The 57,671-nt window shown below is 57.4% G+C and carries 51 protein-coding genes and 1 pseudogene (2 of these 52 running past the window's edge); 41 read left to right on the top strand and 11 right to left on the bottom strand.

The annotated features are described in order from the left end of the window. Positions 1-836, bottom strand: the 5' portion of a protein-coding gene (locus B7E11_RS28120; protein WP_080840734.1) for an AraC family transcriptional regulator. It extends 1 nt beyond the left edge of the window; only the first 836 of its 837 coding nucleotides appear in the window; the start codon lies at positions 834-836; its stop codon straddles the left edge of the window (only 2 of its three bases are visible, at positions 1-2). A gap of 127 nt (positions 837-963) precedes the next feature. Between B7E11_RS28120 and B7E11_RS28115 the strand changes: the two genes are divergently transcribed. The 14 genes from B7E11_RS28115 (at position 964) to B7E11_RS28050 (ending at position 18,008) form a co-directional block, all read left to right on the top strand. Further along, positions 964-1,965 carry a Gfo/Idh/MocA family protein gene (locus B7E11_RS28115; protein ID WP_080840733.1) on the top strand — a complete coding sequence of 334 codons (1,002 nt, stop codon included), beginning with the start codon at positions 964-966 and terminating at the stop codon, positions 1,963-1,965. A 19-nt stretch (positions 1,966-1,984) separates the two neighbouring features. Further along, positions 1,985-2,923: an aldo/keto reductase gene (locus tag B7E11_RS28110; RefSeq protein ID WP_080840732.1), complete on the top strand. Its 939-nt coding sequence runs from the start codon at positions 1,985-1,987 to the stop codon at positions 2,921-2,923. Between the two features lie 242 nt (positions 2,924-3,165). Next, on the top strand, positions 3,166-4,794 hold the full coding sequence (locus B7E11_RS28105) for a spore germination protein (protein WP_425430075.1): 1,629 nt from the start codon (positions 3,166-3,168) through the stop codon (positions 4,792-4,794). A gap of 3 nt (positions 4,795-4,797) precedes the next feature. Next, a complete protein-coding gene (locus B7E11_RS28100) occupies positions 4,798-5,925 on the top strand; it encodes a GerAB/ArcD/ProY family transporter (protein WP_080840730.1) in 1,128 nt (375 codons plus the stop codon). Continuing rightward, positions 5,897-7,132, top strand: a complete 1,236-nt coding sequence (locus B7E11_RS28095; RefSeq protein ID WP_139787339.1) for a Ger(x)C family spore germination protein — start codon at positions 5,897-5,899, stop codon at positions 7,130-7,132. The genes B7E11_RS28100 and B7E11_RS28095 overlap by 29 nt, the downstream gene beginning before the upstream one ends. A 32-nt stretch (positions 7,133-7,164) precedes the next feature. Next, positions 7,165-7,371: a CLC_0170 family protein gene (locus tag B7E11_RS28090; protein ID WP_080840728.1), complete on the top strand. Its 207-nt coding sequence runs from the start codon at positions 7,165-7,167 to the stop codon at positions 7,369-7,371. Between the two features lie 275 nt (positions 7,372-7,646). Beyond that, positions 7,647-8,420, top strand: coding sequence for an alpha/beta hydrolase (locus B7E11_RS28085; RefSeq protein WP_080840727.1), 774 nt, complete (start codon positions 7,647-7,649; stop codon positions 8,418-8,420). Positions 8,421-8,655: 235 nt separating this feature from the next. After that, positions 8,656-10,050 (top strand): class II fumarate hydratase, encoded by a 1,395-nt coding sequence (gene fumC / locus B7E11_RS28080; RefSeq protein ID WP_080840726.1) that lies wholly within the window; start codon positions 8,656-8,658, stop codon positions 10,048-10,050. 247 nt (positions 10,051-10,297) lie between these two features. Then, positions 10,298-12,073: a cache domain-containing sensor histidine kinase gene (locus B7E11_RS28075; protein WP_080840725.1), complete on the top strand. Its 1,776-nt coding sequence runs from the start codon at positions 10,298-10,300 to the stop codon at positions 12,071-12,073. Next, entirely contained in the window at positions 12,045-13,637 is a 1,593-nt protein-coding gene (locus tag B7E11_RS28070; protein WP_176220930.1) for a response regulator, read from the top strand. Before B7E11_RS28075 ends, B7E11_RS28070 begins: the two co-directional genes overlap by 29 nt. 166 nt (positions 13,638-13,803) lie before the next feature. Then, entirely contained in the window at positions 13,804-15,162 is a 1,359-nt protein-coding gene (locus tag B7E11_RS28065) for an ABC transporter substrate-binding protein (RefSeq protein ID WP_080840723.1), read from the top strand. Between the two features lie 81 nt (positions 15,163-15,243). Then, positions 15,244-16,149 (top strand): carbohydrate ABC transporter permease, encoded by a 906-nt coding sequence (locus tag B7E11_RS28060; protein ID WP_245809839.1) that lies wholly within the window; start codon positions 15,244-15,246, stop codon positions 16,147-16,149. 1 nt (position 16,150) lies between these two features. After that, on the top strand, positions 16,151-16,978 hold the full coding sequence (locus B7E11_RS28055; protein WP_245809838.1) for a carbohydrate ABC transporter permease: 828 nt from the start codon (positions 16,151-16,153) through the stop codon (positions 16,976-16,978). Between the two features lie 334 nt (positions 16,979-17,312). Next, positions 17,313-18,008 (top strand): PsbP-related protein, encoded by a 696-nt coding sequence (locus B7E11_RS28050; protein WP_080840721.1) that lies wholly within the window; start codon positions 17,313-17,315, stop codon positions 18,006-18,008. A 103-nt stretch (positions 18,009-18,111) separates the two neighbouring features. Here B7E11_RS28050 and B7E11_RS28045 read toward each other — a convergent pair whose 3' ends face one another. Then, positions 18,112-19,680 carry an IS1182 family transposase gene (locus tag B7E11_RS28045; RefSeq protein ID WP_080840720.1) on the bottom strand — a complete coding sequence of 523 codons (1,569 nt, stop codon included), beginning with the start codon at positions 19,678-19,680 and terminating at the stop codon, positions 18,112-18,114. Between the two features lie 351 nt (positions 19,681-20,031). Here B7E11_RS28045 and B7E11_RS28040 point away from each other — a divergent pair, with 351 nt between their 5' ends. From B7E11_RS28040 to B7E11_RS28025, 4 genes are all read left to right on the top strand, one after another. Further along, entirely contained in the window at positions 20,032-20,724 is a 693-nt protein-coding gene (locus tag B7E11_RS28040; RefSeq protein ID WP_080840719.1) for a metal-dependent hydrolase, read from the top strand. A 165-nt stretch (positions 20,725-20,889) separates the two neighbouring features. Beyond that, positions 20,890-21,123, top strand: coding sequence for a hypothetical protein (locus B7E11_RS28035; RefSeq protein WP_080840718.1), 234 nt, complete (start codon positions 20,890-20,892; stop codon positions 21,121-21,123). Between the two features lie 160 nt (positions 21,124-21,283). Next, positions 21,284-22,279 carry a Gfo/Idh/MocA family protein gene (locus tag B7E11_RS28030; protein WP_080841076.1) on the top strand — a complete coding sequence of 332 codons (996 nt, stop codon included), beginning with the start codon at positions 21,284-21,286 and terminating at the stop codon, positions 22,277-22,279. 220 nt (positions 22,280-22,499) lie between these two features. Then, complete coding sequence (locus B7E11_RS28025; RefSeq protein WP_176220929.1) at positions 22,500-23,474, top strand: aldo/keto reductase; 975 nt, start codon at positions 22,500-22,502, stop codon at positions 23,472-23,474. Positions 23,475-23,578: 104 nt separating this feature from the next. On the opposite strand, the gene B7E11_RS28020 is transcribed toward B7E11_RS28025, so the two are convergent. From B7E11_RS28020 to B7E11_RS29900, 4 genes and pseudogenes are all read right to left on the bottom strand, one after another. Beyond that, positions 23,579-25,282, bottom strand: coding sequence for an alpha/beta hydrolase family protein (locus B7E11_RS28020; RefSeq protein WP_080840716.1), 1,704 nt, complete (start codon positions 25,280-25,282; stop codon positions 23,579-23,581). A 244-nt stretch (positions 25,283-25,526) separates the two neighbouring features. Next, complete coding sequence (locus tag B7E11_RS31115) at positions 25,527-25,772, bottom strand: helix-turn-helix transcriptional regulator (RefSeq protein WP_425430087.1); 246 nt, start codon at positions 25,770-25,772, stop codon at positions 25,527-25,529. 144 nt (positions 25,773-25,916) lie between these two features. After that, positions 25,917-26,399: pseudogene (locus tag B7E11_RS31110) on the bottom strand (AraC family ligand binding domain-containing protein); the annotation flags it as partial. An 88-nt stretch (positions 26,400-26,487) separates the two neighbouring features. Next, complete coding sequence (locus B7E11_RS29900) at positions 26,488-26,634, bottom strand: hypothetical protein (RefSeq protein WP_176220927.1); 147 nt, start codon at positions 26,632-26,634, stop codon at positions 26,488-26,490. Positions 26,635-26,807: 173 nt separating this feature from the next. Between B7E11_RS29900 and B7E11_RS28010 the strand changes: the two genes are divergently transcribed. Then, complete coding sequence (locus B7E11_RS28010) at positions 26,808-28,772, top strand: alpha-amylase family protein (RefSeq protein ID WP_080840714.1); 1,965 nt, start codon at positions 26,808-26,810, stop codon at positions 28,770-28,772. 96 nt (positions 28,773-28,868) lie between these two features. After that, positions 28,869-29,753: an ROK family protein gene (locus tag B7E11_RS28005; RefSeq protein WP_080840713.1), complete on the top strand. Its 885-nt coding sequence runs from the start codon at positions 28,869-28,871 to the stop codon at positions 29,751-29,753. Between the two features lie 19 nt (positions 29,754-29,772). Here the strand turns inward: B7E11_RS28005 and B7E11_RS28000 are convergent, their stop codons facing one another. Beyond that, the gene (locus B7E11_RS28000) at positions 29,773-30,534 is read right to left on the bottom strand and encodes a helix-turn-helix domain-containing protein (protein ID WP_176220926.1); all 762 of its coding nucleotides are present in this window, start codon (positions 30,532-30,534) and stop codon (positions 29,773-29,775) included. A gap of 225 nt (positions 30,535-30,759) precedes the next feature. On the opposite strand from B7E11_RS28000, the gene B7E11_RS27995 reads away from it, so the two are divergent. The 5 genes from B7E11_RS27995 to B7E11_RS27975 all read left to right on the top strand — a co-directional run bounded on the left by B7E11_RS27995 (position 30,760) and on the right by B7E11_RS27975 (position 39,030). Beyond that, entirely contained in the window at positions 30,760-33,435 is a 2,676-nt protein-coding gene (locus B7E11_RS27995) for an alpha-L-rhamnosidase (RefSeq protein ID WP_080840711.1), read from the top strand. Between the two features lie 1,288 nt (positions 33,436-34,723). Continuing rightward, positions 34,724-35,776 (top strand): LacI family DNA-binding transcriptional regulator, encoded by a 1,053-nt coding sequence (locus B7E11_RS27990; protein WP_080840710.1) that lies wholly within the window; start codon positions 34,724-34,726, stop codon positions 35,774-35,776. Continuing rightward, the gene (locus B7E11_RS27985; RefSeq protein WP_080840709.1) at positions 35,773-36,498 is read left to right on the top strand and encodes a ThuA domain-containing protein; all 726 of its coding nucleotides are present in this window, start codon (positions 35,773-35,775) and stop codon (positions 36,496-36,498) included. Before B7E11_RS27990 ends, B7E11_RS27985 begins: the two co-directional genes overlap by 4 nt. 23 nt (positions 36,499-36,521) lie before the next feature. Then, a complete protein-coding gene (locus B7E11_RS27980; protein WP_080840708.1) occupies positions 36,522-37,622 on the top strand; it encodes a Gfo/Idh/MocA family protein in 1,101 nt (366 codons plus the stop codon). 187 nt (positions 37,623-37,809) lie between these two features. Further along, positions 37,810-39,030, top strand: coding sequence for an IS256 family transposase (locus B7E11_RS27975; RefSeq protein WP_080840707.1), 1,221 nt, complete (start codon positions 37,810-37,812; stop codon positions 39,028-39,030). Positions 39,031-39,308: 278 nt separating this feature from the next. Here the strand turns inward: B7E11_RS27975 and B7E11_RS27970 are convergent, their stop codons facing one another. Then, positions 39,309-39,896 (bottom strand): Uma2 family endonuclease, encoded by a 588-nt coding sequence (locus tag B7E11_RS27970; RefSeq protein ID WP_080840706.1) that lies wholly within the window; start codon positions 39,894-39,896, stop codon positions 39,309-39,311. Positions 39,897-40,084: 188 nt separating this feature from the next. Here B7E11_RS27970 and B7E11_RS27965 point away from each other — a divergent pair, with 188 nt between their 5' ends. The 4 genes from B7E11_RS27965 to B7E11_RS27945 all read left to right on the top strand — a co-directional run bounded on the left by B7E11_RS27965 (position 40,085) and on the right by B7E11_RS27945 (position 43,208). Next, complete coding sequence (locus B7E11_RS27965; protein ID WP_240353331.1) at positions 40,085-40,513, top strand: hypothetical protein; 429 nt, start codon at positions 40,085-40,087, stop codon at positions 40,511-40,513. 232 nt (positions 40,514-40,745) lie between these two features. After that, the gene (locus tag B7E11_RS27955) at positions 40,746-41,303 is read left to right on the top strand and encodes a DJ-1/PfpI family protein (protein WP_080840704.1); all 558 of its coding nucleotides are present in this window, start codon (positions 40,746-40,748) and stop codon (positions 41,301-41,303) included. 164 nt (positions 41,304-41,467) lie between these two features. Continuing rightward, positions 41,468-42,304: a phospholipase D-like domain-containing protein gene (locus B7E11_RS27950; protein ID WP_080840703.1), complete on the top strand. Its 837-nt coding sequence runs from the start codon at positions 41,468-41,470 to the stop codon at positions 42,302-42,304. A 115-nt stretch (positions 42,305-42,419) separates the two neighbouring features. Further along, positions 42,420-43,208, top strand: a complete 789-nt coding sequence (locus B7E11_RS27945) for an alpha/beta hydrolase (RefSeq protein WP_080840702.1) — start codon at positions 42,420-42,422, stop codon at positions 43,206-43,208. Positions 43,209-43,323: 115 nt separating this feature from the next. On the opposite strand, the gene B7E11_RS27940 is transcribed toward B7E11_RS27945, so the two are convergent. Both B7E11_RS27940 and B7E11_RS27935 read right to left on the bottom strand, forming a co-directional pair. After that, positions 43,324-44,505, bottom strand: coding sequence for a pyridoxal phosphate-dependent aminotransferase (locus B7E11_RS27940; protein ID WP_080840701.1), 1,182 nt, complete (start codon positions 44,503-44,505; stop codon positions 43,324-43,326). 13 nt (positions 44,506-44,518) lie between these two features. Then, entirely contained in the window at positions 44,519-45,976 is a 1,458-nt protein-coding gene (locus tag B7E11_RS27935) for an aminotransferase-like domain-containing protein (RefSeq protein WP_080840700.1), read from the bottom strand. A 284-nt stretch (positions 45,977-46,260) separates the two neighbouring features. On the opposite strand from B7E11_RS27935, the gene phoU reads away from it, so the two are divergent. From phoU to B7E11_RS27915, 3 genes are all read left to right on the top strand, one after another. Continuing rightward, a complete protein-coding gene (gene phoU / locus B7E11_RS27925) occupies positions 46,261-46,920 on the top strand; it encodes a phosphate signaling complex protein PhoU (RefSeq protein WP_139787338.1) in 660 nt (219 codons plus the stop codon). Positions 46,921-47,045: 125 nt separating this feature from the next. Next, the gene (locus tag B7E11_RS27920; protein WP_080840698.1) at positions 47,046-48,005 is read left to right on the top strand and encodes a phosphotransferase family protein; all 960 of its coding nucleotides are present in this window, start codon (positions 47,046-47,048) and stop codon (positions 48,003-48,005) included. Between the two features lie 86 nt (positions 48,006-48,091). Continuing rightward, entirely contained in the window at positions 48,092-48,466 is a 375-nt protein-coding gene (locus B7E11_RS27915) for a cupredoxin domain-containing protein (RefSeq protein ID WP_080840697.1), read from the top strand. A gap of 61 nt (positions 48,467-48,527) precedes the next feature. On the opposite strand, the gene B7E11_RS27910 is transcribed toward B7E11_RS27915, so the two are convergent. Next, complete coding sequence (locus B7E11_RS27910; protein WP_080840696.1) at positions 48,528-48,779, bottom strand: hypothetical protein; 252 nt, start codon at positions 48,777-48,779, stop codon at positions 48,528-48,530. A 120-nt stretch (positions 48,780-48,899) separates the two neighbouring features. Between B7E11_RS27910 and B7E11_RS27905 the strand changes: the two genes are divergently transcribed. The 9 genes from B7E11_RS27905 to B7E11_RS27865 all read left to right on the top strand — a co-directional run. After that, on the top strand, positions 48,900-49,187 hold the full coding sequence (locus tag B7E11_RS27905) for a Dabb family protein (RefSeq protein ID WP_080840695.1): 288 nt from the start codon (positions 48,900-48,902) through the stop codon (positions 49,185-49,187). A 14-nt stretch (positions 49,188-49,201) separates the two neighbouring features. Continuing rightward, positions 49,202-49,342 carry a hypothetical protein gene (locus tag B7E11_RS29895; protein ID WP_176220750.1) on the top strand — a complete coding sequence of 47 codons (141 nt, stop codon included), beginning with the start codon at positions 49,202-49,204 and terminating at the stop codon, positions 49,340-49,342. A gap of 4 nt (positions 49,343-49,346) precedes the next feature. Further along, complete coding sequence (locus tag B7E11_RS27900; protein WP_080840694.1) at positions 49,347-49,790, top strand: DUF86 domain-containing protein; 444 nt, start codon at positions 49,347-49,349, stop codon at positions 49,788-49,790. A 64-nt stretch (positions 49,791-49,854) separates the two neighbouring features. Beyond that, the gene (locus B7E11_RS27895) at positions 49,855-50,040 is read left to right on the top strand and encodes a hypothetical protein (RefSeq protein ID WP_080840693.1); all 186 of its coding nucleotides are present in this window, start codon (positions 49,855-49,857) and stop codon (positions 50,038-50,040) included. Positions 50,041-50,678: 638 nt separating this feature from the next. Beyond that, entirely contained in the window at positions 50,679-52,211 is a 1,533-nt protein-coding gene (locus B7E11_RS27885; RefSeq protein WP_080840691.1) for a response regulator transcription factor, read from the top strand. A 34-nt stretch (positions 52,212-52,245) separates the two neighbouring features. Next, a complete protein-coding gene (locus tag B7E11_RS27880; protein ID WP_080840690.1) occupies positions 52,246-54,072 on the top strand; it encodes a sensor histidine kinase in 1,827 nt (608 codons plus the stop codon). Beyond that, entirely contained in the window at positions 54,062-55,597 is a 1,536-nt protein-coding gene (locus B7E11_RS27875) for a response regulator (protein WP_080840689.1), read from the top strand. Before B7E11_RS27880 ends, B7E11_RS27875 begins: the two co-directional genes overlap by 11 nt. A gap of 124 nt (positions 55,598-55,721) precedes the next feature. Continuing rightward, the gene (locus tag B7E11_RS27870) at positions 55,722-57,416 is read left to right on the top strand and encodes a type 2 periplasmic-binding domain-containing protein (protein ID WP_080840688.1); all 1,695 of its coding nucleotides are present in this window, start codon (positions 55,722-55,724) and stop codon (positions 57,414-57,416) included. An 81-nt stretch (positions 57,417-57,497) separates the two neighbouring features. Continuing rightward, positions 57,498-57,671 carry the start of an ABC transporter permease gene (locus tag B7E11_RS27865; protein ID WP_080840687.1) on the top strand. It continues 786 nt past the right edge of the window, so the window shows 174 of its 960 coding nt (coding positions 1-174); it begins with the start codon at positions 57,498-57,500; the stop codon falls past the right edge of the window.

Here is a 57,671-nt window from a genome sequence, read left to right as displayed (position 1 = left end):
CAGGCGCCGTACAATCGACGGTATTCCGTCGGGGTCATGCCTTCGTGCTCCATGAACCGCTTGTTGAAATAGCTGACGCTCGGATATCCCGCGTCGGCGGCGATTTCCCCGATTTTATCCTCTTTGCGCTCGAGCAGCCATTGTTTGGCCATCTGGAGGCGGCAGCGCGTGATGAAGTCCATCGGCGTCATTTTCATGACGGTTTTGAACAGTTTGCAAAAATAGTAAGAGCTGACCCCCGCGCGCTCGGCCCAATCTTCCAGCAAAAAAGGCTTTACGGCATCCCGCTGCATTTGCGGCAGCAGTTCCAGGATACGGTCGCCGGACGAGCCGGTCCGGCCTCCGACGAGCGGCACGGCCTGCTCGACGAACGCGGCCAGCAGCGCGTAGGTCAGCGTGGACAGGCGCGCCGGGAACAGCATCCGGTTCGTTTCGGCTTCCGCCAGAAGCTCCTCGTGCGCCTGCGACCAAGAATCGGGCTGGCGGAGCGTCCACAACTGGCTTTTGTGCAATCCCCGTTCGAGCATGTAATCCTGCAGCCCGCTGCCGTAAAAATGCACCCAGCGAACCGCCCACGGGTCTTCCCGGCTGCTGTAGTACCGCTGCTGCTGCTGCGGGAAATAAAGCACGGCTTCGCCGGCGTGCAGCGTCCGAACGTTGCCGTCAAGCTCCACGAAACCTTTGCCGGCGGCGACGAAGTGAATGTTGAAATTGTTCAGCGCCCCCGCTTCCCGCGTCACGCTGTGATCGGGAACATTCCGGTAAAACCCGACGGACTCGGGCAAACAGAAAAAAGACGTTTGCTGAAGGGTCAGCAGGTGGCTTTGACGGATCATGCTTGCAGTCCCCTATTATGACAATATTGTTATATCGTCATGCAAAATAATGTTATTTTCATTTTAAATAAACTTACCTATAATCGCAATATAGTCTTAAATAACAGACGAAAAGGCTGGGAGCGCCATGAACCGCAAATTAAGATGGGGAATTTTGGGCTGCGCCGGAATCGCCAAACGCGCGGTCGTGCCGGGACTCGGCGAGTCGAAGTTCAACGAGGCGGCCGCCATCGCGAGCCGCGACGCCGACAAGGCGAAAAGAACCGCCGAGGAGCTCGGCATTCCGGTCGCGTACGACAGCTACGAAGCGCTGCTCGCGGACGATTCGATCGACGTCGTCTACATCCCGCTGCCGAATCACCTGCACAAGGAATGGACGATTCGGGCGGCCGAGGCGGGCAAGCATATTCTGTGCGAGAAGCCGATCGCGCTGACGGCGCGCGAAGCGGCGGAAATGGCGGAGGCGGCGGCGAAGGCGGGCGTCGTGCTGGCGGAAGCGTTCATGTATCGCCATCACCCGCGTTACGACACGATCAAGGAGCTGATCGGCTCCGGGGCGATCGGGGAGATCCGGGGCATTCGCGGCGCCTTTACGTTCAACAACGCCGGGGACAAGGCAAACGTCCGTTACCGCAAAGATTGGGGCGGCGGCTCGATTTACGACGTCGGCTGCTATCCGATCAGCGCCGCCCGGCTGCTGCTCGGCCGGGAGCCGGAAGCGGCGACGGCGCATGCCTTTTTCTCGCCGGAGCATGACGACGTGGACATGATGGCGTCCGGCCTGATCGAGTTTCCCGGCTCGGTCGCGCTTGCGTTCGATTGCGGCATGTGGGCCGCCGGGCGGAATACGCTCGAAGTGCTAGGCACCGAAGGCATCATCGAAGTGCCGTCCGCGTTCGTGACCCGAGCTCCCGGCAGCGGCAACTTCTTTCTGACTTCCCGGGGAGAACGAAAGGAGATCGAGGTTCCGAACGTGAACGCTTACTCGGCCCAGGCGGATCATTTGGCGGGCGTCATCGCGAACGGCGAACCGCAGCTCTTCTCGCCTGACGACGCCGTGCGCAACATGAGGGTGATCGACGCCTGCCTCGCGTCCGCGCGCGAACGGACGCGAGTGCTTTTGGATTAAAAAGGAGGCGCTGGAACGAATGGAGTACTTGACGATTCCGGGACTGGCGAAGCCCGTCTCCCGGCTGATGAAGGGAACCGATTATTTCAAGCACGACAGCTACGAGATCGCGGCCGCCAATATGGACGCGTTTCTGAGCATCGGCGGCAACGCCGTCGACTCCGCGCATATTTATTGCGGCGGCCAAAGCGAGGAAGTTCTCGGACGCTACATGAAGGAGAGGGGAAATCGGGACCAAATCGTCATTCTGACGAAGGGAGCCCACCACGACCGGAACGGGCCGCGCGTGACGCCGGAAGCGATCCGTCACGATCTGAACGTCAGCTTCGAGCGGCTGCAAACCGACTTCATCGACCTGTACGCGCTGCACCGGGACGATCCGAACGTAGAGGTGGGACCGATCGTCGAAGCGCTGAACGAGCCGATCCGGGCGGGGACCGTCGGAGCGATCGGCGTATCCAACTGGACGTGGCGGCGGATATGGGAAGCGAACGAATACGCGGCGGCGAACGGGCTGGCCGGCTTTACGTTCAGCAGCCCGAATTTGAGCCTGGCGAAAGCGAACGAGCCTTTTTGGGCGGGCTGCGTATCCGCCGACGAGGAAACGTGCTCGTGGCACGAGCAAACGCAGCTGCCGCTGTTCTCCTGGTCGTCCCAGGCAAGAGGGTTTTTTACCGGCCGATTCTCGCCGGACGTTCGCGACGATGCCGATATCGTCCGCGTCTTTTACAGCGACGCCAACTGGGAGCGGTTGCGACGCGCCGAACAACTGGCCCGGGAAAAGGGCGCGACGACGATCCAGATCGCCCTCGCCTACGTGCTGAATCAGCCGTTTCCGACGTGCGCCCTGATCGGGGCCCGTTCGCAGGAGGAGCTTCGCTCCTGCGACGAGGGCTCGAAAATCAGGCTGACCCGGGAAGAGCTTGCCTGGCTCGATCTTCGCATGGAGAGCGCGTAAGGAAGACGAACCGGGCCGCGTACCGCGTGCCGAAATCCGGCTCCGTGCCGCAACGGAACCGGCGAAGCGAATACCGATCGACGACGGCAGGCCGTCCCCGCGCGAACAGCGTTCGCCGACGGGACGGCCTGTTTTCGCGTTGCCGCGTATAAAGGAAATTAATAGAAGCATCCTAAATCCGAACGGACTATGGCCGTCGTCTATCGCTAAACGGAGGCGAGCGGCCGGGAAGGGGGATGCCTATGCGACTGAGAAAAAGGCGCGGCAAGGCGCCGGAGCCGTCCGAAACGGAAAATAAGGATGAAGGTTCGCCGGAAGAGCGGCAGGACCGGATCGGCGATCGCTTGGAGGAGACCGTCGGCCGCCTCCAGGATAAGTTCGGGGGAAACGACGACTTTGTTTTGTGCCGGTTTCAGGTGTACGGACGCATTCCCGCCGCCATGTTCTACTATTCGAGCATGGTGGATTCGACGGCCGTCAACGAGGTGATCCTGAAGCCGCTCATGCTCGGTTCGCCCGCGTCGGAACAAGAGGGCGGCGAAAGCGGGAGCCTGCCGCATCGGCTGATCGACGACATTTTGTACCACAGCGGCTGCACGACGGAAGGCCGGTATTCCGCCCTGGTCGGAGCGATCGTGCGCGGGCAGACCGTGATCGTCGTCGAAGGCGAGACGGAAGCGATCGTCGTTCAAACGCGCAGCATTGACAAGCGCAGCATCGACACGCCGGCGACCGAGCAGGTCATTCGCGGCCCGCGCGAAGGCTTCATCGAGATGCTCTCAACGAACATGGCCTTGCTTCGCTACCGGCTGCAGACGCCGGAATTTCACATTCAAACGATGGAAATCGGACGGAAAACGATGTCGAAGGTGGCCGTCTGCTACATAGAAGGCGTCACCAATGCCGAACTGGTGAAGGAAGTGCGGGACCGGGTCTCCCGCATCGACATCGACGCGGTGCTCGACTCGGGTTACCTGGAGCAATTTATCGAGGACAACCACATATCGCCGTTTCCGCAAGTGCAGTACACGGAACGGCCGGACAAGGTCGTGGCCAACCTGCTCGAAGGACGGGTGGCGATTCTCGTCGACGGCTCTCCGCTTGCACTCGTCGTTCCGACCGTATTCAGCCAGTTTTACCAGACCGTCGAGGACTACACCGAACGCTTTCTGCTGATGAGCGCGGTCCGGATGGCCCGGTTCGTGGCGCTGATCTTTTCGCTTGTTTTTCCTTCGCTGTACGTGGCGATCATCTCGTTTAATCCCGAGCTCATCCCGACCGAATTCGCCGTTGCGGTGGCCGGGGGCCGGGCGGGCGTTCCGTTTCCGGCCGTGATCGAGGTGCTGGTGATCGAAATTGCGATGGAAGTGCTGCGGGAGGCGACGATCCGGCTGCCGCAGCAGGTCGGGGGCGCCCTGTCCATCGTCGGCGTGCTCGTCGTCGGCCAGGCGGCGGTCGCGGCCGGCTTCGTCAGCCCCATTACCGTCGTCATCATCGCCTTGACGACGATCGGCTCGTTCGCAACTCCCGCGTTCAACGTCGCGTTGGCGCTGCGGCTGCTCCGGTTCCCGCTGATCATTATGGCCGGCATTTTCGGCCTGTACGGCGTCATGATCGGGCTCATCCTGATCGCCAACCATCTGCTGTCGCTCAAATCGTTCGGCGTCCCGTACCTGAGCCCGCTCGTTCCCTCCGATTCCAGCGGCCTGAAGGATTTGCTTGTGCGCGGACCGCTGTGGTGGATGCAGAAGCGGCCGGCTTTCCTGAGGCCGAAAGAGACCGACCGGGTCCGTCCCGGCTTGGGGAAGCGGATTATGGCCGGCACGGATAACGTGCTGGACCCCGCCCGACAAGAAAAAAAGGAGCGGTAACGCATGAACAACGATCGGATTCGCGAGATTACGGCGATTCAAACCTCCGCCATCCTGATCAGCACCATCATTGGCGTCGGCGTTCTCGCCCTGCCGCTGTTCGCCGTTCAATCGGCCAATTCCGGCGGCCCGCTCGTCACGCTGCTCGCCGTCCTCTTCGCGTTTGCCGGGTTGGCGCTGGTGGCGGTGCTCGGCATGCGGTTTCCCCGCCAAACGATGCTTCAATACAGCGAGATCATTATCGGGAAATGGCTTTCCCGAATTTGCAACTTCAGCATCGTCGTTTTTTTTGCGATCTTGACCTCGCTGGCGGCCCGGGAGTTCGGGGAAGTGGTCATTACGGCAGTATTGCAGAAGACGCCTGTCGAAGTCACGGTCATCGTCATGCTGCTGCTTGCCGCCTTTTCTACGCGCAACGACGTTTTGACGTTCGCGTATATCCATCATTTTTACTTTCCGCTGCTGATCTTCCCGGCCGTGCTGATCGTCGCGCTGTCCTTGAAGAACGCGGAACCGCTCAACTTGCAGCCCATCTGGGGGAACGGACGGACGAACATGCTGGAGGGGACGCTCAACATTGCGGCCCTGTTTCAGGGATCCTTCGTGCTCATTACGGTCATGCCCCATATGAAGCGGCCCGAACGGGCGCTAACGGCGACCTTCTGGGGCATGCTGATCGCCGGGGGATTGTGCGTCGCGATCGCCGTGGCCGCGGTCGGCGTGTTCGGCTCCGAGGAAACGCTGAAGCTGCTCTGGCCGACGCTCGAGCTGGCCAAGGCGACCTCGCTCCCGGCCAACGTGCTGGAGCGGCTGGACGCGGCGTTTTTGGCCGTTTGGGTGACGGCCGTGTTTACGACGCTTTTTTCCACCTATTATTTGACGATCGACAAGGCCAGAAGGCTTTTCGGGATGAAAGAGCATAAAACGCTGTCGCTTTTTCTGCTGCCCGTCGTTTTTTTCATGGCGATGCTGCCGCAAAACATTTTGGAAATGTATGAGATCATCAAGAGCATCGGACGAATCGGCCTGATCGTGACGATCGGCTATCCGGCCATGCTGCTGTTGATCGCGATAATCCGGAATAAAAGAGGGGATCGCTCCAGTGAGCAAAAGACGGTCGAGAACGATTAGCTTGCTGCTGGGATGGGTTGCGCTATCGATCGTTCTCGCGGGCTGCTGGGACCGGCTCGAACTGGAAGAGCGCGCGGTCGTCCTGGGAGTCGCCATCGACACGGCCGACCCGGAGGCCGAGGAAGAAGAAAGTCCGATCACCCACCTCTCCGGCCGGTTTCCGGTACCGGACGAACGGATGATCCGCCTCACCGTGCAAATCGCCATTCCCGGCAAAATTCCGCTCGGACCCGGCGAAGGCGGCGGGGGCGGCAAGGGAGAATCGGGGCAAACGGTGTGGGTCATCGCCGTTACGGGCCATACGATCGACGATGCGCTCGTGAATTTGCAGCAGCAGGTGTCCGGGCGCCTGTTTTACGGCCATCTTCGCGTCATCGTCGTGTCCGAGGCCGTCGCGCGGGAGGGAATGGAAAATCTCAACGATTATCTTCGCCGCAACTCCGAGGTGCGGAGAATGGCCTGGATGATGGTCTCCCAGGGCAAGGCGGAGGATTTGATGAAGGCGACCCCGCAGCTCGAGCGGGTTCCGACTCTGTACTTGATTTCGACGATGGACAGCGCGGTCCGGATGGGGAAGCTGCCGGAAAACTACATCGGCATGTTTTGGAGCAATCTGTCGAAGCTGGGTCAGGAGGCTTTTTTGCCTTATGTAAGGATGAGGAAGGAACAAAACATCGAAATCAACGGTCTGGCGTATTTCAAGGGCGAAAAGATGATCGGCAAGACCAAGCCGCTGGAAATCGGCACCTATATGGCGATCAAGGGCTTGAATCCGGCCGGCTACCGGGGGTTCGTCCGGCTGGAGCGGCCGCCGGGGATGGTGACGATTTTCGCCACTTCCCGCAGGGCGGCGATGCAGGTCCGAATCGTCGACAACGAACCGAAGTTCACCGTCCGCATGTTTACCGAGATTAACCTGGAGGAAAAGCTGAACAGCGACTTCGACGTCAACTCCTCGGACGTGCTCGAGGAGATCCAGAGAGAGAACCGGAAGCAGCTCGCCAAAGCCGCAAAGGCGTTGATCGAGCAGACGCAGCGGAACGGCTCGGACATTTTCGGCTTCGGCGAATATTTGCGCGCCAAGAAGCCGCGATACTGGGACCGGGAGGTCAAGACGCCCGAGCGCTGGCAGAACATGTACAAAAACGTGTCGATCGAGGTCGATGTGGATTCCCGGGTGCGGAGAATCGGCATGAAGGCGAATTGACGGGGGAACGGTCGGAAAAAGGAGGAACGAACATGCTGGGCGGCGGCTACATGAGCTCGATCGGGTATATGATCGGGTTAAGCATTTTGACCGGAGCGCTTATTTTGCTGATGGACGTCAGGACGTTCCGTAACGAAAAGCGGGAGAAGGAAAAGAAGACCGCCTCGGTTTTAGGCTGGTTCAACGTTACGCTCGGCTGCCTGCTGTATATCGCCAATTCGGTGTTCAAGATGTGGTGAAGGCCGTCCGGCCCGATGCGGGAAGACGGGAAAAGGACTGCTTGTCCGTTATGGTGGGGTAACGGGCGAGCAGTCCTTTTCAAATCTATATATAAGAAAAAGGGGTGTAAAGACATCCTATCCGCGAAGGCTGAACCGCAACTGAAGGCAAGCTTAATTTTTCATTAAAAATCGCATGGCGGTGCAAACTGAGAAAATTTTAACCCGGCCGGATGGCATTCGGTAATCTATGGTAGACTTGAGGAGAAAAAGCGCTCAAAGGAGTCGGTTTTATCATGGCACTCATCACTTGCCGTTTTTATTCGGACGTATTGCAGCTGAGCACTTCGATGACCGTCCTGCTGCCGCAGGAGACGACGACCCAAATCGGCTTGAAGGGCAGAAGCGGAAGCGGCGCGCATCCGACGCTGTACCTGCTGCACGGCTTGTCGGACGACGATTCGATCTGGCTCCGCCGCACGTCGATCGAACGCTATGTATCGGGGCTCGGACTCGCCGTCGTCATGCCCCAGGTGCATCGCAGCTTTTACGCGGACATGGCGTACGGCGGCCGGTACTGGACGTTCGTCAGCGAAGAGCTTCCGAGGATTGCGCGCTCGTTTTTTCCGTTGTCGGAAGCCCGGGAGGACAATTTCGTCGCGGGCTTGTCGATGGGCGGATACGGCGCGTTCAAGCTGGCGCTGCGCCACCCCGACCGTTTCGCGGCGGCGGCCAGCCTGTCGGGCGCGTTGAACGTTGCCGGCGGACTTCGCGAGCGGTTTCCGGAAGACTACGAACGGATATTCGGCGGACGGGAGGTCGCCGGATCGGACGACGATCTGCTGGAGCTGCTTGCGCGGCGGTCCGGCGAAGCCGGCGCGAAGCCGATGCTTTACCAGTGCTGCGGCACCGAGGATTTTCTTTACGACGACAACCGGAGGTTTGCGGACGCGGTCCGGGGGACGGGATTCGATCATACGTACGAAGAAGGACCGGGCGGGCACACGTGGGATTACTGGGACGCCCAAATCCGGCGCGTGCTTGCGTGGCTGCCGCTGAGAGACCGGTAAGCCGGACAAGCGCCGAAAATCTTTAGCCGATTTTAACGTTGCTTTTAGGCGACGTTAAGGTGCGGGTGCGAATATACTAGCATACTCTCCCTTTACTTATATAGATCGAATTCGGCCCGCGGCGACGCGGGCGCTTTTTTTTGTCGGCCGTTTTGCCGGGCGGGCCCGCTCGCGGGTTGAACCTGCATAAGATAGGTTAAAATGGTGATACAATGAAGCGGATGGAGGGACGACGATGAACAGTCGGATCGAAAAAGACAGTTTGGGCGAAATCAGGGTGCCGGCGGACAAGTTGTGGGCGGCGCAAACCCAGCGCAGCTTCGAAAATTTCAAAATCGGCACGGAGAAGATGCCGCTGCCCCTGATCCGGGCGTTCGCGATTTTGAAAAAAAGCGCGGCTATCGTGAACCGGCAACTGGGGGGACTCGACGGGGACAAGGCGGACGCGATCTCGGCGGCGGCCGACGAAGTGATGACCGGCGTCTGGGACGATCATTTTCCGCTCGTCGTTTGGCAAACGGGAAGCGGAACCCAAACGAATATGAACGTGAACGAAGTGATCGCAAACCGCGCGAATCAAATATTGCAGGGCAAAGGGATCGAGAAGCGCGTTCATCCGAACGACGACGTCAACCGTTCCCAAAGCTCGAACGACACGTTCCCGACGGCGATGCACATCGCGGCTTATGCGGCCGTTGTCGACGAAGTGCTTCCGGCGGCCGAACGGCTTCGGGCGACGCTCGCGGACAAGAGCGCGTCGTTTGCCGACGTGATCAAAATCGGCCGCACGCACCTGCAGGACGCGACGCCGATTACGCTCGGCCAGGAAATCAGCGGCTGGGTGCGCATGCTGGAGAAATCCGGGAACATGGTTCGCCAAAGCGCCGAATCGCTGCGGGAGCTGGCGCTTGGCGGAACCGCCGTCGGCACGGGGCTTAACGCGCATCCGAAATTCGGCGCGGCGGTTGCCGACGAAATCGCGAAATGGACGGGCAAGCCGTTCGCGACCGCGGAGAACAAGTTCCACGCGCTGACCAGCCACGACGAGCTCGTATTCGCGCACGGAGCGCTCAAGGCGCTTGCGGCGGACTTGATGAAAATCGCCAACGACGTGCGCTGGCTGGCGAGCGGCCCGCGCAGCGGCCTCGGCGAGCTGACGATTCCGGCCAACGAGCCGGGAAGCTCGATCATGCCGGGCAAGGTGAACCCGACCCAAAGCGAGGCGCTGACGATGGTCGCCTGCCAGGTGATGGGCAACGACGCGGCGATCGGCTTCGCGGCCAGCCAGGGCAACTTCGAGCTTAATGTGTTCAAGCCGGTCATCATCTACAATTTCCTGCAATCGGCCAGGCTGCTTGCCGATGCGGTCCGCTCGTTCGACGAACGCTGCGCGGCCGGCATCGAGCCGAACGTACCGGCGATCCGGGAGCACCTGAACCGGTCGCTTATGCTCGTAACCGCGCTTAACCCGCACATCGGCTACGACAATGCCGCCGCCGTCGCGAAGCTTGCGCATAAGGAAGGCATTTCGCTGAAGGAAGCGGCGCTGAGGAGCGGCCTGCTGACCGAGGAGCAATTCGACCGCATCGTCCGGCCCGAGCGGATGATCGCGCCGGAGGCGGACGGATAGGAAGCGAAGCCGCGTCAACCGGATCGCCGGCGAGTCGGTTATTGACGGACGGCTCGTGCGCGGAGAGCCCCGGAAACAGGTTGAGACTCAGGTCTCCGCCGGTTTCCGTGCCGCTCTCCGCTTTTTTTTCGCCGATTTTGGCGGCTGACCCGGAAACCGCAAAAAAAACCGCGCTTTTTCCTGCAAAAAACATCGCTCGGGCACCGAATCGCCCGTGTTATACTAGGCGAAAAAGGGAGGCGAGCCTGTGGCTGGATGGCCGTCGCTCGGGCGCAGCGTATTCGTCAAATTTTCCGCGGCGTTTATCGTCGTCGGGCTGATTCCGTTGTTTGCGCTCAGCTATTTTTCGCTGCGGACGTTTTCCGGTCATGTGGAACGGAATACGGTGAACAACCTCGAACAGATGGTTTTATATATGAGCTATAATTTGAACAACGTGTTCTCCGATTACGACGATATCTCACAGCTGATGTACTTCAAAGGCTCCTCGGTCATTACGAATCAGAGCGCCGGCGTCAACGAGCAGGAGCGGATCAATCAAATTCCGATCGACGATTTTTTGAGCACGATCCTGTTCGGCGACCCGTATATCCGCAACGTTTTTTTCGTGCGATCGCTGGACGGCAAGCTTTATACCCAGACGAAAGACAACAAGGCGCTCCTTCCGGATCGGCTGCCGCTCGAGAAATGGCGCGAGCCGCTGCGCGAGCGTCCCCGGCACCTTGCGATCATCCCGACCCACGAAGAGGACTATTACGTCGGGTCCGAAGCCAAAGTCATGACGATCGGCCGGAACCTGATCGATACGTCCGGGAGGATTCAAAGCGAACCCGACGTCATCGGAACGTTGTATTTCGACGTCGATCTGGCCGTCATGGACGATTTGTTCCTCGAGCTGAACCTGAACAAAAAAGACGAGCTTTACGTAAGGGACGGCGGCGGCGGCACTTTCTTCGCGAACCGGGAGCCGGACGCGGTCAAAGCGAAAGCGGCGGGGGCAAGCCCGTCCGACAAGCTGACGTTCCGGCAGGAAATTCCTTATCTCGGCGGAGAGGTCGTCATCCGCCTCGACAAGGCCGAGCTTTACGAGCAGCTCTCGACGACGCGGACGACGGTCATCGTCGCCATCGTCATATGCTCGCTTGCGCTCGCCGTGACGGGCGCCTGGTTCTCGCGGCGCTTCTCGGCACCGATCCGCAGCGTCATCCGGCAAATGGTGAAGGTCGAGTCGGGCAATTTCGACGTTCAGGCCGTCAAGGGAGGCAGGGACGAAATCGGCCGGCTCGCGCACGGCTTCAACCGGATGGTGGAACGGCTGAAGGCGTACATCGACGAGGCGTACGTCGCGCAAATCAAGCAAAAGCAGACGGAATTGAACGCGCTGAAAAGCCAGATCCGGCCGCATTATTTGTACAACACGCTCGAGGTGATCCGGATGAACGCCGTTCACAGCGAGGCCGGGGAAGTCGGGGATATGATTTTGTCGTTGTCCAATCAGTTGAAATACGTCATCGACTACGGCGAGGAGCTCGTGACCATCGAGCGGGAGCTTGAGCATCTGACGGATTATTTCTATATTATTCGGGTTCGGTTCGAAAACCGGATCGAGCTTCGCTGCGAGCTGAGCGGGGAAGTGAACCCGGCCTGGCTCATGCCGAAGCTGTCGCTGCAGCCGCTCGTCGAAAACGCCGTGCAGCACGGCATCCGCCCGAAGGGCGGCAAAGGCTCGGTTCTGGTCAGCTTCGAAAGGGAAGGCGAAGCCGTGGCGGTTACGGTGTTCGACGACGGCGTCGGAATGGAGCCGGGCGAACTGAGCCTGCTGGAGAACAAGCTGAGCGATCCGCAAGCGCCGGCAAGCGGCATCGGGCTGAAAAACGTTCACGAACGATTGAAAACGCTTTATGGGCCGTCCTGCGGACTTGCCGTCGGCAGCCGAAAGCATGTCGGCACATCGGTCAAGTTCATCATTCCGGTTCGGGAAGGAGGAATCGCGCATGGCGATACGGGTCGTATTGGCCGATGACGAGCCCCTGATCGTGAAAGGACTGCGCAAGCTGATTCCATGGGAGACGTTCGGCATGGAAATCGCGGGGCACGCCTTCGACGGCCGCGAGCTGCTGCGGCGCATCGAAGAAGAAAACCCGGAGCTTGTCGTCAGCGACATCTGCATGCCGCATTTGTCGGGAATCGATATGATCAAAGAGCTGAAAAACAGGGGATCGTCCGCAAAAATCATTTTTATAAGCGCCTATCAGGAGTTTGCCTACGCGAGGGACGCCGTCGCGTTCGGCGCCGTGGACTACATCGTCAAGCCGGTCGTCCGCGAGCAATTGGAGAAAGCCGTCGCGAAGGCGGCCGACCTGATTCTGGCGGAAAACGAGGAAGTCCGCCTTAAGGACAAGCTCCGGCTGCTGGAAAGCAAAACGGAAAGCGAGCGGATGCGGGAATGGCTGGAACAACTGGCGGACGGGCTGTTGTCCCCGGAGACGGAGGCTTTTCGGGCGCTGCTTGCGAAGATGGAGGGTCCCCTTTATACGATTGCCGTCGTCGAGCCGGACGAAGCGGCCGGAACGTCGGACCGCTGGCCGGCGCAGGAGCGCAAGCTGATCGAATTCGCGGTGGAAAACGTGCTGAACGAGCTCGTTCGGGACGCCGGGCGCGGACAAGTATTCCGGAGGGGCAGCCGCCACGTCGTCGTCGCGACGCACCGTCGGCAAGACGAAGCGATTGCGCTCATGGACGACATCCGCGAAAAGATCAACCTCTATTTAAAGCTTTCCGTCTCCATCGGAGTCGGCCTGCCCGTCGGGGATGCCGGACGCCTGGCCGATTCGCGGAATCAGGCCGAACAGGCGCTGAAAACGAGCTATTTCGAGGGCAAAAACAAGGTTCTCGTCTACCGCGAAATCGCGTCCGGCGGCGCAGCGGAAAGCGAGCTGTTCGCCGTGCAGCAGGACATCGTCCGCCGGATCGGCGCGGGCGACTGGGCGCAAGCGAAGCAAACGCTCGAACGGCTGCTCGAGCTTATTCGCGCCGCGGCGGAAGGCAATCCGGAGCTTGCCGTTTCGACCGCATTTTCTTCCGTGCTGTTTATCGTGCAGGAACTGAAAAAACACGGCGTTTCGCTTGACGGGGAAAGCTTCGACATGCAAGGCCTGCAAAGCCGGCTTGGGGGTTACCCGACGTTCGGGGCGCTGTCCCAGGGCGTGCGCGAGCGGATCGAAACGCTGATCAGGCGCATCGAAGCCCGGCCCGGAAACCGGGAAAAACCGCTGATGGCGCGGATCAAGGCGTATATCGAAGAGCATTACGCCGAAGAACTCACCCTGGAATCCGTCGCCGCCATCGCCTTCATGAATCCTTATTATTTCAGCAGCTTTTTCAAAAAGCACACGAACCGGAATTTCAAGGCGTACGTGACCGAAATCCGGATGAATCGCGCCGCCTGGCTGCTGGCGCAGACGGATCTGATGGTGTACGAAATCGCGGAGAGGGTCGGCTATCAAAACGCCCGGCATTTCAGCGACACGTTCAAAAAAACGTACGGCAAGCTCCCGAACGAATACAAGCAATCGCTAAAAAAGTAGCCGCGAATTTGTTAAAACTGCCGCACACGGCGCTTAAAAAACGTCATTGGTCGGCTGGCGGGGCGATGATACGATGGTAACCAAGGAAGCGCTTTACGCGATGATGCGCACATCGCGGGCGCTATCCGTTACCGGAATGCGAATACAAAGGGAGGCTTGCTGCTTCATGGCAAAAAAATCGGTTTTTCAAATGGTTGCCCTTTTGCTGGCCCTGTCGCTCGCGCTCGCCGCGTGCGGAGGCGGCAACAATAACGGTTCCGCAAGCTCCGGGTCTTCCGGCTCGCCGTCCGCGGGCTCCGGAGGAAGCGAATCCCCGTCAAACCCGAATAAAGAAGTCGAATTCACGATCGGGTACGCGACCGGAGACCCGGCGACCAAGCAGGCGATCGCCGATTCGATCAAGGCGTTTACCGAAGCGAACCCTCATATCAACATCGTCGACGTCAGCGAAGGCACGACGTCCTCCTATCTGGATTGGCTGAAAACGAAGGACGCGGTCGGCGAGTTCCCCGATCTGGTCGAAATGCGCGATACGCAGCTGTTCGCCGACGCGGGCAAAATCGTCGAGCTCCCGCAGGACCTGGTCGATCTGTTCGAGACGGTTCCCGAAGTGGACGGCAAAAAGTACAACGCGCCGCTTACGCTGACCGCCCCGCAAGGCATCATTTACAGCAAAAAAGCGTACGCAGACGCGGGCGTGACCGAGCTTCCGAAGACGTACGGCGAATTTTTGGACATCCAGGAGAAATTGAAAGCGACCGGCATGACGCCGATCGTCGTCGGCGGCAAAGATATATTCCATATGGGCTTTTGGCTCAACAAATTTCTCATCGACGAAGTGTACGTCCACGATCCGGACTGGAACTCCAAACGCACCGCCAAGCAGGTCAGCTTCACCGACGAAGGTCCGGTCAAGGCGATGACCGACTATAAGGAGCTGTTCCGGGAGTACGTGGACAAAGGGTTCCTGAGCACGGCGGACAACCAGACGGCTTCGATTCTGGTCTCCGGCAAGGCGGCTCAGCTGTTCTCCGGCCCGTGGATGTTCACGCAGATCGCGGAAGCCGATCCAAGCTTCGAATTCGGCTTCTATGCGCTGCCGGACGAGGAGGGCAAAGTGAACGTGCTCGGCCTGCCGACGCCGGCCGGCTGGTCGCTTTCGGCCGAGGCGGCCAAGGATGCCGACAAGCTCGAAGCGATGAAGGCGTTCGTCAGGTTCTTTTTCAGCCCCGAACAATATGCCGCTTATTTGAAAACAGCCAACGGCATTCCGTCCACGAAGGAAAAGGTCACCTACGAATCGACGCCGCAAATGCAAACCGTGCTTGAACTGATGGCGGATCCGAACGTGACGAAATCGCTCGCGATCAACAACTGGTGGGGCGAAAACCTCATCCCGCCGCAATTCCGCAACTGGTACTACAAACTGATGCAGGAGCTCGTGCTGGAAGACGGCGACGTCGTCGAATATATGAAGAAGGCCGACGCCGAATACGACGCGCAAGTGCAAGCGAACCAGCAATAACGATCGTTCAAGCAGCCTCCGGAGCGCTCTCCGCCCGCAGCGGGCGAGGGCGCTTTCGCATGACGGGAAGGAGTGAGAGAAGTGGCCAAGACGACCGCGGCACCGAAAAAAAAGAGAAAATGGCCGATTTTCGCGATTTTGTTTATTTTGCCCTCGTTCGTGCTCTATACGGCGTTCGTCATCGTTCCTACTGTAAGCAGCATGTATTTGAGCTTTACCTCATGGGACGGGGTCAGCCCCGATATCCGGTTTATCGGATTAAGCAACTTTCAGGAGATGCTCCGCAGCGAACGGGTTCACAACGCTCTCCGCAACACGCTGATTTTGTCGGTCGTGCTCGTTCTGCTCGAGAACGTCGCGGCGCTCGCGCTGGCGATGCTGGTCGATCAGGTGCGCTGGATGCGCAATCTGTTCCGCAGCGTGTTCTATTTTCCGGTGCTGCTTAGCGGCGTCGTGATGGGCTTCATCTGGACGATCATTCTGAACTATAATTTCGGAGTATTCAATCAACTTCTCGACATGCTCGGTTTGGCCGCGGCCAAGGCCGATTGGCTCGGCGACCCGGATTTCGCCATGCTCTCGATCATTCTGTCAACCGTTTGGAAATCGGCAGGCTACTATATGATCATTTATCTCGCCGGACTTCAGGGCATTCCGCAGGAGCTGTCCGAGGCCGCCTCGATCGACGGAGCGGGCCGCATGCAGCAATTCCGGCACATTACGTTTCCTCTGCTCGCGGGCTCGGTAACGGTTTGCATGGTATTGTCCATGATCAACTCGCTGAAAATATTCGATCAAATCGCCGTCATGACCGACGGGGGGCCGGGCTTCGCGACCGAAACGCTGACCTATATCATTTACAAGGTCGGATTCGGAGAGCTTCGGCAGGGCTTCGGAACGGCGCTGGCCCAAGTGCTGTTTATCATCATTTTGATCGTGACCGTCGTGCAAATCCGGCTGCTGCGCAAGAGAGAGGTGCAAATGTAGCGTGAATAAAGCGACCGTAAACGATATCGTCATATTTATCGCGACGCTCCTGCTGGCGATCGTCTTCTTTTTCCCGATTTTCTTCAATCTGATGTCGGCGTTCAAAAGCAATGCGGAAATCATGCGGGACGCGATCGCGTTTCCGGAAGGCTTTTATTTGGACAGCTTCAATTATTTGCTGACGGAAACCGATTATCCGGCCGCGATCGTCAACAGCCTCATCCTGACCGCCGTTTCGATCGCGCTGATGATCGTCTTCATCCCGATGGCCGCATACGCGATCGAACGGACGAACGCCAAGTGGACGAACTTCATCTTTCTATTTTTCCTGTCGGGGATGATGGTCCCGTTCCAGTCGTACATGATTCCGTTGTTCAAAGAGATGAAAATGCTCGGGCTGTACGGCACGCTGGCCGCGCCGATTTTGATTTACGTTTCCGGCGCGGTCGGGTTCGGCTGTTTGCTGTACACGAGCTTTCTGAAAGGCATTCCCCGGGAAATCGAGGAATCGGCGGCGATGGACGGCTGCTCCCGGTTCGTAACCTTTTGGCGGATCGTGTTCCCGCTGCTCGGGCCGTGCACGGCGAGCCTGGTCGTCCTGAACGGGCTGGGCATCTGGAATGACTTTCTGATGCCGATGCTGGTGCTTCCGTCCGGCAAGCCGAAAACGATGATCGTCGAAATTTTCTACTATGTCGGCGAGTTTTCCTCGCGTTGGGACATGATTTTCGCCGGAACGGCGATGTCGATCGTACCGGTGCTCATCGTTTTCCTGCTGCTGCAAAAATATTTCGTCAAAGGCATTTCAACGGGCGCGATCAAAGGGTAGAAGGGAACGCAGATGAAGGAATATAGCCGCCGGGGGCATCTCGGCGGCTTTTAATGTTAGGTCTTAGGAATTAATTTTTTCGCATGCGGCTGTCGTGGGGAAGGGCTTTCACAAAGCTTGACTTCGCTTTTGGCTGGTATTTCGCTCCCAGACTTCCGCAGCTTTCCGTTATTGCAATCGCTAGAAAGACCCAAACTTATTTATTAAATCTTAAAGTTTCAAATGTTTACCTGGACGGGCGATTTCGTGTATTGTTTTCGAGGGAACGTTTTTGTTTGGAATATAATTCCATATAAAGTTTCTCGACACACACAGTCTGGAAGGGGTAAACATCATGGAGTGGAAGAAAAACGCAAAGAGCTTGCTGAAATGGTCGATTCCGCTAAGTTTGGCCGTCGTGTTGGCCGCATGCGGAGGCAATGACAATAACGGGGGGAGCTCGCCTTCGGCCAGCGCCAGCGCGAGCGCAAGCGCAAGTCCGAGCGCAAGTCCGTCGGCCAGCCCGAGCGCAAGCCCGTCCGAAAGCGCCAGCGCCAGCCCGAGCGAAGAAGCGAGCGCTTCTCCGTCCGCGGAAGCGGCAGCCGGCTTCAAAACGTACGAGGACGCGGAAAGCGGCATGAGCATTCAATATCCGGAAGACTGGACGGAAACCCAAGTGGCGGGTGCTCTCATCGCCTTCTTGTCGCCGCTCGGCGAGAACGACGCGTTTGCCGAAAACATCAATCTGATCGCGCAGGATTTGGGCGGCCAGGAAGTGACGATGGACCAGTATGCCGAGCTTACGATCGCCCAATTGGAGACGGTCATTACCGACTTCAACCTCTTGGAGCAAGAGACCGCCGAACTGAACGGCGTTCCGGCGACGATGATTTCGTACACGGGCACGCAAGGCGAGCTGGATCTTGCCTGGACCCAAGTGTTTGCCATCAAGGACGGCATCGTTTACGTGTATTCGTACACCGGGCAGCCGGCGACCGAAGAAGAGTTTGCGCCGATCGTGGAGCAAACCGTCGCGAGCTGGAAGTTCTGATTCGCGATACTCCGCAACGGGAAGCAAAAGAGGCTGTCCCATAAGTAACCTCTGGAACACCTTTAGCAGCAAAATAGGATGGCACTCGGAATAAACGAAGGAGCTAAGCGGCCTGTTGTCGCTTAGCTCCTTCGTTTTTTGCGTCCACCGCTGCTTTCTTGAGCAGATTGTGGGCAAGCGAAAGCCACCCGACCTCCAGACTTACTTTGGGTAAGCCTCGAAGCAGGAACCGTTTAAAGCCTCGGTTGTTCTTCATATCGCCAAACACAGGTTCCGGCTCGATCATGCGCCTTACGGCCAGGGCATACCCTTCTTCACTGCGGAGCTTTTCCCTGGCCTGGTTCTTTAGCCGCCAATACTTCATGCTCACTTTGATCTCGCGATCACCTTGGGCTTTTGTACACTGCGGCTTTAGCGGACAGTCCTCACAGCCGGCACTTCGGTAATGTCGATATTCGATTTCATACCCACTTTCCGTTTTCTCCTGGCTCACTCGGCGGAAATGGAGCGTTTGTCCGGCCGCACATGTCCATGTATCTTGTTCGCTGTTATAGGTCCAGTTGTCGATCTTGCTGATGTCCTTTTGCCATGCCTTGCTCTTTTCACGGTGATACGTGCTGTACTTCACAATGGCTTCGACTTCATTTTGCTCCAAGTAGTCGTAATTTTCTTCACCGCCATAGCCCGCATCGGCGATAACGGTGTTTGGCAGCTTGCCGAGCTGCGATTTTATCTTCTCCAGATGCGGGATGAGACAGCGCGTATCGGTCGGCCGCTGGTGCAGACTGTAACCGACAATGAATTGATTTTCAGTGCCGATCTGAACATTGTAGCCTGGCTTCAGTTGGCCGTTTCGCATGTGGTCTTCTTTCATCCGCATAAACGTGGCGTCAGGGTCTGTTTTGCTGTAGCTGTTTCTCGTGCCTAAAATCGCTTCCTGCGCCTCATACTTTTGAAGGCGAGGAAGCAAGTCCTTGCGGAGCGTGCGCACTGCCTTCTTCAGCGGCTTGTCCTTTGGTTTCTCCTGCAGACGCTCCTCCAATTGTTTGACGGCTTGCTCCAGCTTTTCACCGGTGATGGAAGAGGACTCGCCCAGCTCGGGAAGATCCTTGCCGTCGTGCGTTCCTTCTTCTTGCTTCTCAGCTTCCTCTATGGCGGCAAATAAGGTCTGCACTTTCTCTTGAAGCTTGGCTTTATGCCTCACGACCGCTTTTCCCCAAACAAAGGTGTACCGGTTGGCATTCGCTTCGATCTTCGTGCCGTCCACAAAGTAATGCTCGAGCTGCACGTAGTTCTCCTCAGCCAGAAACTGAAGAACGGCGGTAAACACCGTCTCCAGAACCGTTTTCATCCGCTCCGAACGAAACCGGTTGATGGTGCGAAAGTCCGGCCGTTGTCTGCCTGCGATCCACATGAACATGATGTTTTCGCGGACAGCTTTGGCGATTTGACGCGAGGAGTAAATGCGCTGCGTGTAGGCGTATATGATGACTTTGGTGAGCATTTTAGGATGGTAGCTGTCTCGTCCGCCTCCAGGGTAAGCCGCGTCGAAGATGGCGTCGTCGAGACGATTGACGGCGGCGTTGACCACGCGAACGAGGTGATTGGCGGGAATGTCCTCTTCTAAATCCATTGGTAAACAGAGTTGATCCATGGTATATTGAATGTACAAAGAAACCGTCTCCTTTGGTTTATGGTTGGGTGGTACCTCCATTTTACCAGAGAGTGGTTTCTTTTTGTTTGACGATTATAAAAAAGAGGGTCGCCCCTCAGTCATTTAGGATGACTTCTGGGACACCCTCTTTCGATATAGGCAAGCTTTTGTTGGATTTTACCGCAAGTTTGTTGGCGATCCGCAAAATGGAGGTTCGGAAATCGCTCTTCTCGCGATGCTGCGAGGAATCCTCCGGAGGCGCCGCTTCAGGACGAGCCATGTGCAATCCCGATTCGTTTCCTGTATCATTAGAAACGATAGGCGGAACTTTATTCCAGCGATAGCCAATGCCAAAAGGAGGAAGCGGAGATGGAACTGATTTATCACGGACATTCCTGTCTGCAAATCGTAACGGAAGGGAAATCGATCGTCATCGATCCTTTCCTGCGGGGCAACGAACTTGCCGTGACGAAGCCGGAGGATATAAAAGCCGACTACGTGCTCCTTACCCACGCCCATACCGATCATATTCTCGACGCCGAACCGATTGCCAAGACGAACGGCGCTCCCGTCGTCGCCGCGGTCGAGCTTGCCGATTACATGTCGGGCAAAGGGCTGAAGACGATCGGCATGAACATAGGCGGGACGATCGATCTCGGCTTCGCCAAGGCGACGATGGTGCAAGCCGTTCACAGCTCCGGCATTCAACTGGAGGGCGACAAAGCGATTTACGGCGGCTTGGCCGCGGGCTATATGATTCGCGCCGAAGGGTTGACGATTTTACATACGGGCGACACGGCGCTGTTCGGCGACATGCAGCTCATCGGCAAGCGCCACAAGCCGGACGCCGTCTTTTTGCCGATCGGGGACCACTTTACGATGGGACCGGACGACGCGCTGCAAGCGGCCGAGTGGTTCGGAGCAAGCTGGACGGTTCCCGTCCATTACAATACGTTCGCTCCGATCCGGCAGGATGCCGAGGCGTTCGTCAAGCGGCTCGGGGAAATCGGGCTCAAAGGCAAGGTGCTCGCCCCGGGCGAAAGCTTCGTGCTGCCGGCGTAACCCTAAATGAAGCAGCGCCCCGGAACCGGGCAAGGTTCGGGGGCTTTTTTTGCAAAATAAACCCGACTAATTAGCCCTGAATAATTGACGGATATTCGTTCATTATAATTTTTGTTAATCATCACTGAGTATCATCGAATTGGAAGGATAGAAAGGGGGGGCGATGTGTCCCTGGAAAAAAGTCCGTATCAATTGGAATACGAGTTTCTCTCCTATTTGGCCAAGGCGGGAGGACCGGTCGGAGCGACGACGCTCGTGCTCGTTCTGGGCAAAACGTTTTCGCTGAGCCATGCCGCGGCGGACGCGATGACCGGCCATATCGACCAATCGATTCAAGACGTTTACCGGTACTACCTCAGTCAACGAGAGGAAACTGCGGATAACGGCGCCGACCGATAAAACCGGCACGCTCGGCGCCAGCGGGACGACCGGGGGCCGCATTTGACGTTCGCAACCCGTTTGTTTTATGCTTCGAGTAGCGCGGGCCCGGCACTGCGTCCGGGGGATGACCGGACGGCCGGCGTCCGGGCGGCAGCAAGGGTTGCAAAGGAGCATCGGCATGGAAAAAGTTCGCTTTGGCGTTATCGGAACAAACTGGATTACGGAAGCTTTCATTCAAGCGGCGAAAGAAACGCCCGATTTCGAATTGACCGCCGTGTACTCGCGAACGACGGAACGGGCCCGGGAATTCGCGGACAAGCACGGGGCCGCGGGCGCGTACGACGATATCGGGGGGATGGCGGCCGGCGGGGAAATCGATGCGGTTTACATCGCAAGCCCGAATTTTCTGCACGCGGAGCACGCGATTGCCTGCATGCGTCACGGCGTTCACGTGCTGTGCGAGAAGCCGCTGGCTTCGAACGCGGCGGAAGCGAGGGCGATGATCGAAGCGTCGGAGCGGCACGGGGTCGTTCTGATGGAGGCGATCAAGCCGGTTTTCTTGCCGAATTTCGCGGTCATTCGCGACAGTCTGGGCAAAATCGGCAACGTTCGGCGGTATTTCGCGAGCTTCTGTCAATACTCTTCGCGCTACGACGCTTTCCGGGCGGGAACGGTGCTGAACGCGTTCAATCCCGCGCTTTCGAACGGCGCTCTGATGGACCTGGGCATTTATTGCTTGTACCCGGCCATCGCGCTGTTCGGACGGCCCCTGGAAGCGAAGGCGAACGGAGTCATGCTTTCCTCCGGCGTCGACGGGGAAGGGAGCATGCTCCTTCGTTATCCGGACATGGAGGGCGTCATTCAATATTCGAAAATATCGAGCTCCTCGCTGCCGAGCGAGATTCAAGGGGAAGACGGGACGATCGTCATCGACCAGATCAGCCAGCCGTCCCGGGTGGAAATTCGTTACCGCGACGGCCGGATTCTCGATGCGAGCGTTCCGCAATCCGCCAGCACGATGACGTACGAAGCCCGGGCGTTCATCGAAGCGGTAAAAGCGGGAGAGCGGCGGTCCGCGTTTTACTCGCCGTCCGACTCCTTGGCGGTCATGGAAACGATGGACGAGGCGCGCAGGCAGATGGGCCTCGTCTATCCGGCCGACGCGAAATCGTAAGGCGGTTCGCCCGAAGCCTCCGATGCGTTCATTCGAACGTTTTCGGAGGCTTTTTCGCTTGCGCCGCCGTTTCCGCGGCGATTCGATCGTTTCCGACGGGGCGGCGGATCGGCTTGCCGTTTTGCGGCAACTATGGCATCGTAAAGTTTGGCGGCCGTCCGACCGGACGGAGGAAGGGTCGAGATCGGGAAAACGAGGAACACGGAAGGGGACAAGCCCGGTGAATAAACTGCAAATTCGCGGCACGGAGCTTCGCATCTCGCAAATCGGACTGGGCTCGGCGCTGTTCGGCAGCAAAATTTCGCGCGGCGACGCTTTTCGCCTGATGGACCTTTATGCGGATCGCGGCGGAAACATGGCGGATACGGCGGAGGTGTACGCCAACTGGCTGCCGGATACGGAGCCAAGCGCCAGCGAGAAAACGATCGGCGAGTGGATGAAGGCGAGAGGCAACCGGAACCGGCTCGTCGTGACGACAAAGGGGGCGCATCCGCGCACGGAGACGATGTCGGTCGGCCGGATGTCCGAAGCGGAAGTCCGCGAAGATGTCGAAGGGAGCCTGCGGCGCCTGCAGGTGACGGAAATCGATTTGTATTGGCTGCATCGCGACGACACGGCGCGCGGGGCGGGAGAAATCGTCGAGATGATGAACGGGTTCGTGCGGGAAGGAAAAATCCGCTGCTTCGGATGCTCGAACTGGACGGTGGAGCGGATGCGGGAGGCGCAGGCTTACGCGGAGGCGCGCGGACTTCGGGGTTTCTGCGCCAATCAGATGATGTGGAGCCTGGCCGCCGCCGACAAAAGCCGGCTGGCCGACCCTTCGCTCGTCCCGATGGACGAGGCGATGTACGAGCTGCACCGGGAAACCGGGCTTGCGGCGATCCCCTATTCGTCTCAGGCGCAAGGCGTTTTCACCAAGTGGGAGGAAGGAACGCACGCCGAAGACGACGAACGGATCGCGGCCCAGTACCGCAGCGCGGACAATGTCGCCCGCTGGATACGGGCCAGCCGGCTCGCCGCCGAGCTGTCGCTGCCGCTGAACCGGATCGTGCTCGGCTACCTGCTTAGCCAGCCGTTTCCGACGATCCCGATCGTCGGGCCGAATACGCCCGGGCAGCTGCTCGACAGCCTCGAAGCGGCCGAGACGAAGCTGACGCCGGAGCAGCTGGCCTGGCTGGATAAAGGGGAGGCGTAAGGTACGCCGATTCCCCGCTTGAACGGCAAGGTGCCGCCCCCAGGGTGCATATCCCGGGGACGGCCCGATTCGCATTGTTTTTATTAAACGTTCCGGCTGCCGGGTTAACGCTTTTTCACCCAGGCGGCGATGTCTGCGATGAACTCGGCCGGGACGTTGGCGGCCCGATTATATTCCGCGCCGACGGAAATTCCTTCGTATTCCGTCAGCAGGTGATTCATGTTCGGATACGATTTGTACTCGACATCGGTCCGGCCTTTTAACGCTTCTTTCCAACCCTCGAATTGCTTCATCGAAACTTGCCAATCGTTTTCTCCCTGAAGAATGAGCAGCGGCCTGGTTTGCGTTTTGGCCGTTTCCGACGGCACGTAATCGCGAATGTCGTACCACCAGTAGGCGGGCTGCAGCGCGAACTGCTCGGGCGAAGGAAGATTATCGGTCGAAAATTGCGGATCGTTAAGCACACTTACGATATTCGCATACGCCGCCAGCGCCTGCTCCTGGGCCGCCAGCGTCTCCTGCGGAAAGCCGAGCCGCTTCAGCCTGTCGAGCGCTTCCTGCTGCTGCTCGACCAGAACGTCCCCGAACGTGCCGCTCGGGCTCGAGAGGAGCACGGCCCCGGCGACGGATCCTTCGGCGTCCGACTCGATCAGCTTCGGAACGGCGAATCCTCCCTGGCTGTGACCGACGACGTAGATGCGCCGCGGATCGATGCCGTCCGTTTGCGCCAGCAGGCCGACGGCCTTCAGCGCGTCGTTCACCGTCTCGTCTTCGATCGTAAAGTCGGCCGCGGCGGACGATTTGACCGTATGCTCCAACGTCACTTTTTCGTAGCGGAGCACCGCGATGCCCTCGCCCGCCAGTCCGACGGCCAAATCCCGGAACGGCTTGGCGCCGCCTATCGTGGAGTCCCGGTCGTGCGGCCCCGAGCCGTGAACGAGCACGACGGCCGGGAACGGGCCTTCGCCCTTCGGCATCGTGAGCTTGCCGGGCAGGGCGAACGCGCCTTCTCCGACGATGACGTCCCGCTCCTCGTAGCCCGTCGGATCGTCGTATGCCGGGGCTTTATACGGCTCGGCGGCAGATGCCGGCGCAAAGTTGAAGTCGTCGATCCGGCCGTCCGCATCGAAGCGAACCGTCACGTCGAACGGTCCGACCGCGGACTCGTAGGCGAGACTGACGCTCGTATGTACGGCGTTGGACTCTTGCGACGAGGACAATTGTTTGTCCGTCAAGCCGTACGCTTGCGCCAGATTCGGCCATATCGCCGATAAAGCCGGAGCAGGCAGCGCGGACTGAAGCGCCGAGCTGAAGGAGCCGGCCGCGGAAGCGGCGTCGCCGCGGGCGAGCCGGTAAACGAATTCGTTCGCCCGGGCGACGAAATCGTCCTCGGCGATGACGAGCTTCCCGGCCGCTTCGTCCCAGCCGATGCGGCTGTCCAGCGCTTGAGCTAAAAAATCGAGCGATACGTACGTTTTGCCGTCGATCGTCCGAACGGCGGAGCCGGCATCCCGCGTCTCTCCGTTTACGACCGCGGACGTTTGCCCGACTTGCAGCTGGATCTCGATCGGACCGCGGGCGACGGCGATTTTGCCCGCTCCTTGCCATTTGACGGATGCGCCAAGCGTTTCGGCGGCGACCCGAAGCGGAACGAGCCCGCTTCCGCCGGCCGCATCCGCGGCGGCGGCCTGCGCGGACGCGGTCGGAATCCCGGAGCCTTCGGCCGCCGACACGGCCGCAGGCAAGTTCAGCGCAAGCGCGAGAGCGGCAACGGCGATGGCGTAGCGGACGGTGGACGATTTGTTCATTTCGGCTATCCTCTCCCTTAAACGTTTGTATATTTAGATAAATTTCTAAATATAGAGTAACCGATATTTGGGCCGAAGTCAATGCGTTCGAATGCGCTTGCAAGACGGCGCGAAGACGTATGGGTGCAGCGTACAGGTGCAAACGCAGAGGTTGAATCTGACGTACGGGTGCAACGTATAAGTGCAAACGCAGGTCCAATGTACGGTGCAACATCCGGGTGCACGGCCGGGAAAGGGAGCTCGTTTACGTCGTTCCCTGCTTCCAGCGCCGATAGCCGCCCGGCGTCATCCCCGTCTGCTTCCGGAACACGCGAATAAAATAATTGTAATCCGGAAAGCCGACTTCCTCGGCAATCCGCTCCCCGGGCAGGTCGGTCAGGACAAGCCGCCGCCGGGCTTCCTCGAGCTTGAGCCGGAGCGCGTACTGATGCGGCGTCAAGCCGACGTGGCGTTTCATGCAGCGGGCGATGTAATCGTAGGCGAAGTGCATCCGATCTTCGAGCGTTTTGGCGCGAAACGGCGCGTAAGGATCGGCTTCGAGAATGGCTGCGGCCTCGTCGCAAACGCGCCGCGATTTGGACGCTTTAACGGAGCCGGAAACGGCGTGCTGAAGCAGCACGAGCAGGCGCATGGACAGCGCCTGCAGCTGAACCGCGTTGCCCGTCCGCAGATCGCGTTGAATGGCGACCATTTCGTCGAGCACGGGAAGCAGCGGCCGCGGATCGAGGCGTGCCCATTTCGGGATGACGAGCGGCTGCTCGCGCGGCGATTCGTCCCGGTCGGTGCCCTGTTCGAGCAAAGCCGTCCAGGAGATATGGGAGGCGGAGACGCGCTCGGGCGCATTCGGAAAAACGAAATGAATCCAGTAGAGCTCCGTTTCCTCCTCGCAGCTCTTGTGCCCCCAGTGCGGTTTTCCCGGTTCGAGCGCAAGCCAGTGGCCCGGTCCGATTTCGTAAGCGGCATCTTTTTCGGTCATGAACAGCGTGCCGCGGACGACCAGGAGCATGTCGCAAGCGTTAAACGTCCGGCGAAAATGAACCTGGCCCGGCTGCCAGACGCCGTGCCCGACCGTTAGCAGCTGGGGCAGCGGCGGTATCGTAAGCTTCAGACAATCCATCGGCGGACTTCCTCCGTTCGAATGCGTTTCGTTCATCAGCGCAGTTTTGCTAGCGCGTTTCAGCCTGCGCGGGCGAGGCGATGCTTGGCTAGCGCGCTTCAGCCGGCAGCTTCAGAAAAATCTGCATTTTCGCATCTTGATCCCGCGCTCCCTCCGCGGCGACCGGGAAATCCTGCATAATTGCAGCATTCCTCGCGGTCGAGAGTAATAGAGAAAGCTTTTTCGCCGCTGCCAAAGAAGGCGCTTTCCGTCAGGTCGGCAGGCGTTTTCCCCAGTATAAAGGATTTGGTCGATATTGTGCTATAACCGGTCGAATCCTTCCCTGTTCGGCGGGATCATCAACCTGTAGATTGAAGGTAGACAAATTTCAAATCCAAGGATTTTACGATCCGAACAGAGGTGTTGACGATGAGGTTCAGGCAGGTGCATCTCGATTTCCACACGTCGGAGGCGATCCCAGGCATCGGGACGCGGTTCGACAAGCGCCAGTTCCAGGAGGCGCTGCGAATCGGGCACGTCGACTCGATCACCGTGTTTTCCAAATGCCATCACGGCTGGGCCTATCATCCGAGCAAGGCGAACGAAATGCATCCGCATCTCGATTTCGACCTGCTTGGAAGCATGATCGAAGCGGCGCACGAAATCGGCGTCAAAACGCCCGTCTACCTGTCCGCGGGACTCGACGAAAAGCTGGCGCTGCGGCATCCCGAATGGCTCATTCGTTCGCAGGACGACCGCACGCGGTGGGTGGACAGCTTTCTGAAGCCGGGCTATCACGAGTTTTGCTTCAACACGCCTTATCTCGATATTCTGCTTGCGCAGATCGAAGAGGTGACGCGCGAGTACGACGCGGACGGCATCTTTCTCGATATCGTCGGCGTCCGCCAATGCTGCTGCGCGGCGTGCATCTCCGAGCTGCGCAGGCGGGGCAAAGACCCGCGTCGGGCGGAAGACGTGCTGGAGCTCGGCGAGGAGACCTACGCCCGCTACGTCCGGCGCGTGCGCGAAGTCGTGCACGGGATCAAGCCGGGGCTGCCGATTTTCCATAACAGCGGGCACGTCCGGCGCGGACGCCGGGATTTGGCGAGGGCGAACACCCATCTGGAGCTGGAATCGCTGCCGACCGGCGGCTGGGGGTACGATCATTTTCCGCTGTCCGCGCGGTACGTTCAGCAGCTGGGAATGCCGTTTCTCGGAATGACGGGCAAATTCCATACGTCCTGGGGAGAATTCGGCGGCTACAAGCATCCGAACGCGCTGCGGTACGAAGCCGCGCTCAGTCTCGCGAACGGGGCGGGGTGCTCGATCGGCGACCAGCTTCCGCCGGACGGACGAATGGACGAAGCGACGTACCGGCTGATCGGCGCCGCTTACCGCGAGGTCGAAGCGAAGGAAGCCTGGTGCAGGGATGCCGTCAATGTGGCCGATGTGGCCGTCCTCACATTGGAAGCGCTTCAGTCGGAACAAGGAGAAGAGCGGACCGGCTTGTCGGATACCGGGGCGGTGCGGATGCTGCTGGAGGGCCATATTTTGTTCGACGTAGCCGATCTGGAGACGGATTTGACCCCGTACCGCGTCGTCGTGCTGCCGGACAAGGTGCGGATAGGGGAAGAGCTCGGGCACAAGCTGAACGCCTACATCGCGCAGGGTGGACGGGTGCTCGCGACGGGATGCTCGGGATTGAACGAGCAGGGCGACGCCTTCGCTCTCGACCTGGGCGTCCGCCTCGTCGGAGAAAATCCGTACCGGCCGGACTACTGCCGTCCGTCGTTTCCGTTGCCGAGCCTGGGGGAAGCCGCGTTCGTCTGCTATGCGCCGGGACTGAGCGTCGAGCTCTCGGGCGGGAAGGAGCTCGCGGCTCGCGAAAATCCGTACTTCAACCGTGACGCGTTTGCGTTTTGCTCGCACCAGCATACGCCGAATTCGGGCGAATACGGGGGCCCGGGCATGGCGGCAAGCGACGCCGGCATCTATATCGCCTGGAACGTATTCGAGGATTATGCCGTCAAGGGCAGCCTGTTTTTGAAGGAGCTCGTTCTTCACGCGCTGAACCTGCTGCTTCCTTCGAAAACCGTCGATACGGGTCTTCCCGCCCAGGGCGTCACGACCGTCCAGCGGCAGCCGGGCAGCGGGCGCTACGTTCACCATTTGCTGTATGCGTCGCCGGTGAAGCGGGGCAGCGGCATCGAGGTCATCGAGGATATCGTGCCTTTGCGGGACGTAACCGCGACGCTTGCGCTGCCCGAGCCGGTTAAGAGAATCTATCTCGCCCCGCAAATGGAGGAGCTCCCGTTCGAGCGGACGGGCGAGAGAAGCGTTCGGTATACCGTGCCCGAAGTAACCTGCCACCAGATGGTCGTGCTCGAAGTTTAGGCGATTCCTTGACATTCCCAAAGGTTGTTTTGACAAGCGGGCGGAATCGTTATACCTTAGAACGGTAAGGTTACGTAGCACAGGAGGTTCTGGCAAATGAGAATAGGCGCGATCGAGGCGGGCGGCACGAAATTCGTCTGCGGCATCGGCAACGAAAACGGCGTTATCGAAGAACGGGTGCAGTTTCCGACGGAGCATCCGGAGAAGACGCTTGGCAATGTGATTTCTTATTTCCGCGATAAAAACGTCGAAGCGATCGGAATCGGCACGTTCGGTCCGATCGATCTCGATCCGTCGAGCTCCCGTTACGGCTATGTCACGACGACGCCCAAGCCGGGGTGGTCGGACTATCCGTTCCTTCCCGTTCTGAAGCGGGAATTCGACGTTCCGTTCGGCTGGGATACGGACGTGAACGCCGCCGCTTACGGCGAAGCGGTCTGGGGCGCGGCGAAGGGGCTGAACAGCTGCGTTTATTATACGATCGGCACGGGCGTCGGCGTGGGCGTGTACGTCGAGGGCAAGCTCGTGCACGGGCTTACGCACCCGGAAGGCGGCCACATTCCGCTGAGGCGCCATCCGGAAGACAAGTTCGAGGGCTGGTGCCCGTATCACAAAGATTGCCTGGAAGGAATGGCCGCAGGTCCCGCTTTGGAAAAGAGATGGGGCGTGAAAGGCCACGAGCTGGCGCCCGACCATCCGGCCTGGGAGATCGAAGCCTATTATATCGCGCAAGCGGTGTCCGGTTCGATTTTGCTGCTCTCCCCGAAAAAAATCATTCTCGGCGGCGGCGTCATGCATCAGCAGCAATTGTTCCCGCTCATTCGCAAGCAGGTGAAGGAATATTTGAACGGATATGTAAGCGCGAAAGAGGTGCTCGAAGGCATCGACGACTACATCGTGCCTCCGGGCCTCGGCGACAACGCCGGCCTCAGCGGCTCGCTCGCCCTCGGCTTGCGGGCGCTGCAAGCGTCGGAAGCCTGATCGGACATGCCGGCGGCGCCTAGTCGCGCCGCCGGTATTCGCGGGGGGAAACCCCCGTTATTTTTTTGAACAACCCGTTAAAAAAAGGAGTATCCTGGTAGCCGACCGCGGACGCGATGTCGGCTATTTTGCGTCGGGACGTTTTCAACAGGCGGCATGCTTCGTTGATCCGGACGGTCTGGGCGTACTCGACCGGGCTCATGCCGGTTTGCTTGCGGAAGACGCGGTGAAACTGCCGTTCGCCGACGCCGGCGAGCCGGGCGAGCTTCGCGACCGAAAGCGGCTCGGCGAATTGCGTATGCAGCGCGTGCAGCGCGGCTTCCATTCCTCCGTTCGCGCCCTGCGCGCCGCTGCCGGAGACTTCGTTGTCTTCGCGGCACAAAAACAGCAGCAGCTCGAGCAAGCCGATGTAAAGCGCGGATTCGCGCCCGAAACGGTCGGAGGCGAATTCGTAATGAAGCCGCTGAAACAAGCGGCCGAATTCCCCGTACCGGTCGCGGTAGCGGCGGATTTCCCGATGCTCGAACAGGCGCGCGATCGGCTCGCTGCCCGGGAAGGAGCCGAGCAGCCGGACGGCGGCCGTCTCGGCGAACACGCAATTGTAGACGATCAGCGGTTTCCGGCCGGAAGCGGAAGCCGGACGGAACACGTGGGATTGGCCGACCGGAATGAGCACGATGTCCCCCTGGACGACGGAAAACGAGGTGTCGCTGAAGTGATGCGTTCCGGCCCCTTCGCTGACATAGCTGATTTCGACGAAATCGTGCCGGTGTTCGGACATCGAGAACGTTTCGATCGCGCGGTTGACGTAGATAGGCGCTCCTCGCGGTAAAACCAGGTTCCGCGCAATAGATCGATCGGTCGCATGACGCTCATAAAGGGAACGGCCTCCGTTGAAAAAGAAGTCTGATTCACCCCGGATAAAAGTCCGGATCGCCATATTATTATACGGCATTTCCGCTTTATGATGAAGGGGAATCGAACAAGCGAGGAGTGAACATTTCCGATGAGTTTGCTTGTGAAAGCGTTAACGGTCGGCGGCCGCCCGAATCCGCTCGGAACGGACGGAAAGCCGCCGCAATTCGGCTGGAAACTGGAGGCGGCGCGCCGCGGCACGCTGCAAACCGCTTACCGGATCCAGGTGGCGGACGCGGAAGACGGGTTCGACCGCCCGCTGTGGGATACGGGAAAGACGGAATCGGACGCTTCGATCCGGGTAACGTACGAAGGACCCGCGCCGGTTTCCCGCATGCGTTATTTTTACCGCGTCAAAGCTTGGGACAATTTCGGCGGCGAATCGGACTGGAGCGAAATCGCCTGGTGGGAAACGGGGCTGCTGAGCGAGGACGAATGGCAGGCGCGGTGGATCACGCCGGATCCGGCGGCGATCGATCCGCTTGCCGAGCCCGTTTTCGCGCTTCGCAAAAGCTTCGAGCTTAAAAGCGACGTGCGCTCGGCCCGGGTTTATGCGACCGGCGTCGGCGTCTACGATTTGTATTTGAACGGGGAAAAAGTCGGAGACGACATTCTCGCGCCCGGATGGACGAGTTACCGAAACCGCTTGCAATATCAGACGTACGACGTGACGGACCGGCTGCGGGCCGGTTCGAACGGACTCGGCGTCCTGCTTGCGAACGGCTGGTATAAAGGCGATTTGACCTGGTCGGACAAAAGCTGCCTGTACGGGGACCGCCGCGCCGCGCTCGTGCAGCTTCACGTGACGTACGCGGACGGGACGGAAGAGATCGTCGTCAGCGATCCGACGTGGTCGGCAGCGCTCGGACCGATCCGGTACTCGGAAATTTACCACGGCGAGATCTACGACGCGCGCCTCGAGCTCGGGCAGTGGTCGCGCGGAGACTTTGACGCCGCGGGATGGGCCGCGGCCGCTTCGCTCGATTTGCCGATGTCCGTGCTCGTTCCGCAGGAAAACTGGCCGACGCGGGTCACGGAGACGATCCGGCCGGTTGCGTTCATCCGCACGCCTTCCGGCGAAGCGGTGCTCGACATGGGCCAGAACATGGTCGGCCGCATTCGGCTGTCGGTCGAGGCCCCGGCCGGAACGGCCGTTCGGCTGCAGCATGCGGAGGTGCTGGACAAGGAGGGCAACTTCTACGTCGGCAATCTCCGTTCGGCCAAGCAGACGGTCGAGTATATCGCCAAAGGCGAAGGAACCGAAACGTACGCTCCGCATTTTACGTTTCAGGGCTTCCGCTACGTGAAGGTCGAGGGGTATCCGGGCATCGAGAACGGGCTTCCGCTCGACCGGTTCGTCGGCGAGGTCATCCATTCGGATATGCCTCGGTCCGGGGAATTCGAATGCTCTCACGAGCTTGTCAACCAACTGCAGCGAAACATCGTCTGGGGGCAGCGGGGGAATTTCCTCGACGTGCCGACCGACTGCCCGCAGCGGGACGAACGGCTCGGCTGGACCGGGGACGCGCAGGTGTTCGTCTGGACGGCGGCGTTCAACTACGATGTCGGTCCGTTTTTTCAAAAATGGCTGCGCGATCTTGCCGCGGATCAAAAAGAAGACGGCGGCGTGCCGTTCGTCATTCCCGACGTGCTCGACGGTGACCACTCTTCGGCGGCGTGGGGCGACGCGGCGGTCGTCGTTCCCTGGGCGATGTACGCGACTTACGGCGACAAAGCGCTGCTCGCCGAGCAATTCGACAGCATGAAGGCGTGGGTCGACTATATTCGCGCCCAAGGAGAGAGCGAATATTTGTGGAACACGGGCTTCCACTTCGGCGACTGGCTGGGGCTGGACGCGAAGGAGAACAGCTACGTCGGCGCGACGCCGCGCGATCTGATCGCGACCGCGTTTTACGCGTATTCCGCGAAGCTCGTGCGCGATGCGGCGGAGGTGCTGGGCCGGGAAGAGGACGCCCGGAAGTACGGCGAGCTTTACGGCCGCGTCGTTTCGGCGTTCCGCGAGGAGTTCGTCACGCCTTCCGGCCGCATCGCCGCGCCGACGCAAACGGCGCACGTGCTGGCGCTCATGTTCGACCTGGCGGAAGGCGAAGCCCGCGCGCGGACGGCGCGCGAGCTGAACAAATTGATCGAGGACAACGAGTTCCACCTGACGACCGGTTTTGTCGGCACTCCGTACTTGTGCCACGTCCTGTCGGCGAACGGTTATCATGAAACGGCGCTCAAGCTGCTCGTCCAGGAAAGCTATCCGTCGTGGCTGTACTCCGTCAATCAAGGCGCGACGACGATCTGGGAGCACTGGGACGGGATCAAGCCGGACGGCTCGTTCTGGAGCGACGATATGAACTCGTACAATCACTACGCCTACGGGGCGATCGGGGATTGGCTGTACCGCGTCGTTGCGGGGCTCGACGCGGACGGCCGCGCGCCGGCGTACAAGCGGGCGCGGATCGAACCGCGCTTCGGCGGCGAGTGGCTGACGAGCGCGCGGGCGGCTTACGATTCGGCCTATGGGCGAATCGAGGTTTCGTGGCGCGCGGACGGAATGTCGCGCGCCGTCGAGGTTGCGCTTCCGCCGAATACGACGGCGGAAGTGCTGCTTCGCGGCGCGGCGCTGGACGCGCTTCGCGAAAGCGGCCGCCCCGTTCGCGGCGGGGCGGAAGGCATCGCGTCCGCCGCGGATACGGCGGACGGCGTGCGGCTCGCGGTCGGCTCGGGCGTCTATCGCTTCGAGTATCCGCTTGCCTGACGACAGGCTTGCGCCCGCGCGAAATTTGCGCGGGCGCTTTTCGCGGGGCGAAAGCGCCTGCGCTAGCCGCCGCGCAAGATGGCGGGCGCGGGCGCGCCGCTTGAATGGCGCTAACGTTTCTCCAGCGACATCTCCCTATACGCAGGATGTCGGCTCGGCCCTCCGCGCATCCAGTTGAGTAAATATTATTCATCTGGATCGGTCAAACGTGTGAGGCCGGGCTAAGTTGGGTAGATTTTACTCTACTGGTTCTGTCAATCGCATGAGGCCAGGCTCAGTGGGGTAAATATTACTCTTCCGGATCGGTCAAACGCATTTAGTAGGGCTCAGTTGGGTAAATAATACTCATCTGGTTCGGTCGAACGCATGTGGTCGGGCTCAGTTGGGTAAATATCACTCATCTGGTTCGGTCAAACGCATGTAGTAGGGCTCAGTTGGGTAAATAATACTCATCTGGTTCGGTCGAACGCATGTGGTCGGGCTCAGTTGGGTAAATATCACTCATCTGGTTCGGTCAAACGCATGTAGTTGGGCTCAGTTGGGTAAATAATACTCATCTGGTTCGGTCGAACGCATGTGGTCGGGCTCAGTTGGGTAAATATCACTCATCTGGTTCGGTCAAACGCATGTAGTAGGGCTCAGTTGGGTAAATAATACTCATCTGGTTCGGTCGAACGCATGAGGCCGGGCTCAGTTGGGTAAATAATACTCATCTGGTTCGATCGAACGCATGTGGTCGGGCTCAGTTGGGTAAATATTGCTCATCTGGTTCGGTCGAACGCATGTGGTCGGGCTCAGACTCGTCTCGCCGCTTCCGTACGTCTGCTAACGATTCCTGATTTTCAACTCTCGACCAAAATGTTTTTCCCCGCTAATAAGAAGTCCTCCGTTTGGATTGGAAATTGTTCGATACATGGCCCGACCGAGCTAATAAAATCGGAATTGCAAACACGTTGCCTAGCCGGCCAACAAATTTCGACCTGCAGTTACATTGCCTAGCCGGCCAACAAATTTCGACCTGCAGTTACATCGCTTAACCGAGCCAAACAAATTTCGACCTGCGGCTACATGTCCTAACTAATCAACAAATTCGCTTCTGCGGCTACACAGCCTTACCGAGCCAACAAATTCGAACCTGCAGAGGGTGACATAGCCATTTTTCTTGAGAAAATCGGACGCGCAAAGGACGGCATAGCCGTTTTCCGGATTGACATCCGTTCGGCCCGGTGCCATAATGTACGCGTGTACATCATGACGATACGAAAATTCACGGCAAGGATGATGGAAGATGGCGACGCGCAAAGAAGTGGCCCGGATGGCCGGCGTCTCCGAAGCGACGGTGTCGCGCGTGCTCAACGGCGTCGGCCCGATCAAGGAGGAAACGCGCAAACGGGTCCTTGAAGCGGCGGAGGCGCTCGATTACCAATTGAACGCCGTCGCGGCCAGCTTCGCGCGCGGGAGAAGCGGCAATATCGGCGTCGTGCTGCCGCATGTGCCGAAGGTGCACCTCTTTTCCACGTATTATTTCGCGGAAATCCTGAGCGGCATCGGCGAGGCGGTCCGAAGCGGCGAGGGCGGCGGGCTGCTGCTGCTGTATCGCAATCCGGGGGAAGCCTTCGATTACGTCTCGCTGTTTCGGACGCAGAGAGTAGACGCTTGCCTTATTCTCGGAGCGACTTCGGCGGAACCGGAGCGCGAGTCGATCGCTCGGCTTGCCGACGCGGATGCTCCCTTTTGCGTCGTCGACCAGCGTTTTGACGAACATCCGGGCATCCCCGCGGTTGTCGCCGACCATGTCGGGGGCAGTTATGCCGCGACCCGCCATTTGCTGGACCGGGGGTGCCGGCGAATCGGGTTCCTTAACGGTTCGGCACAGTACTCCAACAGCCTGGATCGCCTGCATGGTTACCGCAAAGCGCTCCGGGAAGCGGGCATCGACGACGAAGAAGCGGCTCCGGTCTTCGAAGGAAACTACAGCCGGAAAAGCGGGTATGCCGCGGCACCGTCCGTTTTCCGGGAAATGGATCGGCTGGACGCGATGCTCTGCGCCAACGACCGGATGGCGATCGGCCTTATTCAAGGCCTGCGGGAATTGGGCTGCGCCTTTCCCGGCCGCTTGCCGATCGTCGGCTACGACAATTCCGACGCGGCCGCGCTGTTCGATCCGCCGCTCACGACGGTCGAGGTTCCTTTTTTCGAAATGGGGAAGCTCGCCGCCCGCAAATTGCTCGACCGGCTTTCCGGCGGCGGGAGAGACGGCGAAGTGTTTCGCGAGACGCTGCCGACGCGGTTGGTGGTGCGCAAATCTTGTCAATCCGGAGAGGAGATCGAACGAACATGAGAAAAGCGTTGATCGTTTGGGGAGGCTGGGACGGCCATCAGCCCCGCGAGGTTGCCGAAATTTTTCGCGCCACGCTGGAAAAAGAACAGTTCGAAGTCGAAGTGTCCGATACGCTGGAGGCGTTCGCGGACGCGGACAAATTGAAAGCGCTCGATCTAATCGTTCCGGTATGGACGATGGGAAGAATCGAGCAGCAGCTCGTCAACAACGTATCGCAGGCGGTGCAAAGCGGCGTCGGGCTTGCGGGCTGCCACGGCGGCATGTGCGACGCGTTCCGCGAAAACGTCGATTGGCAATTTATGACCGGCGGCCAATGGGTGGCGCATCCGGGCAACGACGGAACGGAATATACCGTCAATATCCGCCACAGCTCCAGTCCGCTCGTGGAAGGGATCCAAGATTTCGCGGTCAAGACCGAGCAATATTATTTGCACGTCGATCCGGCCGTCGAAGTGCTGGCGACAACCCGTTTCCCCGTGGCGCCGGGGCCGCATTCGCTCAATAAAGCCGTCGACATGCCGGTCATTTGGACGAAGCGCTGGGGCGTGGGGCGCGTGTATTACAATTCGCTCGGCCACCATGCGGATATTATGGAAATTCCGGTCGTGACGGAGCTGATGCGGCGGGGCTTCCTTTGGTGCGCGGACGGCAAGGCCGCGGCGCAGGCATCTGATGCCGGAGAAGCGGGCGTTTATACGGGAATGGCGGACAATCAACTTTAACGCGGGAAAGAGGGCGAACCGGAATGGGGAAAATGAAGGTCGGCATCATCGGCACGGGCAACATCAGCGGCATTTATTTTAAAAACGGCAACCGATTCGATTCGATGGAAATCGTCGCCTGCGCCGATCTCGACGCGGAACGCGCGAAGGCGAAAGGGGAAGAGCACGGCATTCGCGGCTGTTCGGTCGAGGAGCTGCTCGCGGATCCGGAAATCGGAATGGTCATTAACCTGACGATTCCGAAAGCGCATGCATCCGTATGTCTCCAAGCGCTCGAAGCGGGCAAACACGTTTACGTGGAAAAGCCGCTTGCCGTCACCCGCGAAGAAGGCAAACAGGTGCTGGAACGGGCCCGGCAAAAAGGGCTGAGGGTCGGCAGTGCCCCGGACACGTTTCTCGGAGGCGGCATCCAGACGTCGATCAAGCTGATCGAGGACGGTTGGATCGGCACGCCGATCGGCGCGACGGCGTTCATGATGTCCGGCGGGCACGAAAGCTGGCACCCGGCGCCGGAATTTTATTACCAGCAAGGCGGCGGTCCGATGTTCGATATGGGGCCGTATTATTTAACCGCGTTCGTAGCGCTGTTCGGCCCGATTGCCCGCGTCACCGGCTCCGCCCGCATTTCATTTCCGGAGCGGACGATTACGAGCCAGCCGAAAGCCGGGCAAAAAATTCCGGTCGAAGTCCCGACGCACGTGGCGGGCGTCCTCGACTTCGCCTCGGGGCCGGTCGCGACGCTGCTGACGAGCTTCGACATCAAGGGCGGCTCGGTGCTGCCTCGCATCGAAGTGTACGGCAGCGCCGGGACGCTGCAGGTGCCGGACCCGAATACGTTCGGGGGGCCGGTCCGCATTTGCCGCGCCGGGTCGAAGGAGTGGAGCGAGATTCCGCTCGCCTACGGCTACGCGGAAAACGCCCGCGGCGTCGGCGCAGCCGACATGGCCAAGGCGATCCTGACCGGACGCCCGCACCGGGCGAGCGGAGAGCTGGCCTACCACGTGCTGGAGGCGATGCACGGGTTCCATGACGCGTCCGAGCAGGGCAAGCATTACGTGATGGAAAGCGCATGCGAGCGTCCCGCTCCGATGCAGCTCGGGCTGCCCGAGTTTCAGTTAGACTAGATTGAAGATCTCGGATAATGCAAACCACCCATCAGGCCGACGGGTGGTTTTTTGCGTTTGCTTATGCTTTTTCAATCCCAGGACTATTGTGGTAAACGAATCCATTCTTCTTTTGGAGTCTGTAAAATACTTTGTGTAAACTCTCAAACCTACTAAAATGAAATCATGGAGAGGTTGGGGAGCACACATGGGATTATGGACGAAAGAGCAGCTGCGGAGTTTCATCAAGGAGAATAATCTGGTCACCGCACAGGATGCGCAGAATGCGCTAAAGGACCTGTTTGCCGAAACGCTGCAAGAAATGCTAGAGGCCGAAATGGATACGCACCTGGGCTATAGCAAGCATGACGTGCAGAACAAGCAGACGAAGAACAGTCGCAACGGTAAGAGCAAGAAAATCGTCACTAGCGAGTACGGCGACCAGGAGATTGCCGTGCCACGGGATCGCCTGGGCGAGTTCGAGCCGCTCGTGGTGAAGAAGCATCAGTCCAACGTGACGGGGATCGAGGATCAGATCGTCGCCCTGTACGCCAAAGGCGTCAGCACGCGGGAGATCCAGGACCATCTGCAGAATCTCTATGGTTTGGAGGTCTCGCCAACCTTTATTTCCAATGTCACGAATAAGATCATTCCGCTCATCAAAGAGTGGCAGAATCGGCCGTTGCAGGGCGTATACGCGGTCGTCTTCCTGGACGCCATCCACTTCAAGGTGAAGCAAGACGGGGCGATCGTGAACAAAGCTGCCTACATGGTCATTGGGATCGACATGGACGGCAACAAGGACGTGCTCGGCATGTGGATCGGCGAGAACGCGTCCGCGCAGTTCTGGCTGCGCGTCTTGAACGATCTTAAGAATCGCGGCGTTCAGGCCATCCTTATCACCTGTGTCGACAACCTCACGGGCTTCTCCCAGGCGATCTCTGCCTGTTATCCGAAGACGGAGATTCAGAAGTGCATCATCCACCAGATCCGCAACTCCACGCGCTACGTCTCCTACAAGGATCTGAAGAAGGTGACGGCCGATCTGAAGCCCATCTACAAGGCTGCTACGGAGGAAATGGCTCTGCTGGAACTCGACCGCTTTGAGGAGACGTGGGGCGCCAAGTATCCCCTTATTGTCCGCTCATGGCGCAGCAATTGGGACGAACTCGCCACCTTCTTCAAGTATCCGCCTGAGCTTCGTAAGCTCATCTACACGACGAACATGATTGAGAGCTATCATCGCCAATTGCGAAAAGTCACCAAAGGGAAAAGCATCTTCCCAAGCGACGAGGCGCTACTGAAAATGCTGTACTTAGTCACGATGGACGTCACCCGCAAATGGACCGGTCGTGTTCAAAACTGGGGACAGATGCTCCTGCAGCTCTCCGTCTTCTTTCCGGACCGGATCGGCCAGCACTTACCTTGAGGAGGCTAATCTCCCCTTCGGAGAGATGCCTATAAAAGAGTTTACACAAAATTATTGACAGACCCCAAAAGCCATTTATATTCAGCTCGCAAAAATCGAAATTAATAATTGAATAGGTTAACTGAACATTGTGCACCCGCCGACTTCGTCACCTGAAACCTCGGTTTAGCTTGTATGAATAGGCTACAATAAGGGGAGACGTCAAATAGCCCCCATTCGATCCAAGGCGGAGGCTGTTTGACGTTTGTTATTGTCACGTTAACACGCAGCACACTCCATCATTCGTCCGCGCGAAACCGGGCAAGGGGGGCAAACAGCTCGTCCATGCCGATGGAAACGCAAGGGAGAAGGTCGGAGGTTATCGTATCTCCTTCTCCGTACGTTTCCGCCAGGACGAGCTTGCCGTCATTCAAAACGAACCGGTCGACGATCGCGTGGACGGGGTCGGCAACCCAATATTCCTTTACCCCGAAACGTTCGTACAACGCTTTCTTGACGATACGGTCGCGACTGGCCGTTCCGGGCGATAAGATTTCCGCCAGCAGGTCGGGAGCGCCGACGATGCGTTCGTTGACGATGATTCCGCTGTTGTCGTAGCGGATAAAGATCAGATCCGGCTGAACGACGTTGTTTTCGTCGAAATGCACGTCCATCGGCGCAAACACGATAATGCCGTCCGGCTGGCAAGTCGCGTTCAATTGCGTAAAAAGATTCTGAAGCAACGCTTGATGACTCAGCTTGGGAGACGGTTTCATTTCGTAGGCGACACCGTCAATGATTTCAACCCGGTCGAACGTGTCGTATACCGACTGCCGTTCCCTGATCGTCCCGTTGTCCGGCTTCTTTTCCCGATTGTTGTCCTCCATCTCCACCCCTCCGGTTGTCCATATGTTTCCAGTATAGCACGAGCGGCCTAACGAATAAAAACGCGCTGCAGCGGACAACGTATTTATGTTGTTTAAATCGCAACGCCGAAAGAGCGCGAAAAACGTGCGGTTTTTCAACGCGGACCATCGCGCATCGCTTCGGCCACTACAAGGAGGAAACGATCGAAATGTATCAAAATCAAAACCAAAATTTCCAAAGCTCCAGCCTTCAAAACCAAGGCTACCAAGGCACGAACCTGACCGGCCAGCTTCACCAATGCCAAAACATCGTCCAACAGCTGATCAACCAAACGCAGCAAGCTACGCAAATGTATCAGCAAATGCTTCAGCAGGAGCAGCAAAACGCAGCTCGTCTGGAGGAGTTGGCGCAACGCGAGCAAAGAGCGGTTCAAATGATTCAAACCGCGCTGCACGGCCATCAAACGGCAATCCAGCAAATGAATCAAGTTTCGCAAATGTGCAGACAGCTGGAGCAATCGGTTCAGCATATCAACACGCAAACGTTCTCGAGCACGGTTCAGCCTTTGCAATCGTACGGCGCAAGCTCCTACGGCACGAGCGCGTCGGCCGGCATGACGAACAGAAGCTTCCAATAATTTCGGATTTTCCGCAAGCCGCAAAACCCCGGCTCCTTCAAACGGCAAAAACCGTTCAAGGAGTTCGGGTTTTTTTGACGTTCGGTCGGCCTGCCGCGAACCGGTTCCCAAGGATGAAGTTTTCGCCAATTTTCGCGCGGGATGCCGACTTTCGGTCCATTGACGGCGCTTCCATCCATTCTTCATAATGGCATCGTACGGATTCAGTCCAGTTAATCGCAGGAGGGATTCGATGGCCAAAAAAGTGCTGATCGCAACCGGAGACGCCGTGGAAGTGCTGGAAGTGTATTATCCGTATTACCGGCTGTTGGAGGAGGGGTTCGAGGCGGTCATCGCCGCTCCGTCCGTCAAAAAGCTGAACACGGTTTGCCACGATTTCGTGGAAGGCTGGGAAACGTATTCGGAGAAGCCCGCGCATCTGCTTCAGGCGGATACGGCGTTTGCCGACGTCGATCCCGCCTCGTTCGACGCGCTCGTCATTCCGGGCGGACGCGCTCCCGAATATATCCGCTCGAATCCCGAGCTGCCGCGGATTATCGGCCATTTCATCGAAGCCGACAAGCCGATCGGCGCGATCTGCCACGGACCGCAGGTTTTTCTGTCGCTATCCGACCGGTCTTATTTCCAAGGAAAAACGATGAGCGCGTATTCCGCTTGCCGCCTCGACGTCGAATCGCTTGGCGCGCGGTACGCCGACGGGACGCTGGCGGTGGACGGCAAGCTCGTCACCGGTCATGCGTGGCCGGATTTGCCGGGTTTTATGCGCGAACTGATCAAGCTGCTCCGCTAATGAGGTTTCGCTAATCGCGTCGGCTCCCAGCCGGTTTTTGCCGGACTCGGGGGCTTTTTTTGTATGGCCGAACGTTTCCGCCAGGCTAGCCATATAGTAAAATACATATAGGAAAATGGAGATTCATAGATTCGCAGAATAACAGGCACCCGGGAGTGAACTCATTGCAAAAAAGAAGATCCGCCGCGCTGGCGGCGGTTTTGGCCCTGGCGCTGCTCGGCGGCTGCGGCCTGACGGAACAAGGAAATTCCGGCAATGTTGCGGCGATGGAGGAGAATTCGATCGTTTGGGCGTTCACGCAAGCTGACCAGCAGCCGGAGCGGCAGCTGATCGGCCTGATCGACGGCGCGCGGGAAACCCTCGACATCGCCATCTACAGCCTGACGCATCCGGACATCGTGCAAGCGATCAAGAACGCGCACCTGCGCGGCGTCGCCGTCCGGGTCATTACGGACCGGACCCAATCGTCCGGCAAATCGCAGAAAGAAGCGCTGAAGCTGCTCGGGAGCGCGGGGATTCCGCTGAAGATCAATACGCACGACGGGCTGATGCACTTGAAAATGACGATCGCGGACCGGCAGAAGGCTTCCACCGGCTCCTTTAATTATTCCAAGGCGGCCAGCACGCGGAACGACGAGATTTTCATGGTGATCGACAATGCCGAAATCGCCGGGGCGTTCGCGGACGAGTTCGAGCATATGTGGAACGACGAAGACGACTTCGAAACGGTGGACGCCCGCATCGCGCAGCCGGAATCGGAATCGTCCGGAGCTCAAACGGCGGAAGGCGCTGCGGAGGAAGCAGGGGAAACCGATTCGCCCTCTCCGGCAGCCTCGCCCGCGACGTGCGCCGATCCGCAAATCAAAGGAAATATCAATTCCAAAGGCGATAAAATTTATCACATGCCCGGAGGAGCGGCTTACGAGCAGACGAAGGCGGAAGAAATGTTCTGCACGGAGGCGGACGCCGAAGCTGCCGGATTCCGTCCGGCGAAGAAGTGACGGGAAAAACTTGCTTTGACACGCCAACATTTGTCATTGTAAAATAGCGCGGAAGTGAAAGCGCATTAATCGAATCCATCATCGGCGCAAGCATGCGCGAAGGGAAGGGTTAGTTTTGGAACAGCTGTTATGGCCGGAGGGAGCTCCCTATGCGACGGGGAGCGGGGACGAGGATCGTCCCGCGATATTTCCGTATGTGCTGGAAGGCAAGGGAAACCCTGCCGTGATCGTATTTCCGGGCGGCGGGTACGGCATGAGGGCGCACCACGAGGGCGAACCGATCGCCCTTTGGCTCAATTCCATCGGGATTTCGGCGTTCGTGCTCCGGTACCGCGTCGCTCCTTATCAATATCCGTGCGCATGGCTTGACGCGCAGCGCGCGATTCGCACGGTTCGACACGAAGCCGACCGGTACGGGATCGATTCGGCGCGCGTGGGCATTCTCGGCTTTTCGGCCGGCGGCCATCTCGCCTCGACGGCCGGAACGCAGTACGATGCGGGTCGTCCGGATGCGGAGGACGCGGTCGAACGGCAGTCGAGCCGTCCCGATCTGACGATTTTGTGCTATCCGGTCATTTCGATGGACGAATCGATCACGCACGCGGGCTCGCGCCTAAATTTGCTCGGCGAGGATCCCGACCCCGAGCTTGCGCGGAAAATGAGCAGCGAAACGCAGGTGACGCCCGACACGCCGCCCGTCTTCCTGTGGCATACGTCCGACGACGGGGCGGTGCCGGTCGAAAACAGCCTGGCGTTCGCAACGGCGCTGCGCAAGCAAAAGGTGCCGTTCGATCTTCACGTGTATGCGTTCGGACGTCACGGACTCGGACTGGCGGAGGATGAGAAGCACACGAACGGCTGGACCGGCGCATGCGCTTCGTGGCTGAAGCTGAACGGGTTCTGAACGCGCCGTCCGGCCGCGCGGGCCGACGGTCGTTCGGCCGGACCCGGACCGCGTTGGCCGGCGGCAACGTGCCGCAACTGTCGAGATTTCTCGGCAGTTTTTTTGTTTGGCCGCCTTACCGAAAAGATGCCCGTTCCGGTACGCGCGCGAAACGTTTCAAACGCTCGAGCGCTTCGGCAACCAGCTGCCCCGAAACCGCATACGAGCATCGGATATGGCCTTCTCCTCCCGTTCCGAAAGCATGGCCCGGAACGACCGCGACTCCCGCTTCCTTAAGAAGCAGCCGGGCGAAACGCCCGGAGTCCAGCCCTGTATGCGCAATCGAAGGGAAGACATAAAAGGCGCCCTCCGGTTCATGGCACGGCAGCCCGATTTCACGCAAGCCTTTGACGAACATCCGCCTGCGCTCGTCGAACGCGGCCTTCATCGTTTCCTTCGCTTCCAGCCCGTTCCGGAGCGATTCGACGGCGGCGATTTGTCCGAGAACGGGCGCGCACATCGCCGTGTATTGATGGATTTTGAGCATGCCGCCGATCAACTCCCGGCCGCCGCAGGCATAGCCGATCCGCCATCCCGTCATCGCGAACGCTTTGGAAAATCCGTTGATGACGATCGTTCGCTCTTTCATGCCCGGAAGCGAAGCGATGCTTGCATGCCGCGCTCCGTAAGTCAGCTCGGCATAAACTTCGTCCGAAATGACGATCATATCGTGCCGTACGGCCAGCTCGGCAACCGGTCGCCAATCTTCTTCCGTCATCACCGCGCCTGTCGGGTTGTTCGGGAAATTGACGACAAGCGCCTTCGAGCGAGGCGTCAAGGACTCGGCCAGCGCCCGCGCGGTCAGCTTGAACCGCTCTTCCGCGGATGTCTTCACTTCGACGACTTTGGCGCCGTGTAGATGGGCAATGGGCGAATAGGCGATATAACAGGGAGTATGGATGAGAACCTCGTCGCCCGGCTCCACGCACGTCCGAAGCGCCAGATCGACCGCTTCGCTCGTTCCGACCGTGACGAGCACCTCGTTAGCGGGTTCATAACGGAGACCGAATCCATCGTGCATATACGAAGCGATTTCCTCCCGCAGCTCATACAAGCCGGCATTCGGGGTGTACTTCGTTTTTCCTTCGTTCAAGGCGCGAATGCAGGCCGCCCGGACGTGTTCAGGCGTAACGAAATCCGGTTCTCCGATCCCGAGCGAGATCGTATCCCGATTATTTTCCTCGGCCAGTTCGAAAAAGGCGCGAATCCCGGAAGGCGGAATGTCCCGAACGCGCTGCGCCACATGTTCCTTGCTCATTGTACGCACCTCGTTATCCCATAAGCTGTCTGGCCGTTCGGCCGATGATTTGAAGCCCTTTCTCGATATCCTCCTCTTTTACTCGCGAAAATCCGAGCCGCATCGTATGCCGTCCTCCTCCGTCCGTGTAAAACATGTCCCCCGGGGTAAAAATGACGCCTTGGCTCGAGCAGGCGTCGAGCAGCTCCGTCGTATCGAAAGGCTTATCGAATTCGACAAACAGATGCAGGCCTCCGTCTCCCGACAGTTTTCGATAAGGGAGATAGGTTTCGCAGCAGCGCTTCGTCCACTCGTATTTTCGTTTGTATTCGGAGCGGGCTTTTTTCAAATATTTCTCAAGGTTGCCGTTCAAAAGATATTGATAAAGCACCGATTGATCGAGCGTCGAAGTATGAATGCTGCGGGACCGTTTGATGCTTTCCAGGTTGTCGATCAGCCGGCGGTCCGCCAGCACCCAGCCCACCCGGAGGCCGGGGAAGAGCACTTTGGAGAAGCTGCCGAGATAGACAACGCCGTTTCCCCGCCCGGCCGTCGCGATCAACGGGGAAACGTGCGCCCCCGAATAACGCAGTTCTTCGTTAAAACCGTCTTCGATGACCGGGATGCCGTGACGGGCCATGAGCCGCATCGCCGCCGATCTTTTCTCGGGAGACGTGACGATGCCGGTAGGATTGTGATAGGACGGGATCAAATAGGCGCAATCGTATGTCCGTTCCGTCAATGCGCGTTCCAGCTCGATCAGATCGATGCCGTCCCGTTCCATCGGAATGCCCGTAATGTCGAACCCGCTCAGCTTCAAATTTTTGATCGCGGTGTAGTGGGTCGGATTTTCGCAAATGACCGATCCGCCTTCTTTTCGGCGAAGGGCGGACAGGACGATATCGAAAGCTTCCGTGAAGCCGCTCGTGATCAGCATGTCTTTTCCGTTCAGGTCGACGCCCTTATGTTCCATGTAATTCATCAAGTAATCGATCAGCGGTTTATAGCCTTTCGCGTAGCCGTAGTTCAGCAGAACGTTTCCCTCGATCGCCATGCGGTCAAGAAAAGCGCGCTTGACGTGATCGAGATCGAACAGCTTCTCGTCGGGCGCGATGCTGGTGAAGGAAATCGCGTTTCTCCCCGCGCGGATGCCGCGTTTCATCCGGTCCAGCTCGACGGCTTGCCGCGCATAATCGTTGATGCGCGCCGGCCAATCGATTTCGCACGGCGGAGCGGCGGAAGCCGGGGGGGCGGCAGTTGCCGCGACATAGCTGCCTTTTCCGTGAACGGCGTAGATAAAGCCGTCGCTCTCCAGCTCGGCGTAGGCTGAAATAATGGTGTTGCGGCTGACGGAGAGCAGCAGGCCGAGCTCGCGGGTGGAGGGAAGCTTCTGCCCGGGCTGCAGCGATCCTTTTATAATCAGACGTTTCAAATAATCTTTCAACTGAATGTAGACCGGTCGGTCGTTCGCAAGCTTGAAGTCATGGAACATCTTCATCGCCCCCCTTGTTCATGATGGCACAGATGGGGAGGGAAATGGAAGAACCACGTCCCGGCATTCTTTGCCGGGTTGTGGTTCCGGAGCCGGGCGATCGGGGCGAAACGGCTGCGCGCCGGAGCGAACGACGGGCGGATTTTCGCCAAAAATTTTACAATCGATGGACATAAAATGGAAATTCCCTTCATATTTCCTCATTACAATAAAAGAGTTGCACTTCATGAGGGCGGGAGCTCGCTTCGAGTTTCGGCCCGTCGGGGAGAGGGGGAGGAACGACGGTGACGATGCGCGCGGAGTTCGACCAAGGCTTGAACGAAATGCAGACGCTGCTCGCCCAAATGGGCGAACAGGTGGAGAAGGCGCTGGCCGATTCGATGGATGCGCTGGTGAAGCGCGACGCGGCCCAAGCGAAAAGGGTCGTAAACGAGGATTTGGAGCTCAACCGGCTGGAAGAGCGGGTGATGGAGCGGGGCGCGAAGCTGATCGCGACGCAGCAGCCGGTAGCGAAGGATCTTCGCCGCATATTGGCGGGCTTCAAAATTGCCGCCGACCTGGAGCGGATGGGGGATTTGTCCGTGGATATCGCGAAGACGGTGCTGCGGCTGGACGGGGAGACGCTCATCAAGCCGCTGATCGACTTGCCCCGCATGGCGGCTATCGCCCGAACGATGATTCGCGATTCGATCCGGTCGTACACGGAAGAGAATGTCGAGCTCGCCTACAAGATGGCCAAGGACGACGATCGGGTCGATGCGCTGTACGGCCAGATGTTTCGGGAGCTGTCGTCGCTGATGGTCGAGAACCCGAAATGGATCGGGCAGGCGACGCTGCTCGGATTCGTCGGGCGCTATTGCGAACGGATTGCGGACTATGCGACCAACATCGGCGAGAGCACGGTATACATCGCAACCGGCACGCGGCCGGACTTGAACGGCTGAGCGCCGGCCGCCCGACGAAAAACCTCCGAAATCGTCCCGGTCCGTCAGCGGAGGGGCCGACATTTTGTCGCTCCGTATGGTAAAATAAAAAGCAAATCGCGGGAGACGGAACGGAGAGACGTCGCATGGACGGCATGATTACGGAAGACGGCCGGTTGAATCCGGAGTTCGGGGGGGAGCGGGAGGCGCTCTACACCGGTTTGAACGGCTGCACGGTGGAGAGAGTTCGCATCTCCCCCGGCGAGAGCTACGTGTTCAAACCGCTGGCCAAAGGCGGGAATAGCCGGGAAGCTTGGGCGTACGAGCATGTGCGCCCCTCGCTTCCCGGCCTTTTTCCGCGGCTGATCGCGCGCTCGGCGGACGGGATTTCCGGACAGGGCTGGTTGTTGTTCGAAGATTTGGGGCCGCTTTCGCACCGTTTCAACGAAGGGACGGCTGCCGCCTTGATCGGGCAAATCGCCCGTTGGCACGCCTTGCCGACGGCATCGTTCGGCATCCGGTCCCGGCAGGGGCCGAAGCCGACGATCGGCGAAATGGCGGAAGCGTTGCGGCAGAACGAGGAGGAATGGGTGCCTTATCTTGAGGAATTCCGCTGGCCGAAAGCGAGCATGCGCAGTTTGATCGCCGAAGCCCTCGAGCTGGAGAGGTCCGAATCCGTCGTGTTTTCGCACGGGGATCTGCATTTGGGCAATTACGCGATGACGGCGGGCGGGATCAGGGTGCTCGATTGGGAGCACGCGCATTTGAACAGCCGGCATTGGGACCTGTTTCACGTTCTCGATTTGTCCCATCCGTTATTTCCGAAAACGATGAATCCCGGCATGCGCGACCGTTTGCTCGAACGGTATCTGGATGCCGCCGAAGCGTTCGGCCCCCCGTCCGACAGGACTCGTTTCCGGCGGGAATATTACGTTTTTTCGTCCGTTTTTTCGTTGTGGCTGCTGCTTTTGATCGAACGCGACCTGCGCCGCGAGGACGGAGTCTGGCCGGCGGATAAGCTTGAGGAGCAGCGTCTGGAAACGCTGGAAAACCTGCGTCAATGCCTGGCGTCGTTCATCATTTTGTCATATGTGAAAAAAAGTTGACGAACTTTCCCATTCAACAGTTGAGTTCGATGACCCCTTTTAGGTAGAATAAGGGATGGACACTTGAAGAAGCAGGGGGAGCATCGATGTACAAGAGGATTTTGCCAGCCTTGATTGTGGTCGCCTGTCTGTTCGGCGTTTATTTGTTGGCGACGGGATTGCCCGAACGACCGAAGGAAGAAGAGCTTGCGGAAGGACAGGAAATGCTGAAAATCTCCGCGACCAACTTTAGTTTCGATCAGACGGAATACCGCGTGAAAGCGGGTACCACGTACGTCCTCAGCTATTCGAACAAACTCGGCAACCACGGCGCGGAAATCGCCGATCTGAACATCAACCTGACGAAGGACAACCCGAGGGCGGAAGTGACGTTCGATACGCCGGGAGAATACGAAATGCATTGCTCGATCATGTGCGGGCAAGGTCACGGCGACATGGTAGCCAAGATCATTGTAGAGTAACGATGAAAAGGAGCCCGCAGGCTCCTTTTTTGAACGGATCGGAACGTTGCGAAAGCCCGCCTCATTTTTGCCGCGCGGCGCGGTCGCGCGCAATTACCCGGTCGCACAAGTACCCGATAACCGCCCAGCTGGCGACAGTCAGCGCGTAGATCGCGACCGCGCTGACCCGATGGATGTCGGTGAACAGCTCGACGAACCAGACCGGGACGCTGAGCATGAACAGGAAAATGTTGTGAGGGTCGTAGCCGGAGGCGTTGAACAGGACCAGCGCCAACCCGAACAGCGTGCACGCGAAGGTAACGTAGTATCGCATGAAGCGGTCTTCCTTTCTCGCTGCGGCATTTCTTCCGGCTTAGTATGCGTCTTGCGGCCCGCGCTCATTCGATCGGCGACCGGGCCGTTCAACATTCGAACATAAGGAGATGGCAAGACGATGATTACGCATATCGTTCTGTTCAAATTGAAGGACCGCAGCCCGGAGTCCGTGGCGAAAACGGCGCAGGTGCTGCGCGACATGGAAGGAAAAATCGACGAGCTGCTTTCGATCGAAGTCGGCATCGACGTGCTGCATTCGGAGCGTTCGTACGATATCGCGCTTACGACCAAGCACGCTTCGATGGAGGCGCTGCAGGCGTATCAGGTGCACCCCGTACATAAAAAAGTGATCGAGCACATGTCGGAGGTAAGGGAGTCCTCCGTCAGCGTCGATTACGAAAGCTGAAAGGAAGAAGCGCGGTGAATGCAACGGATTCCGGAGCCGGCGATCTTTATCAAATGATGACGTATTTGCTGGTGATCATCATCAGCGCGGTCGTGATGGTTATCTGGCTGAAACGAAAAAACAAACGAAAGCGCCGCGACAGCGACGGGGGTTGAACGAATGTATTACGTGAACCGCAAAGGAATCGAGAGCCGTCTCGCCTGCATTCCCGAGCTTGCCGAAGCCATTCGCGAGTTGAGCGGCTCGTGGTCCGGTTCGACTGTGCAGGGATTGGCGCAGGAGCGGGTTTTGCACCTGGCGCTGGAAATCGCCACCGACGTCGGCAACGCGCTGATCGACGGTTTCATGATGCGCGACGCCAGCAGCTACGAGGACATTATCGAAGTCATTGCCGGGGAAGGCGTCATTTCCGGAACGCTGGCCGAGTTTTTGCGTTCCCTGGTCGGCTTGCGCAAGCCGCTCGTCCAGGATTACGACAGCTGGCCGAGGCATAAGCTTCACCCGCTCGCCCGAGAGCTTCCGGAGCAGATGCTCGCTTTCGCGGAGGAGATCAAGACGTATTTGCGCCGCGAGCTCGACCCGTGGGAAAAGAGCGGGAGCTGATCCGAGGGGGCGGTTAGCCTCCCGACTGCAACAACTGCGGCCTGACGCCAAGGGAGTTGGTCATTTGGGCAAACCGGCCCCTATCGATTCAAGCCGTTTTCTTCTTCCGTTTATGTTTGGCCGATTGGCGGTTGATGAGCTCGCGACACGCAAGGATCGGCTTAAAACGACCAATACGTTCACGGTACTGCAGGAGCGCCCTGTGGAAGCCGACACCCCGATCCTGCGGGATGGATCAAGCAACACCTGAAGACGACGATTCGCCGCCATCTTGAATAAACCCACAGAACGAACCAGTCGGGGGCGGCAAAAGCGAAAACAGGCCAAAACCGTACCCCGGATTCAACCTGGCAGAGGCAAAAATGAACATGAGGTTGTGAAGATTTTAGACCCGTAACGAAACATCCGGATCAACCCTTTTTTTTGGCAACTTTTTCTTCGATTCTTCCCCTGTTGCTCGTTTTTCCACTCCACACCCAAGCACCATGAAAGATATTAGCACAAAGAAAATAATAATGACAAACGAAGCCGGTACTGGATTTCGCGTTAGGTTTCTTGCTGTGATGCGGGCAGTGTCCGCTCAGAAAACGGCGAAGCAGGGCATCATGCTGCAGCTTGCGAAAATGACAAATCCGCTGGCCTTGACGCCGCCGAAGCTTGTGGCATTTTGTAATGAGAATTCGGTTGCCTCAAAGAGTCGTACTTTCGAAATTCAAACTAAAATTTTTCGGATACCCCCTTTAGTTTGGTTATTGACGATGACGCTAATTCTCATATAGGTTGGGGGTGATGGAATTCCCTATACTCAAGCTGTCACAAACTTCAAACCCAAATAATGAGCGCGCTTACAAATGAGCGGGATAGTTCAACCTCGGGGGAGGGATCTCGATGATGAATGTGCTTTTGGTGGATGACGAGCCGTGGGTAATTGAGGGGCTTCGCACGATGGTGAATTGGAGGGATTTCGGTTTCCGGATATGCGGCGAGGCTTCGAGCGGCTCCGAAGCATTCAGTATGATTCAAGAGCTTAAACCGGAGCTGGTACTGACGGATATCCATATGCCGGCGATCAATGGATTGGAGCTGATTAAGCTGGCGAACCAGAAAATGGAATCTCCACCTAAGTTCGTCATATTGAGTGGTTACGATGATTTCGATTATGCGATTACCGCAATGCAGCAGCGGGTCACGGAGTATTTGCTCAAACCATTCGACGAAGAGGAAATTGAGACCGTCCTAGTGCGCTTGCGCACGAAAATCCAAGAGGAGCTTATAGCGGAGCAAAGCCGAAGCCGCATGCAATTTTTGTTTACCAACAATCTATTGATCAGCTTAATACAAGGCGAAGACAACGAGTCGCTTAAGCTACAGGCTGCCCAGGCCCTTCTTCTGCAAAAGGATTCAAAGCTGCGGTGCGTTTTGGTTGAAGGTTCCGGGACATCCTTTGCTCTGATCGGACGGGTGAAGAAATATTTCACGCAGAAACCCGATCGTATATTCGAGGACAGCGCGGGGAGGATCGGGTTGATTTTGCCTGATGATGAATTCCCCTATTGCCGGGTACAGGAGCTTTGCGTACAACTCCACAGGGAGCTTGAGGACCAGTCAAGCCAGCCGGTCATCGTGACGATCAGCGGCGTTCTTCAGGGGATCGGGTCGATTCGAGAACTGTACTTGCAGGCATTGGAGTTAAATAAATGCAAGCGCTGTCAGGGTAGAGACGGGGTGTATCATTATAGGGGTTTGCGGCAGGGCGGAAAATCGCATGATCACGGAAAGGAGAAATTCAAGGAACTTACGGAGATCGTCACGGCGTCCCGAATCAACATGATTGATGCTGCTGTTGAAGCCGCTCTGGACTCCATGTTGGAAGGCATGCTTGATTTGAAAGAAGCCATTGCCCATGTGGCCGACCTGGAATTAAGTCTTTGCAGGCGGATCGGAGAAATGAACGGGGATCCGGATACTTTGATGAGAAAGCTTCAGGGCGGGCATGGCAGCATCGACAGTTTCGGGAGCTATTCAGCTTTGAAATCATATGTCCTTGAACTTTGCTTGGAGGCGGCCGACATCCTGGCAAGGCTTGAGGCCAAGAACGAGAATAATACGATTTTCCATGTGATTCAATATGTGGACCGGGAATTCCGCAGCAAGCTTCAGTTGCAGGATCTGGCCAAAATGTTTCATATGAACTCCGCTTATTTGGGCCAGTTGTTTAAAAAAGAGACAGGCAAGTCGTTTAACGACTATTTGAACGAGAAAAGAATCGAGGAAGCAAAGCAATTGCTAAGACGCACCCAAATGAAAATTTCGGAGATTGCGCTTCAGGTCGGATATCCGAATGCGGACTATTTTATCATCAAATTCGAATGCCTAACAGGAGTGCTGCCTTCGGCGTACAAGCAGAATACCGCGAGGTAGCCGGCTGGCTGAACGGCGGGACGGTGCGAAAATCATGAAAAAACGTTACAGATTCCGATCATTCATTAACGATATACCGCTGAACTATAAATTCATACTCATCTATGTGATTGGCGTGCTGCTCCCTATCGCGGTTATCAACATCGCGTTCATGGACCGTATGACCGGCATCATCAAAGACCGGGAGGAACAAAATCTCGAAATCTCGCTGGAGCGGGCCAGAAAAGATATTCATGAGTTCATTGACGGCGGTGTAGCGGTCAGTCATGCGCTCAATACGGACAAGCTGCTGTATGAAACGCTGGACAGAACCTACGAAAGTCCGATCCAGTTTTACGAAACGTTCGACGAACAGCTGCGAAACCGGGTGACTAGTTATATCCCCGTCAACAATCAGATTCAGCGAATCAGCATTTTTACGGAGAATGAGACGATCATGCCCGGCGGGAATTATCAAGTGCTCGATGCCAATGCGAAGAATAGCGACTGGTACCGGCTGCGGGAACAATCGACGTCCCCTGTTATGGTAGCGGCCTACCGGGCGACTGAAGCAAATAACCGCACATCGACGGTCCCTTATCTGAGCGTTATCGAAAAAATGGACTACTTTGATATATATAGCAAGTATGATAAATTGCTCCGGATCGATATCGACTTAAACAAAATTTACGATGTCATCCTGCGCGAGCAGGACTATTTAAATCTCTATCTGGTCAATGAGCATAACCAAATCATTATGTCTGCGGACAGCGGGTACCAGCGGGACGTTACCGATGCTTATCCGGTGTTTCAACTTTCAGATCATGACAAGGACAAAGACGTGCATGTCGTTTCCATCGGAACGGCAAGTTACGTAAAGGGCTGGAAGCTGGTTGGCGTTACACAGGGAACCCGGTTATCCCAAGCCATGCGCGATATGCAGCTTTATGTGGGAATTATCGCAGCTGTTATTACACTGTTCTCGCTCATATTCATTTACATCATGCTCAGATCGTACAATTATCGGGTTAAACGATTGTCCAGACATATGCAGAAGGTTACCAACGAGAAGTTCGACCTGATCCGGATCGATGAAGGCCGAGATGAGATCGGCTGCTTGATCCAGAATTTCAATAGGATGACAGCCGAGATTAACTCTTTGATTAACAATGTGTACAAGCTCGAAATTCAGAAGAAAAACCTGGAGATGGAGCGGGTACGGGCGGAGCTGAACTTTTTGCAAAGTCAGATGAATCCGCATTTTCTGTTTAACACACTGAATGCCATATTGGTCGTCTGCACGAAAAACAATTATTCCGACGTGACGGATATCATCAAGAACCTGTCCAGACTGCTTCGCAGACTGCTTAGCTGGAAAGCGGACATCGTTACGCTTGAGGAAGAAATATTGTTCATCGAAATGTATCTAAAGATCGAGAAATTCAGATTCCGGGACAAGATTGAGTATGAGCTTGATATCGACCGTGAAGCGCTGCTTTATAAAATACCGAAGATGAGTATCCAACCATTGGTGGAAAATGCGTGCAAGCATGGCATTCAGGCTGTGGATGGGAAAGGCGTGGTCAAAATCAGCGCGACTGTATTAGACGGCAACCTCCGTATATCCGTGCAGGACAACGGCAAAGGCATGGCGCCGGAAAAGCTTCGCGAGGTTCTTATTTCCATACGCAACGAGAATACATCCGGCACCAGTATCGGAATCCGCAATGTATATAGCAGGTTTAAGCTTTATTACAACGACCTCGTTCGCTTTGATATTTACAGCAAGCCGGATCGGGGAACGACGGTGTTTTTCGAGATTCCTGTCCGTCTGCTGGATCATCAGGATTACGTCAAGGAGGGGAACAGAATTGAGATTTAAAGTTCTGTTGATCGATGACGAACCCGGAGCTTTAGAAGGCATGCAATTATGGATCAATTGGGAGGAGCTTGGATTTGACATATGCGGCACATGCGCCAACGGGGCGGAGGGGCTGAAATTGATGGCTTCCCTTGCGCCGGATTTAGTGGTTACCGATGTGCATATGCCGCTGATGGACGGCCTTGAAATGATCGGGGAGTGGCAGAAGAACGGCAACAAAACGATCAGCTTCGCCATCGTTAGCGGATATAGCGAGTTCGAATATGCGAGGAAAGCGATGCGTTACGGAATAGCGCACTATTTGTTGAAACCGATTGAGGCGGAAGAAGCCTCTAACATGCTGCGCTCGATTTATCGTGAATTGCTGCAGGAAGCGGAGAAGCAACAATGGAGCAGCATTGCTTCCCGGGAGGAGCAAGTTTCGCGGATCCGTCAGCTGCTAGGGCACATTCCGGCTCCGGATAGGGACGATCCGGACGGTCTGGAGTCTCTGTCCGCCAGCCGGGACGCATGGAACATCTGCCTTGTACAAACGGAGCCATCGAAGTACGCGGAATTGAGGGGAATCGCCAGTTCCCTGATCGAGCAGCAGAGTGCCATGTTTTTGGTTGATCTGGAAAAGAACCGCTTCGGCATCGTTTTCGGATATTCGCCGGATGACGGTCAGGAGGATTCCGTATTCCGGATGATTGCTGACTTGTCTGCCCAATTCGCTGGTCACCGGGTGTTTATGGCCGTGGGCTCACCGGAAAAATCGATCGTGCGTCTTGCCAGCTGCTATAGAACCGCGGAAGAGGCGATAAAGCATAAGTTCTATGACCCCGATTACGCCGGGGTCATTTCTTACGAATCGGTTGATAACAGAAAGCTAGTATTCCGCTACGCCTCAATACGGTTGGTGGACAGCGTGATGGAGGCGTTAAATCTTCTGAATGCCGCCGGTTATCAAGAAACGATCGCTGCGGAAGCGGAGAGGTTTCGTAACATGCCGCTCGCGCCTGAAACGGTTAAGAAGACGGTCATTCATTTGATGTACAAAATGAAAGAGTATATGGCAGAATCCGGTGAGCAGGCCTCGGATGAGCTGGCGAAATATGATTTATCCGCTTTGGCCGATTCGGTGATGAACCTGAACGGCTTTATGGATCTTCTGCTTAACTTCGGCCTCGAGTGCATCGATTTGCTGAGCCGGGAGCAGGCTCGTAAATCCCGGGGAATTATTCAGGAGATCAACGAGTACATCCGGGAACATTATCGGGAGGGACTGACGATCAAGAAATTGGCTGAGCGTTTTTATTTGCATCCGGTGTATCTGGGGCAATTGCTCATGAAGAAGAATGGTGTCGGATTTAACGAATGGGTGCATAATCTCCGGATTGAGGAGGCTTCCCGGCTGCTTCGGCAAAACAAGTATAAAAACAGCGAAATCGCGGAACGGGTGGGCTACGTGAATTATAGCCAATTCCTGAAACAGTTCGAAAAACGCTTGGGGATGTCCCCCAATGAATATAAAAACAGGATCTAAAGTTTTTAGGGGTAATGCTTTAATTGTGGCATAGTTCGCTTTAGGCAGCGCTTTTACAATAAAGATAAGTTAATGAAAGTGTTTTCAATCCCTAATTAACCATATTATTACGGAGGTGTTTTAAATGGGGGGCAAGAAAAAATCGGTATTCCGGTTCAGCATGCTGCTGCTGCTTTCGCTCGGCCTCGTCCTTTCGGCTTGCAGCGGCGGTAACATCAAGGAAGCCGCCAAGAACGGAAACAACGGACAGGCAACTGAAGAAAATACCACGAATGGGGTAGAACCGTTTGAGATTTCAGTGTTCATCGGTGAAGCCGGCCAACAGCCAACACCTGACAACAAGATTTACAAATTAATTAAAGAAGAGACAGGCGCATCCTTCAAATTCGAGTTCCTGGCAGGCGACATTGACCAAAAGCTTGGCGTTATGATTGCAGGCGGCGATTATCCGGATGTGATGACAGCAAATCAAAAGCTGACAGCTGCCGGTGCCTTTATTCCGCTCGAGGACTTGATTGAAGAACATGCTCCAAACTTGAAGAAGCATTATGAGAAGTACTGGAACATGATGAAAGACCCGAATGACGGTCATATTTACAATCTTCCAAATTATGGTGTAACGAATGCTGACGTTAGCTCGTCTTGGTATTCGGGCCCTGCCTTCTGGATTCAAAAGGACGTATTGGCAGAGGCAGGATATCCAGAGGTTAAAACCTTGGACCAATATTTTGACTTGATTAAACAATACAAGGAAAAGCATCCGACCATCGACGGTACTCCTACGATCGGCTTTGAAATTCTGAACTATGACTGGAGAAACTGGGGTCTGTTTAACGCTCCACAGCATTTGATCGGTCATCCGAACGACGGCGGTGTAGTCGTTAAAGACGGCAAGGCGGAAATTTTTGCCGACAAGGACTATGCAAAACGTTATTATCAAAAACTGAACGAAATGAATGCCCTGGGTATCATCGATAAAGAAGCGTTCACCCAAAACTATGACCAATATATGGCCAAAATTTCGAGCGGTGCGGTTCTGGGCATGTTTGACCAGCACTGGAACTTCCAAGACGCAGAGAACGCGCTGATCACGCAGAAGAAAGATAATCGAACATATGTCGGCCTTCCGCTTGTATTTGATGAAGGCATCAAGGATCATTACAAAGATCGTCCGGCTTTGAACCTCAATAACGGTTTCGGGATCACGGTCAACGCATCCGAAGAACAACAAGTTCGAATTATCAAGCTATTGGATACGTTGATTCAAGAAGATTGGCAAAAAATCTTGTCCTGGGGGATCGAAGGGGAAGATTATATTGTCGAAAATGGCCGCTTCATGAAAACGCAAGAGCAACGTGACGTGTTCACCGATGCAACCTGGAAACTGGCGAATAAAGCCGATGCCTTCTTTAAGCACGGTCCCAAAACGGAGGGTTTATTCTCGGACGGCAACGCCACGGACGCGGCTGCTCAACCTGAAGAAATGGCAGCTGCTTTGAGAGAGTATGACAAGAACTTCCTTGCCCAATACGGTTTCAACACTTATGTTGACTTCTTCAGTCCGGCTCCTGAGAACGATATTGCTTACCCGGCATGGTCTGTTGACCTGGTAGACGGATCGGAAGCGAAAATGGTGAATACGAAGCAAAATGAGTTGTCCACGAAGTACTTACCGAAAGCCATTCTAGCTAAACCGGAAGAATTCGACAGCGTCTGGGATGAGTACGTCAACGAAATCCGCAAGCTCAACATTAAGGCTTACGAAGATCGGATTAATGAAGTGCTGCAATGGAGAAAAGACACCTGGTCTGTTAAGTAAGACAGCGCAGATACATGAATCGGAATGGGGAAGGCCTTGCCTTCCTTTTCTGAAATATGGGGTTTTGGGGAGAACAAACTTATGGAAGAGACCTTAGTCAAAGACTCTGCCGTCCGAAAGCCTAAGAAAAACAAAAAAATCACCTGGGCTGTCCTCAAAGAACAGAGACAGTTGATCTATATGTCGGTGCCTCTGACGGCTTACATCATCTTGTTTGCCTACGTTCCTATTTGGGGATGGACGATGGCTTTCCAG

Origin of the sequence: Cohnella massiliensis (genome assembly GCF_900169535.1) — a bacterium.
Lineage (GTDB): Bacteria > Bacillota > Bacilli > Paenibacillales > Paenibacillaceae > Cohnella > Cohnella algarum.
Note: the sequence above shows the minus strand (reverse complement) of the source record. Positions and strands in the feature narration are given on the sequence as shown.

Bases quoted from the DNA above. Each gene is read 5' to 3' on its own strand.
- B7E11_RS28115 (WP_080840733.1), top strand. From the start codon at position 964: ATGAACCGCAAATTAAGATGGGGAATTTTGGGCTGCGCCGGAATCGCC.
- B7E11_RS28110 (WP_080840732.1), top strand. From the start codon at position 1,985: ATGGAGTACTTGACGATTCCGGGACTGGCGAAGCCCGTCTCCCGGCTG.
- B7E11_RS28105 (WP_425430075.1), top strand. From the start codon at position 3,166: ATGCGACTGAGAAAAAGGCGCGGCAAGGCGCCGGAGCCGTCCGAAACG.
- B7E11_RS28100 (WP_080840730.1), top strand. From the start codon at position 4,798: ATGAACAACGATCGGATTCGCGAGATTACGGCGATTCAAACCTCCGCC.
- B7E11_RS28090 (WP_080840728.1), top strand. From the start codon at position 7,165: ATGCTGGGCGGCGGCTACATGAGCTCGATCGGGTATATGATCGGGTTA.
- B7E11_RS28085 (WP_080840727.1), top strand. From the start codon at position 7,647: ATGGCACTCATCACTTGCCGTTTTTATTCGGACGTATTGCAGCTGAGC.
- fumC (WP_080840726.1), top strand. From the start codon at position 8,656: ATGAACAGTCGGATCGAAAAAGACAGTTTGGGCGAAATCAGGGTGCCG.
- B7E11_RS28070 (WP_176220930.1), top strand. From the start codon at position 12,045: ATGGCGATACGGGTCGTATTGGCCGATGACGAGCCCCTGATCGTGAAA.
- B7E11_RS28065 (WP_080840723.1), top strand. From the start codon at position 13,804: ATGGCAAAAAAATCGGTTTTTCAAATGGTTGCCCTTTTGCTGGCCCTG.
- B7E11_RS28050 (WP_080840721.1), top strand. From the start codon at position 17,313: ATGGAGTGGAAGAAAAACGCAAAGAGCTTGCTGAAATGGTCGATTCCG.
- B7E11_RS28040 (WP_080840719.1), top strand. From the start codon at position 20,032: ATGGAACTGATTTATCACGGACATTCCTGTCTGCAAATCGTAACGGAA.
- B7E11_RS28030 (WP_080841076.1), top strand. From the start codon at position 21,284: ATGGAAAAAGTTCGCTTTGGCGTTATCGGAACAAACTGGATTACGGAA.
- B7E11_RS28020 (WP_080840716.1), bottom strand. From the start codon at position 25,282: ATGAACAAATCGTCCACCGTCCGCTACGCCATCGCCGTTGCCGCTCTC.
- B7E11_RS31115 (WP_425430087.1), bottom strand. From the start codon at position 25,772: ATGCACTTCGCCTACGATTACATCGCCCGCTGCATGAAACGCCACGTC.
- B7E11_RS28010 (WP_080840714.1), top strand. From the start codon at position 26,808: ATGAGGTTCAGGCAGGTGCATCTCGATTTCCACACGTCGGAGGCGATC.
- B7E11_RS28005 (WP_080840713.1), top strand. From the start codon at position 28,869: ATGAGAATAGGCGCGATCGAGGCGGGCGGCACGAAATTCGTCTGCGGC.
- B7E11_RS28000 (WP_176220926.1), bottom strand. From the start codon at position 30,534: ATGTCCGAACACCGGCACGATTTCGTCGAAATCAGCTATGTCAGCGAA.
- B7E11_RS27995 (WP_080840711.1), top strand. From the start codon at position 30,760: ATGAGTTTGCTTGTGAAAGCGTTAACGGTCGGCGGCCGCCCGAATCCG.
- B7E11_RS27990 (WP_080840710.1), top strand. From the start codon at position 34,724: ATGGCGACGCGCAAAGAAGTGGCCCGGATGGCCGGCGTCTCCGAAGCG.
- B7E11_RS27985 (WP_080840709.1), top strand. From the start codon at position 35,773: ATGAGAAAAGCGTTGATCGTTTGGGGAGGCTGGGACGGCCATCAGCCC.
- B7E11_RS27980 (WP_080840708.1), top strand. From the start codon at position 36,522: ATGGGGAAAATGAAGGTCGGCATCATCGGCACGGGCAACATCAGCGGC.
- B7E11_RS27975 (WP_080840707.1), top strand. From the start codon at position 37,810: ATGGGATTATGGACGAAAGAGCAGCTGCGGAGTTTCATCAAGGAGAAT.
- B7E11_RS27970 (WP_080840706.1), bottom strand. From the start codon at position 39,896: ATGGAGGACAACAATCGGGAAAAGAAGCCGGACAACGGGACGATCAGG.
- B7E11_RS27965 (WP_240353331.1), top strand. From the start codon at position 40,085: ATGTATCAAAATCAAAACCAAAATTTCCAAAGCTCCAGCCTTCAAAAC.
- B7E11_RS27955 (WP_080840704.1), top strand. From the start codon at position 40,746: ATGGCCAAAAAAGTGCTGATCGCAACCGGAGACGCCGTGGAAGTGCTG.
- B7E11_RS27940 (WP_080840701.1), bottom strand. From the start codon at position 44,505: ATGAGCAAGGAACATGTGGCGCAGCGCGTTCGGGACATTCCGCCTTCC.
- B7E11_RS27935 (WP_080840700.1), bottom strand. From the start codon at position 45,976: ATGTTCCATGACTTCAAGCTTGCGAACGACCGACCGGTCTACATTCAG.
- B7E11_RS27920 (WP_080840698.1), top strand. From the start codon at position 47,046: ATGGACGGCATGATTACGGAAGACGGCCGGTTGAATCCGGAGTTCGGG.
- B7E11_RS27915 (WP_080840697.1), top strand. From the start codon at position 48,092: ATGTACAAGAGGATTTTGCCAGCCTTGATTGTGGTCGCCTGTCTGTTC.
- B7E11_RS27910 (WP_080840696.1), bottom strand. From the start codon at position 48,779: ATGCGATACTACGTTACCTTCGCGTGCACGCTGTTCGGGTTGGCGCTG.
- B7E11_RS27905 (WP_080840695.1), top strand. From the start codon at position 48,900: ATGATTACGCATATCGTTCTGTTCAAATTGAAGGACCGCAGCCCGGAG.
- B7E11_RS27900 (WP_080840694.1), top strand. From the start codon at position 49,347: ATGTATTACGTGAACCGCAAAGGAATCGAGAGCCGTCTCGCCTGCATT.
- B7E11_RS27885 (WP_080840691.1), top strand. From the start codon at position 50,679: ATGATGAATGTGCTTTTGGTGGATGACGAGCCGTGGGTAATTGAGGGG.
- B7E11_RS27880 (WP_080840690.1), top strand. From the start codon at position 52,246: ATGAAAAAACGTTACAGATTCCGATCATTCATTAACGATATACCGCTG.
- B7E11_RS27870 (WP_080840688.1), top strand. From the start codon at position 55,722: ATGGGGGGCAAGAAAAAATCGGTATTCCGGTTCAGCATGCTGCTGCTG.